55 protein-coding genes (1 of these 55 only partly in view) are annotated in these 56,784 nt (G+C 68.9%); 26 read left to right on the top strand and 29 right to left on the bottom strand.

Annotated elements, in window-relative coordinates; all coding sequences use genetic code 11:
• The 6 genes from gltX to BM287_RS16430 all read right to left on the bottom strand — a co-directional run.
• Positions 1-1,301, bottom strand: partial view of a glutamate--tRNA ligase gene (gltX, locus tag BM287_RS16455; RefSeq protein WP_090041688.1) — the 5' portion only. Its footprint begins 217 nt before the window's first position; the window shows 1,301 of its 1,518 coding nt (coding positions 1-1,301); its start codon is at positions 1,299-1,301; the stop codon falls past the left edge of the window.
• Positions 1,302-1,325: 24 nt separating this feature from the next.
• Entirely contained in the window at positions 1,326-2,111 is a 786-nt protein-coding gene (locus tag BM287_RS16450) for a fumarylacetoacetate hydrolase family protein (protein WP_090041690.1), read from the bottom strand.
• Entirely contained in the window at positions 2,108-2,983 is an 876-nt protein-coding gene (locus tag BM287_RS16445; protein ID WP_090041693.1) for a ketopantoate reductase family protein, read from the bottom strand. The genes BM287_RS16450 and BM287_RS16445 overlap by 4 nt, the downstream gene beginning before the upstream one ends.
• A gap of 209 nt (positions 2,984-3,192) precedes the next feature.
• The gene (locus BM287_RS16440; protein ID WP_090041696.1) at positions 3,193-4,323 is read right to left on the bottom strand and encodes a branched-chain amino acid aminotransferase; all 1,131 of its coding nucleotides are present in this window, start codon (positions 4,321-4,323) and stop codon (positions 3,193-3,195) included.
• A gap of 25 nt (positions 4,324-4,348) precedes the next feature.
• Entirely contained in the window at positions 4,349-5,404 is a 1,056-nt protein-coding gene (locus BM287_RS16435) for a 3-isopropylmalate dehydrogenase (RefSeq protein WP_090041698.1), read from the bottom strand.
• 153 nt (positions 5,405-5,557) lie between these two features.
• Entirely contained in the window at positions 5,558-7,093 is a 1,536-nt protein-coding gene (locus BM287_RS16430; RefSeq protein WP_090041701.1) for an MFS transporter, read from the bottom strand.
• A gap of 53 nt (positions 7,094-7,146) precedes the next feature.
• Between BM287_RS16430 and BM287_RS16425 the strand changes: the two genes are divergently transcribed.
• Positions 7,147-7,713: a TetR/AcrR family transcriptional regulator gene (locus BM287_RS16425; protein WP_090041703.1), complete on the top strand. Its 567-nt coding sequence runs from the start codon at positions 7,147-7,149 to the stop codon at positions 7,711-7,713.
• A gap of 82 nt (positions 7,714-7,795) precedes the next feature.
• On the opposite strand, the gene serA is transcribed toward BM287_RS16425, so the two are convergent.
• The 10 genes from serA to BM287_RS16375 all read right to left on the bottom strand — a co-directional run bounded on the left by serA (position 7,796) and on the right by BM287_RS16375 (position 19,794).
• The gene (gene serA / locus BM287_RS16420; RefSeq protein WP_090041710.1) at positions 7,796-9,388 is read right to left on the bottom strand and encodes a phosphoglycerate dehydrogenase; all 1,593 of its coding nucleotides are present in this window, start codon (positions 9,386-9,388) and stop codon (positions 7,796-7,798) included.
• Positions 9,389-9,551: 163 nt separating this feature from the next.
• Positions 9,552-10,283 (bottom strand): copper homeostasis protein CutC, encoded by a 732-nt coding sequence (locus BM287_RS16415; RefSeq protein WP_090041712.1) that lies wholly within the window; start codon positions 10,281-10,283, stop codon positions 9,552-9,554.
• A 75-nt stretch (positions 10,284-10,358) separates the two neighbouring features.
• Positions 10,359-11,387: a ketol-acid reductoisomerase gene (ilvC, locus tag BM287_RS16410; RefSeq protein WP_090041715.1), complete on the bottom strand. Its 1,029-nt coding sequence runs from the start codon at positions 11,385-11,387 to the stop codon at positions 10,359-10,361.
• Between the two features lie 35 nt (positions 11,388-11,422).
• On the bottom strand, positions 11,423-11,932 hold the full coding sequence (gene ilvN, locus BM287_RS16405) for an acetolactate synthase small subunit (protein ID WP_090041717.1): 510 nt from the start codon (positions 11,930-11,932) through the stop codon (positions 11,423-11,425).
• Between the two features lie 2 nt (positions 11,933-11,934).
• Positions 11,935-13,740: an acetolactate synthase large subunit gene (locus tag BM287_RS16400; protein WP_090041719.1), complete on the bottom strand. Its 1,806-nt coding sequence runs from the start codon at positions 13,738-13,740 to the stop codon at positions 11,935-11,937.
• Between the two features lie 53 nt (positions 13,741-13,793).
• Complete coding sequence (ilvD, locus tag BM287_RS16395) at positions 13,794-15,488, bottom strand: dihydroxy-acid dehydratase (RefSeq protein ID WP_090041721.1); 1,695 nt, start codon at positions 15,486-15,488, stop codon at positions 13,794-13,796.
• A 71-nt stretch (positions 15,489-15,559) separates the two neighbouring features.
• The gene (gene otsB, locus BM287_RS16390; protein WP_090041724.1) at positions 15,560-16,387 is read right to left on the bottom strand and encodes a trehalose-phosphatase; all 828 of its coding nucleotides are present in this window, start codon (positions 16,385-16,387) and stop codon (positions 15,560-15,562) included.
• Between the two features lie 40 nt (positions 16,388-16,427).
• The gene (gene otsA, locus BM287_RS16385; RefSeq protein ID WP_244528413.1) at positions 16,428-17,909 is read right to left on the bottom strand and encodes an alpha,alpha-trehalose-phosphate synthase (UDP-forming); all 1,482 of its coding nucleotides are present in this window, start codon (positions 17,907-17,909) and stop codon (positions 16,428-16,430) included.
• Between the two features lie 188 nt (positions 17,910-18,097).
• A complete protein-coding gene (locus BM287_RS16380; RefSeq protein WP_090041729.1) occupies positions 18,098-19,003 on the bottom strand; it encodes an SGNH/GDSL hydrolase family protein in 906 nt (301 codons plus the stop codon).
• A 104-nt stretch (positions 19,004-19,107) separates the two neighbouring features.
• Complete coding sequence (locus BM287_RS16375) at positions 19,108-19,794, bottom strand: TetR/AcrR family transcriptional regulator (RefSeq protein ID WP_090041734.1); 687 nt, start codon at positions 19,792-19,794, stop codon at positions 19,108-19,110.
• A 120-nt stretch (positions 19,795-19,914) separates the two neighbouring features.
• On the opposite strand from BM287_RS16375, the gene BM287_RS16370 reads away from it, so the two are divergent.
• A complete protein-coding gene (locus tag BM287_RS16370; protein ID WP_090041736.1) occupies positions 19,915-22,845 on the top strand; it encodes an MMPL family transporter in 2,931 nt (976 codons plus the stop codon).
• Entirely contained in the window at positions 22,842-24,716 is a 1,875-nt protein-coding gene (locus BM287_RS16365; protein WP_090041738.1) for a YhgE/Pip domain-containing protein, read from the top strand. Before BM287_RS16370 ends, BM287_RS16365 begins: the two co-directional genes overlap by 4 nt.
• Positions 24,717-25,459: 743 nt before the next feature.
• On the opposite strand, the gene BM287_RS16360 is transcribed toward BM287_RS16365, so the two are convergent.
• Positions 25,460-26,614, bottom strand: coding sequence for an SLC13 family permease (locus BM287_RS16360; RefSeq protein ID WP_090041741.1), 1,155 nt, complete (start codon positions 26,612-26,614; stop codon positions 25,460-25,462).
• 62 nt (positions 26,615-26,676) lie between these two features.
• On the opposite strand from BM287_RS16360, the gene BM287_RS16355 reads away from it, so the two are divergent.
• Together BM287_RS16355 and BM287_RS16350 are read left to right on the top strand one after the other, a co-directional pair.
• Entirely contained in the window at positions 26,677-26,895 is a 219-nt protein-coding gene (locus BM287_RS16355) for a hypothetical protein (protein ID WP_090041743.1), read from the top strand.
• Between the two features lie 144 nt (positions 26,896-27,039).
• Positions 27,040-27,513 carry a hypothetical protein gene (locus tag BM287_RS16350; protein ID WP_244528409.1) on the top strand — a complete coding sequence of 158 codons (474 nt, stop codon included), beginning with the start codon at positions 27,040-27,042 and terminating at the stop codon, positions 27,511-27,513.
• A 63-nt stretch (positions 27,514-27,576) separates the two neighbouring features.
• On the opposite strand, the gene BM287_RS16345 is transcribed toward BM287_RS16350, so the two are convergent.
• Complete coding sequence (locus tag BM287_RS16345) at positions 27,577-28,953, bottom strand: glucose-6-phosphate dehydrogenase (protein ID WP_170857597.1); 1,377 nt, start codon at positions 28,951-28,953, stop codon at positions 27,577-27,579.
• Positions 28,954-28,982: 29 nt separating this feature from the next.
• Between BM287_RS16345 and BM287_RS16340 the strand changes: the two genes are divergently transcribed.
• From BM287_RS16340 to BM287_RS16330, 3 genes are read left to right on the top strand one after another with little or no spacing between them, the layout of a single operon-like run.
• The gene (locus BM287_RS16340) at positions 28,983-30,770 is read left to right on the top strand and encodes a glycoside hydrolase family 15 protein (protein ID WP_090041750.1); all 1,788 of its coding nucleotides are present in this window, start codon (positions 28,983-28,985) and stop codon (positions 30,768-30,770) included.
• Positions 30,770-31,060 carry an ATP-dependent Clp protease adapter ClpS gene (gene clpS, locus BM287_RS16335; RefSeq protein ID WP_090041753.1) on the top strand — a complete coding sequence of 97 codons (291 nt, stop codon included), beginning with the start codon at positions 30,770-30,772 and terminating at the stop codon, positions 31,058-31,060. The genes BM287_RS16340 and clpS overlap by 1 nt, the downstream gene beginning before the upstream one ends.
• Positions 31,057-31,554: a DUF2017 domain-containing protein gene (locus BM287_RS16330; RefSeq protein WP_090041824.1), complete on the top strand. Its 498-nt coding sequence runs from the start codon at positions 31,057-31,059 to the stop codon at positions 31,552-31,554. The genes clpS and BM287_RS16330 overlap by 4 nt, the downstream gene beginning before the upstream one ends.
• Positions 31,555-31,608: 54 nt before the next feature.
• On the opposite strand, the gene BM287_RS16325 is transcribed toward BM287_RS16330, so the two are convergent.
• The 4 genes from BM287_RS16325 to BM287_RS16310 form a co-directional block, all read right to left on the bottom strand.
• Complete coding sequence (locus tag BM287_RS16325; RefSeq protein WP_090041755.1) at positions 31,609-32,730, bottom strand: baeRF11 domain-containing protein; 1,122 nt, start codon at positions 32,728-32,730, stop codon at positions 31,609-31,611.
• A 111-nt stretch (positions 32,731-32,841) separates the two neighbouring features.
• Positions 32,842-33,177: a hypothetical protein gene (locus BM287_RS16320; protein ID WP_090041758.1), complete on the bottom strand. Its 336-nt coding sequence runs from the start codon at positions 33,175-33,177 to the stop codon at positions 32,842-32,844.
• Positions 33,155-33,742, bottom strand: coding sequence for a Tle-like phospholipase domain-containing protein (locus tag BM287_RS16315; protein ID WP_139230717.1), 588 nt, complete (start codon positions 33,740-33,742; stop codon positions 33,155-33,157). Before BM287_RS16315 ends, BM287_RS16320 begins: the two co-directional genes overlap by 23 nt.
• Positions 33,739-34,161: a hypothetical protein gene (locus BM287_RS16310; protein ID WP_139230716.1), complete on the bottom strand. Its 423-nt coding sequence runs from the start codon at positions 34,159-34,161 to the stop codon at positions 33,739-33,741. The genes BM287_RS16315 and BM287_RS16310 overlap by 4 nt, the downstream gene beginning before the upstream one ends.
• A gap of 851 nt (positions 34,162-35,012) precedes the next feature.
• Here BM287_RS16310 and BM287_RS16300 point away from each other — a divergent pair.
• The 10 genes from BM287_RS16300 to BM287_RS16255 all read left to right on the top strand — a co-directional run bounded on the left by BM287_RS16300 (position 35,013) and on the right by BM287_RS16255 (position 46,112).
• Positions 35,013-37,100: a hypothetical protein gene (locus BM287_RS16300; protein ID WP_090041768.1), complete on the top strand. Its 2,088-nt coding sequence runs from the start codon at positions 35,013-35,015 to the stop codon at positions 37,098-37,100.
• Positions 37,101-37,110: 10 nt separating this feature from the next.
• Positions 37,111-38,127 (top strand): LacI family DNA-binding transcriptional regulator, encoded by a 1,017-nt coding sequence (locus tag BM287_RS16295; protein ID WP_090041771.1) that lies wholly within the window; start codon positions 37,111-37,113, stop codon positions 38,125-38,127.
• 65 nt (positions 38,128-38,192) lie between these two features.
• Complete coding sequence (locus BM287_RS16290) at positions 38,193-39,515, top strand: ABC transporter substrate-binding protein (protein ID WP_170857596.1); 1,323 nt, start codon at positions 38,193-38,195, stop codon at positions 39,513-39,515.
• A 6-nt stretch (positions 39,516-39,521) separates the two neighbouring features.
• A complete protein-coding gene (locus tag BM287_RS16285; RefSeq protein ID WP_090041773.1) occupies positions 39,522-40,499 on the top strand; it encodes a carbohydrate ABC transporter permease in 978 nt (325 codons plus the stop codon).
• Between the two features lie 170 nt (positions 40,500-40,669).
• Positions 40,670-41,425, top strand: a complete 756-nt coding sequence (locus BM287_RS16280; RefSeq protein ID WP_244528411.1) for a carbohydrate ABC transporter permease — start codon at positions 40,670-40,672, stop codon at positions 41,423-41,425.
• 32 nt (positions 41,426-41,457) lie between these two features.
• On the top strand, positions 41,458-42,483 hold the full coding sequence (locus BM287_RS16275) for a glycoside hydrolase family 130 protein (RefSeq protein ID WP_090041776.1): 1,026 nt from the start codon (positions 41,458-41,460) through the stop codon (positions 42,481-42,483).
• Complete coding sequence (locus tag BM287_RS16270) at positions 42,480-43,550, top strand: glycoside hydrolase family 130 protein (protein ID WP_090041779.1); 1,071 nt, start codon at positions 42,480-42,482, stop codon at positions 43,548-43,550. The genes BM287_RS16275 and BM287_RS16270 overlap by 4 nt, the downstream gene beginning before the upstream one ends.
• A gap of 72 nt (positions 43,551-43,622) precedes the next feature.
• Complete coding sequence (locus BM287_RS16265; RefSeq protein WP_090041781.1) at positions 43,623-43,964, top strand: YciI family protein; 342 nt, start codon at positions 43,623-43,625, stop codon at positions 43,962-43,964.
• A gap of 17 nt (positions 43,965-43,981) precedes the next feature.
• The gene (locus BM287_RS16260; protein ID WP_090041784.1) at positions 43,982-45,220 is read left to right on the top strand and encodes an RNA polymerase sigma factor; all 1,239 of its coding nucleotides are present in this window, start codon (positions 43,982-43,984) and stop codon (positions 45,218-45,220) included.
• Positions 45,221-45,269: 49 nt separating this feature from the next.
• Positions 45,270-46,112, top strand: coding sequence for an NAD(P)-dependent oxidoreductase (locus tag BM287_RS16255; protein WP_090041786.1), 843 nt, complete (start codon positions 45,270-45,272; stop codon positions 46,110-46,112).
• Between the two features lie 233 nt (positions 46,113-46,345).
• Here BM287_RS16255 and BM287_RS16250 read toward each other — a convergent pair whose 3' ends face one another.
• Positions 46,346-47,251, bottom strand: coding sequence for an NAD(P)H-binding protein (locus tag BM287_RS16250; RefSeq protein WP_090041788.1), 906 nt, complete (start codon positions 47,249-47,251; stop codon positions 46,346-46,348).
• A 66-nt stretch (positions 47,252-47,317) separates the two neighbouring features.
• Here BM287_RS16250 and BM287_RS16245 point away from each other — a divergent pair, with 66 nt between their 5' ends.
• Entirely contained in the window at positions 47,318-47,653 is a 336-nt protein-coding gene (locus tag BM287_RS16245) for a metalloregulator ArsR/SmtB family transcription factor (RefSeq protein ID WP_090041791.1), read from the top strand.
• A 64-nt stretch (positions 47,654-47,717) separates the two neighbouring features.
• Here the strand turns inward: BM287_RS16245 and BM287_RS16240 are convergent, their stop codons facing one another.
• Positions 47,718-48,851, bottom strand: a complete 1,134-nt coding sequence (locus BM287_RS16240) for an acyltransferase family protein (protein WP_280140968.1) — start codon at positions 48,849-48,851, stop codon at positions 47,718-47,720.
• Positions 48,852-48,966: 115 nt separating this feature from the next.
• Between BM287_RS16240 and BM287_RS16235 the strand changes: the two genes are divergently transcribed.
• On the top strand, positions 48,967-49,608 hold the full coding sequence (locus BM287_RS16235) for a hypothetical protein (RefSeq protein WP_090041795.1): 642 nt from the start codon (positions 48,967-48,969) through the stop codon (positions 49,606-49,608).
• A 6-nt stretch (positions 49,609-49,614) separates the two neighbouring features.
• Here BM287_RS16235 and BM287_RS16230 read toward each other — a convergent pair whose 3' ends face one another.
• Positions 49,615-49,905, bottom strand: coding sequence for a hypothetical protein (locus BM287_RS16230; protein WP_139230715.1), 291 nt, complete (start codon positions 49,903-49,905; stop codon positions 49,615-49,617).
• A 278-nt stretch (positions 49,906-50,183) separates the two neighbouring features.
• Here BM287_RS16230 and BM287_RS16225 point away from each other — a divergent pair, with 278 nt between their 5' ends.
• Positions 50,184-50,996 (top strand): ABC transporter ATP-binding protein, encoded by an 813-nt coding sequence (locus tag BM287_RS16225; protein ID WP_211772999.1) that lies wholly within the window; start codon positions 50,184-50,186, stop codon positions 50,994-50,996.
• The gene (locus BM287_RS16220) at positions 50,989-51,756 is read left to right on the top strand and encodes an ABC transporter permease (RefSeq protein WP_170857594.1); all 768 of its coding nucleotides are present in this window, start codon (positions 50,989-50,991) and stop codon (positions 51,754-51,756) included. Before BM287_RS16225 ends, BM287_RS16220 begins: the two co-directional genes overlap by 8 nt.
• A 67-nt stretch (positions 51,757-51,823) precedes the next feature.
• Here the strand turns inward: BM287_RS16220 and BM287_RS16215 are convergent, their stop codons facing one another.
• The gene (locus tag BM287_RS16215; RefSeq protein ID WP_090041808.1) at positions 51,824-52,252 is read right to left on the bottom strand and encodes a hypothetical protein; all 429 of its coding nucleotides are present in this window, start codon (positions 52,250-52,252) and stop codon (positions 51,824-51,826) included.
• A 428-nt stretch (positions 52,253-52,680) separates the two neighbouring features.
• Here BM287_RS16215 and BM287_RS16210 point away from each other — a divergent pair, with 428 nt between their 5' ends.
• From BM287_RS16210 to BM287_RS17675, 4 genes are read left to right on the top strand one after another with little or no spacing between them, the layout of a single operon-like run.
• Positions 52,681-52,995 (top strand): TIGR04197 family type VII secretion effector, encoded by a 315-nt coding sequence (locus BM287_RS16210; RefSeq protein WP_244528399.1) that lies wholly within the window; start codon positions 52,681-52,683, stop codon positions 52,993-52,995.
• Positions 52,992-53,354 carry a hypothetical protein gene (locus BM287_RS16205; protein WP_090041813.1) on the top strand — a complete coding sequence of 121 codons (363 nt, stop codon included), beginning with the start codon at positions 52,992-52,994 and terminating at the stop codon, positions 53,352-53,354. Before BM287_RS16210 ends, BM287_RS16205 begins: the two co-directional genes overlap by 4 nt.
• Positions 53,345-54,658, top strand: a complete 1,314-nt coding sequence (locus tag BM287_RS16200) for a polymorphic toxin type 44 domain-containing protein (RefSeq protein ID WP_090041816.1) — start codon at positions 53,345-53,347, stop codon at positions 54,656-54,658. The genes BM287_RS16205 and BM287_RS16200 overlap by 10 nt, the downstream gene beginning before the upstream one ends.
• Positions 54,659-54,665: 7 nt before the next feature.
• Complete coding sequence (locus BM287_RS17675) at positions 54,666-55,130, top strand: hypothetical protein (protein WP_139230714.1); 465 nt, start codon at positions 54,666-54,668, stop codon at positions 55,128-55,130.
• Positions 55,131-55,524: 394 nt separating this feature from the next.
• Here the strand turns inward: BM287_RS17675 and BM287_RS16195 are convergent, their stop codons facing one another.
• From BM287_RS16195 to BM287_RS17980, 3 genes are all read right to left on the bottom strand, one after another.
• Positions 55,525-55,911, bottom strand: a complete 387-nt coding sequence (locus tag BM287_RS16195; protein ID WP_090041818.1) for a HepT-like ribonuclease domain-containing protein — start codon at positions 55,909-55,911, stop codon at positions 55,525-55,527.
• On the bottom strand, positions 55,901-56,206 hold the full coding sequence (locus tag BM287_RS16190; protein WP_090041821.1) for a nucleotidyltransferase family protein: 306 nt from the start codon (positions 56,204-56,206) through the stop codon (positions 55,901-55,903). Before BM287_RS16190 ends, BM287_RS16195 begins: the two co-directional genes overlap by 11 nt.
• A gap of 385 nt (positions 56,207-56,591) precedes the next feature.
• Positions 56,592-56,784, bottom strand: a 193-nt coding sequence (locus BM287_RS17980) for a hypothetical protein (RefSeq protein WP_211772998.1), incomplete at its 5' end; no start/stop codon positions are given.

The raw sequence follows: 56,784 nt of genomic DNA, 5'->3' as shown, positions 1-56,784 counted from the left end.
AACTCCAGCGCATTGAGGGAGGCGGCGAGCACCTCGCCCGCGTTCACCGGCAGGGAGGCACGGGCGTCGTCCTCGACCACGAGCGAGGCGGCGTCCGTGAACAGGAAGCCGAGCATGCCGGGCGTCTCGCTGAGCAACTGCACGCGCTCCTGGACGAGCGGCGCCGCCTGGGCGAGCACCTCGCGCTGCACAGCCGTCAGCGGCTCCTCCACGACGCCGGCATGCACCAGGTACGGGATGGTGCGCTCGGCGAAGTCGGACACGTCCAGCAGGCGGATGTGGTCGCCGTTGATCGACTCCGCCTTCTTCTGGTCGAAGCGCGCCGGGTTGGGGTTGACGTCTCTCACGTCGAAGGCGGCCACCATCTCCGCGAGCGAGAAGACGTCCCGATCGTGCGTCAACGACCATCCCAGCAGGGCCAGGTAGTTCACGAGGCCCTCGTGGATGAAGCCGCGCTCGCGATGCAGGAAGAGGTTCGACTCCGGATCGCGCTTGGACAGCTTGCGGTTGCCCTCCCCCATGACATACGGAAGGTGGCCGAAGAGCGGGACGAAGGTGGTCACGCCGATGTCGATGAGCGCGTGGTACAGCGCGATCTGGCGCGGGGTGGACGACAGCAGGTCCTCGCCGCGGAGCACGTGCGTGATCCCCATGAGGGCGTCGTCCACCGGGTTCACGAACGTGTAGAGGGGATGCCCGTTCGGCCGGACCACGACGAAGTCGCTGAACGACCCCGCCTTGAAGGTGATCTCGCCGCGGACCAGGTCGTCGAAGCTGAGGTCGTCGTCGGGGACGCGCAGGCGCAGCGCCGGCTCGCGGCCCTCGGCGCGGTAGGCCGCCTTCTGCTCGTCCGTGAGGTCGCGCTCGAAGTTGTCGTAGCCGAGCTTCGGGTCGCGTCCGAGGCTGACGTTGCGCGCCTCGATCTCCTCGGCCGTCGCGAAGCTCTCATAGATGTGGCCGGACTCGCGGAGCTTCTGGATGAGCTCGCGATAGATGTCGTAGCGCTGCGACTGCCGATACGGGCCGTTCGGGCCGCCGACGTCGACGCCCTCGTCCCAGTCCAGCCGCAGCCAGCGGAGCGCATCCAGAATCTGCTGGTAGCTCTCTTCGCTGTCGCGCGCCGCGTCGGTGTCCTCGATGCGGAACACCATGGTGCCGCCCGTGTGCCGGGCGTACGCCCAGTTGAACAGCGCGGTGCGGATCAGGCCGACGTGCGGCGTACCGGTCGGCGAGGGGCAGAAACGGACGCGCACGTCCGAGCCCTCGGCCGTGGAGAAGGGATGAGCGATCGAGTCAGACATACGTGTCCGATCCTACCGGGGCCGCTACTTCGGGGCGCGCACCGGGTTGACCAGCGAACCGACGCCCTCGACCTCCACCTCGACGGTGTCGCCGGGCACCATCCGACCGATTCCGGACGGGGTCCCGGTCAGGATGACGTCCCCCGGCAGCAGCGTGAACACGCTCGACGCATACGCGATGATCGACGGGATGTCGTGCACCATGTCGGAGATCGGCGCCTCCTGCTTGAGTTCGCCGTTGAGGCGCGTCCGCAGCATGGCGTCCGGCGGGAGCTCGGTCTCGATGACCGGGCCGAGCGGACAGAAGGTGTCGAAGCCCTTCGCGCGCGTCCACTGTCCGTCCTTCTCCTGGAGGTCGCGGGCGGTGACGTCGTTCGCCACGGTGTAGCCGAAGATGTGCTCCGCGGCGTTCTCGGCAGCGACGTGGCGGGCGATCTTCCCGATCACGACGGCGAGCTCGCCCTCGTAGTCGACGCGCTCCGACTGCGCCGGCACGACGATCGCGTCGCCCAGACCGATCACGGCGGTGTTGGGCTTGAGGAAGAGCAGCGGTTCTCCCGGCGCCTCGCCGCCCATCTCGGCAGCGTGCTCGCGATAGTTCTTGCCCACGGCGACCACCTTCGAGCGCGGGATGACCGGCGCGAGCAGCGAGCCGACCTTGCCGAGCGGGACGCGCTCGCCGGTGGTCTCGAAGCCCACGAACATCGGGTCGCCCGCGAGAACCACGAGGGCGTCCTCATCCACGATGCCGTAGTCGATCGATGGGGAGCTGGAACCGTCGCGAGTGTGGCTGAAACGTGCGATCTTCACGCGTTCGAGCCTAGCGCCGCGACGATACGCGAGAGGGCCGGAGTGGGGATGCCGTGCCGCTCGCCAACGCGGAGCAGTGCGCCGCCGAGGGCATCCAGCTCACTCGGCGCGCCGGCCGCGAGGTCCTCCTGGAGGGAGGTGCGCATCCCGCCCGGCACGCTGCGCAGGATGCGGATCAGCTCGAGCTCCGACGCGGGCACTCCCTCAGCGGTCGAGCACGCCACGATCTCGGCGACGACGGCCTCGGTGAGCTCCGGGTCCTCGCTGAGCGCTTCGCCGGCGGGCTGCCGCCAGTACGACGTGAGCAGTGCGAGGGAGGCGAGCAGGCGGAACTTCGCCCACAGAACCTCGGCCTCGCTGCCGCCGGCCCGGACGCTCGGCCCGGCGTCCGTGAGCGCACCCACCGAGGCGAAGCCGGCCGCGGCCTCCGGAACCTCGATGCGGACGAACGGGCTGCGGTGGTCGATCACCGTCGGGGATGCGCGCAGCGCCGAGACCGTGATGGATGCGCCCGCGACCGGCACGTCCGAAAGGGCCGCGCGGAGCGGAGCCATGTGCTCGATGCCGTTGAGGAACGAGAGCACCTCGGAGGGCCGTGCTGCGACGATCCCGGGGAGGACATCATCCAGCCCGTACGCCTTGGTCGCCAGGATGACGCTCGCCCCGGCCGGGACCTCGGTCAGCGCCCGGATCCGTTGAACGCTGTCGCCGAAGGACTCGCTGCGGACCTCGATCCCGTCGCGGTTGATCGCGTCGACCGTGGCCGGGCGGCCGACGGCGACGACCTCGTGCCCGGCGCGCTGCAGCAGCCAGGCGAGCAGGCCGCCGACCGCGCCCGGCCCGACCACTGCGAACACTGTCTCATCACCCATGCTTCGACCCTACTGCGGCGGAAAGGGAGCCGGCGATCGTCCCGGTCTCCCCCACCCGGTCTCCCCCACCCGGTCTCCCCCACCCGGTCTCCCCCACCCGGTCTCCCCCACGACGGAAACGGAGGGGATGCGGGCCGTCGCCGGCCGCATCCCCTCCGTTTCCGTACCATCGCGGGCTCTGCCGAGGAGAACTCCTCCGTTTGCGCCGGCTACGCGTCGAGGCGGTACATCCAGTTGTGGCGGTCGTGGAGACGGCCGTACTGGATGTCGGTGAGCTCTTTGCGCAGTGACATGGTCAGCTCGCCGGGAGGCGCCGTGATGTCGCCGACGGTGAAGGTGTCCGACTTGAGCTCGCCGATCGGCGTGATCACCGCGGCCGTGCCGCAGGCGAAGACCTCGACGACGTCCCCGCTCTCGACGCCGTCGCGCCACTCGTCGATCGTGACCCGGCGGCGCTCCACCGCGTGGCCGCGGTCGCGCGCCAGCTGCAGCACCGAGTCGAGGGTGATGCCCTCGAGGATGCTGTCGGACTCGGGAGTGACCAGGGTGCCGTCCTTCTTGACCAGCACCACGTTCATCCCACCGAGCTCCTCGAGGTACTTCCCCTCGACCGAGTCGAGGAAGAGCACCTGCGCGCAGCCGTGCTCGTACGCTTCGGCCTGCGGGAGCAGGCTGGAGGCGTAGTTGCCGCCGGTCTTCGCCGCGCCCGTGCCGCCGCGGCCCGCACGCGACCAGTGGTCCGACAGCCAGATGGAGACGGGAGCGACGCCGCTCGGGAAGTACGCTCCGGCCGGGCTGGCGATCAGGTAGTACGCGACCTTGTTCGCAGGACGCACCCCGAGGAACGCCTCCTTCGCGAACATGAACGGGCGCAGGTAGAGGCTCATCTCCGCCGCATCCGGCACCCAGTCGGCGTCGACGGCGATCAGCTGCTTGAGCGAGTCGAGGAAGTGCTCGACCGGGAGCTCCGGCAGCGCGAGCCGGTGGGCGGAGCGCTGCATGCGGGCGGCGTTCGCCTCGGGGCGGAACGCCCGGATCGAGCCGTCCTCGTGGCGGTACGCCTTGAGTCCCTCGAAGATCTCCTGCGCGTAGTGGAGCACAGCGGCCGAGGGCTCCAGCGAGATCGGACCGTACGGCGAGACGCGCGGCCGGTGCCAGCCTCCCTTCGCGGACCAGCAGATGTCGACCATGTGGTCGGTGAAGTAGTTGCCGAAGCCGGGATCGGCGAGGATCTCGGCGCGCGCTGCGGCATCGCGGGCGGCTTCGTTGCGGCTGACGTTCCACAGAAGGCCCGAGGTATCGGTGGGTCCACTGGTGAGGGAGATGCTGGTCGAGGTCATGACAGGTCCTTTACGCGACGGTGAATCAATTCTGCGCCACACGAGCGGCGATCGCGTCGCCGATCTCGGCGGTGGTTCGCGACGCGCCCGTGCGGGCGGCGAGGTCGGCCGTCACCGCGGACTCGACCCGCTCGGCGAGCTCCGGTTCGCCCAGGTGGCGGAGCAGGAGCGCCGTCGAGAGGATCGCGGCGGTGGGGTCGGCCTTCTGCTGGCCGGCGATGTCGGGGGCCGATCCGTGAACCGGCTCGAACATGCTCGGGAAGGCCCCGGCCGGATTGATGTTGCCGGAGGCCGCCAGCCCGATACCGCCGCTGATCGCGGCCGCGAGGTCGGTGAGGATGTCGCCGAAGAGGTTGTCCGTGACGATCACATCGAATCTAGCAGGATCCGTGACCAGGAAGATGGTCGCAGCGTCGACGTGGAGGTAGTCCACCGCGACATCCGGGTGCTCGGCGGCCACCGCATCCACGATCCGCTTCCAGAGACCGCCTGCGAAGGTGAGCACGTTGGTCTTGTGGACGAGGGTGAGCTTCCGCCTGCGCTGCTCGGCCTGCTCGAAGGCGTAGCGGACGACGCGCTCGACGCCGTAGGCGGTGTTCACGGAGACCTCGTTGGCGATCTCGTGCGGGGTTCCCTGACGGATGGCGCCGCCGTTGCCGACATACGGGCCTTCCGTGCCCTCCCGCACGACGACGAAGTCGACCTCGCCCGGGTCGGCGAGCGGGCTGGAGATGCCCGGGAACAGCGTCGTGGGGCGCAGGTTCACGTAGTGGTCGAGCGAGAAGCGCAGCTTCAGCAGCAGCCCGCGCTCGATGTTCGCACCGGTCAGCCGTGGGTCGCCCGGTCTGCCGCCGACCGCGCCGAGCAGGATCGCGTCGTGGCTCGCGATCGCCTCGAGGTCGTCGTCCGTCAGCACGTCGCCGGTCGCCAGATAGCGATCGGCTCCGAGGGAGAAGTGCGTCTTCTCGAACTCCAGCCCGCTCGCGCCGGTCACCGCATCCAGAACTTTGACGGCCTCGGCGATGACCTCCGGACCGATCCCGTCCCCAGGGATGACGGCGAGCTTGACGGAACGGGACATGACACTCCTGCGCTGATCGATGGGCGAACCGGTACTGCCACCCTATCGCCGCGCCGCGACCTCCACCGGCTGCCGGGAGTCGGGTCGGCAGCCGGGTCGGGAGTCGGGTCGGCAGCCGGGCCGGGAGGCGGTCAGGAGGCGGTCAGCGCTGGATCACGAGCGGACACGACGCAGGGTCACCAGCGCGACGACCGCCGCTGCCGCGACGAGCCCGATGCCGATCACCGAGGTGACCCCGACCCCGCTGTCGAAGGCCGCCCGCGCGGACGCCAGCAGCTGTTCGCCCACCGGTCCCGGCAGCGTGCCGGCCACTGTGACCGCGCCGCCCAGTGTCTGGCCTGCCGCGTCGGCCTGTCCCGGGGTGAGGCCCGGTGGGACGACGAGCGCTGCCCGGTACGAGGCGGTGATGAGGGTGCCGAGGGTCGCGGTGCCGAGCACCGCTCCCAGCTCGTACGCGGTCTCGGACACGGCGGAGGCCGCACCCGCTTTCGCCGCAGGTGCGGTCGAGATGACGAGCTCGTTCGAGACGGTCTCCGCTGCTCCGATCCCCGCGCCGAGCAGCACGAACGCCGCGAGCAGCACAGCCCACGGCGCTCCCCCACCGCTCAGCGCCACCAGGAGGTAGCCGCCCGCAGACAGGGTCAGGCCTCCGGCGATCACTGCTCCCGGCCGGATCCGCCGCGCGATCGGCACCACCACGAGGCCGGCGACGATCATGGTGACGAGCCCCGGCACGAGCACGAATCCCGATCGGATGGGCGTCAGCCCGAGCACGAGCTGCAGGTGCTGGGAGACGAAGAACAGGAAGCCGACCAGCGAGACCACGCTCAGGAGGTTGACGACGACCGCCCCGCTGAATGCCGGGCGGCCGAACAGCCTCATGTCGAGCATCGGCACCGGCCGGCGCAGCTGGCGGCGCACGAAGAGCGTTCCGGAGACGGCGCCGACTCCGATCGCGCAGACGGCGACGACGGAGAATCCGTCGACCGCGAGCGCCTTGATGCCGTAGACGATGGGCGCCATCGTGAGTAGCGAGAAGAGGATGCTCGGAACGTCCACCGGTCCGGGCAGCGGGTCGCGCGACTCGCGTACGAGCAGCGGGGCGAGGACCAGCAGCGGGATGAGGACCGGCACCGCGAGCAGGAAGACCGCGCCCCACGGGAAGTGCTCGAGCAGCACGCCGCCGACGATCGGCCCCAGGGCGGAGCCCGCCGCGAAGCCCGATGCCCAGATCGCGATGGCGAGCCGACGCTGCTCACGGTCGGCGAAGACGCTGCGCAGCAGGGACAGCGTCGACGGCATCAGCATGGCGCCGAAGACACCGAGGGAGGCGCGTGCGGCGATCAGAAGTTCGGCCGTCGGCGCGAAGGCGGCCAGGACCGAAACGGCGGCGAAGCCGGTGGCGCCGATCAGCAGCAGACGGCGGCGGCCGATCCGGTCGCCGAGGCTCCCCATCGCGACGAGGAGTCCGGCGAGGACGAGCGGGTAGACGTCGACGATCCACAGCATCCCGGTCGCGGACGGCTGGAGTGCCTCGGAGATGGACGGAAGGGCGAAGCTGAGCACGGTGTTGTCGACCGAGACGAGCAGGGTCGGGAGCATGAGGACTGCGAGCGCCGCCCAGCCGCGCGCCCCGGCGCGGCTCCCCGCGGACGTCGCGGTGGGGGTCTGGACGACGGAGGCGGACATCCCATAACTGTACCGTCCAGACGGTACAGTGGCAAGACGGCTAGCATGGCGTCATGGCCCTCGTCGCACCGCCCGCCACTCCCTCCGGGACCGCCCGGGACCGGGTGCTGGACGCGTACGAGGAACTCCTCGCCGAGCAGAGCGAACGGGCGGCGACCCTGGATGCGGTCGCTGCGCGCGCCGGAGTCTCCAAGGGTGGGCTGCTCTACCACTTCGCCTCCAAGGAGGCGTTGACCACGGGCGTGCTGGAACGCTTCGCGGCTCTCATCGACGAGGACGTCTCGCGGATGCGGGCGGCCGAGAACGGGCCGGTCGACTACTTCCTCCGCACCTCCATCCCGACCGACTCCCGCTTCGAGCGGGCGATCGTCGCCATCGCCCGGCTGGCGCAGGCGGCCGATCCCCGGGCACGGGATGCGCTCGCCGGCGCCCAGCGGCGCTGGCTGGAGGTGCTCCAGGAGGCCGTCGGCGATCCGCTGATCGCTCGCACGATCATGCTCATCGGCGACGGGATGTACTACAACACGGCGCTTCTGCCCGCGACCAACAGCGTCCTCCGCGACGAGACGGACATCGACGACCTGGTCGCCCTCATCCGCCGGTTCGCCGAAGGGAGCTGAGCCGGGCAGCCGAACCCGGCGTCCGGTGGCCGCAGCGGTACGCCGGCGAGGCGGCTTGCCGCCGCCCCGCCTGCTCGAGCCGTCAGGACTCGGTGATGTCGATCTCCTGCATCAGGTCGGCGTCGATCGCGAGGCGCACCTTCTCGAGCAGGCCGTCGGGCACGCGCGAGTCGACGGTGAGGACGCTGAGCGCCTTGCCGCCGGCCGAGGTCCGCGCGACCTGCATGCCCGCGATGTTGATGGCCGCCTCGCCGAACTCGCGGCCGTAGACGGCCACGATCCCCGGACGGTCGTCGTAGACCATGACCACGAGGTGCTCCGCGACGGGGACCTCCACGTCGTAGCCGTTGATCTCGACGATCTTCTCGATCTGCTTCGGGCCGGTGAGCGTCCCGGACACCGAGATCTGCGAGCCGTCGCTCAGGGCGCCCCGCAGGGTGATCAGGTTGCGGTACTCCTCGCTGACCGAGTCGGTGATGAGGCGGACCTCGATGCCGCGCTGGTCGGCGAGCAGCGGCGCATTCACGTACGACACGGTCTCGCTGACGATGTTCGTGAAGATGCCCTTGAGCGCCGCGAGCTTCAGCACGCTGACGTCGTAGTCGGCCAGCTCGCCGCGGACCTCCACGTCGACGCTGGTGACCGGGCTGCCGGCCAGGCCGGAGAACACCTGACCGAGCTTCTCGACGAGCGGGATGCCCGGGCGCACGTACGGGTCGATGACACCGCCGGCGACGTTCACCGCGTCGGGGACGAGCTCGCCCGAGAGCGCGAGGCGGACGGAACGCGCGACCGAGACGCCCGCTTTCTCCTGGGCCTCGTCGGTGGAGGCGCCGAGGTGCGGGGTGACGACGACGTTCTCGAGCGCGAGCAGCGGGGACTCCTGCGGCGGCTCCGAGACGAAGACGTCGAGCCCGGCGCCGGCGATCGTGCCCGTCGTGAGCGCGCGGTACAGCGCGTCCTCGTCGATGAGCCCGCCCCGCGCGACGTTCACGATGAAGGCCGTCGGCTTCATCAGCGCCAGCTGGTCGTCGGAGATCATGCCGGTGGTCTCCGGCGTCTTGGGCATGTGGATGGTGATGAAGTCGGACTGCGCGAGCAGTTCTTCCAGCGTGACCAGCTGGACGCCGAGCTGCTGCGCCCGGGCGCTCGTCACGTACGGGTCGTAGGCGATCACGTTCGTGCCGAACGACTGCAGGCGCGCCGTGATGAGCGCACCGATGCGGCCGAGCCCGATGATGCCGATGGTCTTCTCGTACAGCTCGACGCCGCTGTACTTCGAGCGCTTCCACTGCCCCTGGGCGAGCGCGCTGTGCGCGGCGGGGATGTGACGGGCGAGGCTCAGGATGTGGCCGACGGTCAGCTCCGCGGCCGAGATGATGTTCGAGGTCGGCGCATTGACGACCATCACGCCGGCGCTGGTCGCGGTCTTGATGTCGACGTTGTCGAGCCCGACACCGGCGCGCGCGATCACTTTGAGGACGGGAGCCGCGCCCAGGACCTCGGCATCGACCTTGGTGGCAGAACGGACGAGGATCGCGTCGGCGTCCGCGACAGCGGAGAGGAGCGCGGGACGGTCGGTCCCATCCACCGATCGGATCTCGAAGTCAGGCCCGAGGGCGTCGACGGTGGCGGGCGAAAGTTCTTCGGCGATCAGGACGACCGGCTTTGTCACGTGGCAGATCCTTACGAAGTGCGAGGCTGGCTTGGGAGGAGGTGCGCCACGGTCGATGGGGCGCCGAACGGGTTAACTCTAGCGGGCGGCCACCGCCGCCTTTCGCCGCGTTACGCCGGATGTGGACAGGCCGCCCCTGTGGACGGATGCGCGGTTCCCGTCGTCAGCGGATCAGGGACGCGGCGGCCAGAGCGGCCCGGACGATCGCCGGGTCGGTGATGTCGTAGGCCGCATCCCCGCCGCCCGGCCCGCTCGGTGTCCCGCGGACCGTGTCCCGGGCCGACAGGTGCACCGCATCCAGTCCGCCGCGCGCCAGCGCGGGAATGTCCGCCACCCGCACTCCCCCGCCCGCCATGACCTCGAGCCGCCCGGAGAAGCGTTCGGAAAGCGCACGGAGAACGTGGATGCCGTCGATGCTGCGCGCCGCACCGCCCGAGCTGAGCACGCGGGTGACTCCGAGCTGGACGAGCACCTCGGCGGCGTCGAGGGGATGCTCGACGACGTCGAGCGCGCGATGGAAGGTGACCTCCAGCGGCCCCGCCTCCGCGACGATGCGTCGGAGCGCCTCCGTGTCGACGCCTCCGTGTTCGGTGAGCGCGCCGACGACGACGCCCGCAGCGCCGGCCTCCCGGGCGAACCGCACGTCGGCGAGGATCAGGGCCAGCTCGTCGGCGTCGTAGAGGAACCCACCGCCGCGCGGACGGACGAGCACCTGCACGAACCGGTCGCGGCCCTGGGTCCGGGCCTCCCTGACGGCGGCCGAGACGAGCGCGGCCGACGGCGTGAGTCCGCCCAGCCCGAGCGCACTGCACAGCTCGACGCGGTCCGCGCCCTCGGCGAGGGCCACCCGCACCCCGGCCAGGTCCTGGACGGCGATCTCGACGGCGATTCCCATGGGGCTCCTCACGCAGAAGGGTGCCGCACGCAGCGCGTGCGGCACCCCGAGACTAATGCGCGGCGGGAGCCGTGATCAGCGAGCGACCTCGCCGTCGACGTAGTCGTCGTCGTTGGACGCGTTCCAGGCGAAGAGCTTGCGGAGCTCGCGGCCGGTGGCCTCGATCGGGTGCTGCTCGCCCTTCTTGCGGAGCTCGAGGAACTCCGGAGCGCCGGCGTCCTGGTCCGCGATGAAGCGCTTGGCGAAGGTGCCGTCCTGGATGTCGGAGAGCACCGCCTGCATGTTCTCCTTCACGTGCGGGTCGATGACGCGCGGGCCGCTGACGTAGTCGCCGTACTCGGCAGTGTCGGAGACGCTCCAGCGCTGCTTGGCGATGCCGCCCTCCCACATGAGGTCGACGATGAGCTTGAGCTCGTGCAGCACCTCGAAGTACGCCACCTGCGGCTGGTAACCCGCCTCGGTCAGCGTCTCGAAGCCGTACTGGACGAGCTGCGAGACACCGCCGCAGAGGACCGCCTGCTCGCCGAACAGGTCGGTCTCGGTCTCCTCGGTGAAGGTGGTCTTGATGCCGCCGGCGCGCAGTCCGCCGATGCCCTTCGCGTACGAGAGGACGAGCGGCCAGGCGTTGCCGGTCGCGTCCTTCTCGACGGCCACGATCACGGGGACTCCGCGGCCGGCCTCGTACTCGCGGCGGACCGTGTGGCCCGGGCCCTTCGGCGCGACCATGATCACATCGACGCCCTCCGGCGCTTCGATGTAGCCGAAGCGGATGTTGAAGCCGTGCCCGAAGACGAGCGCGTTGCCCTCCTGCAGGTTGTCCTTGATGTCGTCGGCGAAGAGGTGGCGCTGCACCTGGTCCGGCGCGAGGATGACGATGACGTCGGCCCAGGCTGCCGCCTCGGACGCGCTGAGGACGCGGAAGCCGGCCTCTTCTGCCTTGGGCTTGGACTTCGAGCCCTCCTTGAGGCCGATGACGACCTCGACGCCCGAGTCGCGCAGGTTCTGCGCGTGGGCGTGACCCTGCGAGCCGTAGCCGATGACGGCAACCTTCTTGCCCTGGATGATCGAGAGGTCCGCGTCTTTGTCGTAGTAGATCTCAGCCACTGGTGTGTTCTCCTTGCTGGTCGGTTCTGGGGGCTTCAGGTTCGGTAGACGCGCTCGGTGATGGACTTCGAGCCACGGCCGATCGCGAGCAGGCCCGACTGGGCCATCTCCTTGATCCCGTAGGGCTCGAGCACCTTGAGCAGCGCCTGGGTCTTGCCGCTGTCGCCGGTGACCTCGATCACGAGCGCGTCGGTCGCCACATCGACCACGCGGGCGCGGAAGAGGTTGACGGCCTCGAGCACCTGCGAGCGGGTGGAGTTGTCCACCCGCACCTTGATCAGCAGGTGCTCGCGCTGGACCGATTGCACCGGGTCGAGCTCGACGATCTTGATGACGTTGATGAGCTTGTTCAGCTGCTTCGTCACCTGCTCGAGCGGCAGGTCCTCGACGTCGACCACGACCGTGATGCGCGAGAGGCCTTCGACCTCGCTGGTGCCGACGGCGAGCGAGTGGATGTTGAACCCGCGGCGGGCGAACAGCCCCGCCACGCGGGTCAGCAGACCGGGCTTGTCCTCCACGAGGAGGCTCAGAACGTGTGTGCTCATGGTCACTCCTCTGCGAAGGACGGGCTGTGGTCGCGGGCGTACTGGACGTAGCTGTTGCTGACGCCCTGCGGCACCATCGGCCACACCATGGCGTCGGCGCTCACGACGAAGTCGATGACGACCGGCCGGTCGTTGGTCTCGAGCGCGAGCTTGATCGCGGCGTCGACCTCCTCCTCCTTCGTGACGCGGATGCCGAGGGCGCCGTACGCCTCGGCCAGCTTCACGAAGTCGGGGACCCGGACGGTGTCGTGGCCCGTGTTGAGGTCGGTGTTCGAGTAGCGGCCGTCGTAGAACAGCGTCTGCCACTGCCGCACCATCCCGAGCGACGAGTTGTTGATGATCGCCACCTTGATCGGGATGTTGTTGATCGTGCAGGTCGCGAGCTCCTGATTGGTCATCTGGAAGCAGCCGTCGCCGTCGATCGCCCACACCACGCGGTCGGGCTGGGAGACCTTGGCCCCCATCGCTGCGGGGACGGCGTAGCCCATGGTGCCGGCACCGCCGGAGTTGAGCCAGGAGTTAGGGCGCTCGTACGTGATGAACTGCGCGGCCCACATCTGGTGCTGGCCGACACCGGCGGCGTACACGCCCTCCGGACCGGTCAGCTGGCCGATCCGCTGGATGACGTACTGCGGTGCCAGCAGGCCGTCGCTGGTGTCGGAGTACCCGAGCGGGAACTCCTCCCGGAGCCCGTTGAGGTACGTCCACCACTCGACGAAGTCCGGGGCGCCGGAGCGGGTGGCGTCCTGGTACGCCGCGGTCAGATCGACGATGACGTCCTTGGCATCGCCGACGATGGGGACGTCGGCGATGCGGATCTTCGAGATCTCGGCAGGATCGACGTCGACGTGCACGATCTTCGCGTGGGGCGCGAACAGGGAGGTGTTGCCGGTCACGCGGTCGTCGAACCGCGCGCCGAGGGAGACGATCAGGTCGGCCTCCTGCAACGCGAGGACGGCGGGCACCGTCCCGTGCATCCCCGGCATCCCCAGGTGCTGCTTGTGCGTGTCCGGGAACGCGCCGCGCGCGGTCAGCGTCGTGACCACCGGCGCCCCCGTCGCCTCGGCGAGCTCGAGAAGCTCCTGCGAGGCGCGGGCACGGATCACGCCGCCTCCGACGTACAGGACCGGCTTCTTGGCCTCGGTGAGCAGCTGGGCCGCTGCGAGGACCTGCTTGCCGTGCGCCTTGGTGATCGGCCGGTAGCCGGGGAGGTCGACCTTCGGAGGCCACACGAACGGCGACGAGTTCTGCTGCGCGTCCTTCGTGATGTCCACGAGCACCGGTCCCGGGCGGCCGGTGCCGGCGATGTGGTAGGCCGCAGCGATCGTGCCCGGGATCTCCGAGACATCCTTCACGAGGAAGGAGTGCTTGGTGATCGGCATCGTGATGCCGACGATGTCGGCCTCCTGGAACGCGTCGGTGCCCATCAGCGTGGAGAACACCTGGCCCGTGATGAACACGACCGGGACGGAGTCCATGTGCGCATCCATGATCGCGGTGACGAGGTTGGTCGCGCCCGGACCGGACGTCGCCATGGCGACGCCCACTTTGTTGCCGGCGACCGCGTAGCCCTCGGCGGCGTGGCCGCCGCCCTGCTCGTGGCGGACCAGGATGTGACGGATCCGGGTGGAGTCCATGATCGCGTCGTAGATGGGGAGGATAGCACCGCCCGGAAGTCCGAAGACGTCGGTGACGCCGAGGAGCTCGAGGGTGCGGACGACCGACTGCGAGCCGGTCAGAGTTTCAGGCGACGCCTTGCCCGGCGCCGCGGACGGCAACACACTGCTGGGGGTTGCATCCGTGGACATGCCTTATCAGTCCCTTACGTACGAAGTGGTGGAAGCGGTGCTGGGGCGAAGCCTCAGCCCGTCACGGCTCCTTCTGCAGCGGAGCGCACGAGCTTGGAGAACTTCGCGAGAACGCCACGGGTATAGCGCGGAGGAAGAGGCGCCCAGCCTTCACGGCGGGCGGTCAGCTCTGACTCGTCGACAAGTAGGTCGAGGGAGCGAGCCGCGATATCGACCCGTATCAGATCACCATCGCGCACGAAGGCGATGGGACCTGCGTCCACCGCTTCGGGTGCTATGTGGCCGATGCACAGGCCGGTTGTGCCGCCTGAGAATCGTCCGTCCGTCAATAGTAGTACATCCTTGCCGAGCCCTGCGCCCTTGATGGCAGCCGTGATGGCGAGCATCTCGCGCATCCCCGGGCCGCCCTTCGGGCCCTCGTACCGGATGATGACCACATCGCCGGCGTAGATGCGGCCCTCGGTGAGGGCATCCATCGCCTCGCGCTCGCGCTCGAACACGCGTGCCGGGCCCTCGAAGACCTCGGCGTCGAAGCCGGCCGTCTTGACGACGGCGCCGTCCGGTGCCAGCGAGCCCTTGAGGATGGTGATGCCGCCCGTGGGGTGGATGGGGTTGTCGAGCGGCCGCATCACCTCGCCGTCGGGTGCAGGCGGGTTGATCTCGGCCAGGTTCTCGGCCACGGTCTTCCCCGTCACCGTCAGGCAGTCGCCGTGCAGGAGCCCGGCGTCGAGCAGCGCCTTCATCACCACCGGGACACCGCCGTGGCGGTCCACATCGTTCATGACGTACTTGCCGAACGGCTTGAGGTCGCCGATGTGCGGCACCTTGTCGCCGATGCGGTTGAAGTCGTCGATCGTGAGGTCGACCTCGGCCTCGTGAGCGATCGCCAGCAGGTGCAGGACGACGTTGGTCGAGCCACCGAAGGCCATCGCGACGGCGATCGCGTTCTCGAACGCCTTCTTGGTGAGGATGTCGCGGGCGGTGATGCCCTTCCGCAGCAGGTTCACCACGGCCTCGCCGGAGCGGTGCGCGTAGTAGTCGCGGCGGCGGTCCGCCGAGGGCGGCGCGGCCGAGCCGGGCAGGCTCATCCCGAGCGCCTCGGCGACCGAGGCCATGGTGTTCGCGGTGTACATGCCGCCGCAGGCGCCCTCGCCGGGGGCGATGGCGCACTCGATGCGCTTGAGGTCCTCTTCGCTCATCTTGCCGGCCTTGCACGCGCCGACCGCCTCGAAGGAGTCGATGATCGTGACGTCCTTCTCGGTGCCGTCCGAGAGCTTGACCCAGCCGGGAGCGATGGAGCCGGCGTAGAGGAACACGGCGGAGAGGTCGAGACGGGCCGCCGCCATCAGCATGCCCGGAAGCGACTTGTCGCAGCCGGCGAGCAGGACCGTGCCGTCGAGGCGCTCGGCCATCATCACGGTCTCGACCGAGTCGGCGATGACCTCACGCGAGACGAGCGAGAAGTGCATCCCCTCGTGGCCCATCGAGATGCCGTCGGAGACGGAGATGGTGCCGAACTGGAGCGGATAGCCGCCACCCGCGTGCACGCCCTCCTTGGCGCCCTGCGCAAGGCGGTCCAGCGAGAGGTTGCATGGCGTGATCTCGTTCCAGGAGGAGGCGATGCCGATCTGCGGCTTCTCCCAGTCTTCGTCCCCCATACCGACGGCGCGGAGCATCCCGCGGCTGGTGGTGGCTTCGATCCCGTCCGTGACGACGCGCGAACGCGGCTTCCAATCGACTTCTGGCATGGAACAACTCTAGGACGTCTCGAATGCCCGCCGGACCATGTGCCGATACCGGTGGAGAACCGGCGGCGTCCTCAGTCTGTGGACGACTGGACGTGCGCCTCGCGCGCGTCGGCGAGCATCCCGAGGAGCGTGGCGATGGCCGGCTCGTCGGCGACCCGGAACTGCGCGGCCGTCTGCCCCTCGCCGACCTTGATGCCGACATCGCCCTGCGCCGGACGGAGCACGCGGAAGCCGTCCTCGTCGGTGACGTCGTCGCCGGCGAACAGCACGCCGGTCGCCTGCGTGTAGCTGCGCAGCCGATCGACGCCTTCGCCCTTGTGCGCGCCGCGCACCGAGAACTCGATGATGTCCTTGCCGTCGCGGATGGTGAGGTCGTGGCTCACCGTCGCCGCGGCCTCCCGCGCTCGGCGGACCACCTCGGCTCCCCGGTCGCCCGGCACCTTGCGGTAATGCACGCCGAAGCCGACCGGCTTGGTCTCGAGCTTCGCGCCGGGGATGCCGTCGACGAGACCCTGGAGCACCTCGCCCAGCCGGGCCATCGTCTTCTTCTCGGCGTCCGCCAGGTCGATCGAGACGCCGTCGCGGCCCAGGCGCGTCTCGACCCCGTGCGAACCGATCAGCAGCGCATCCTCGTCGGCCTCGGTCACGATCTCGAGGCTGGTCAGCGGGCGGCCGGAGACGTACCCGACCCAGGTGCGGGGCAGCCGCTCCAGACGGTCGAGCGCAGCTTTCGCCGCGGGCAGGGCGCGAGCGCCGCGCGGCACATCCACGAGGGGAGCCAGCGTCCCGTCGAAATCCAGGGCGAGCAGCAGCCGCTCGGTCGCTGCAAGCTCGCGCAGGGCGGAGGCGAGGGCGATCGCGGAAGCGGGCGGGAGGTGGTGCGGGGCGGTGTCGATCATGCGTCTTTCGCGTGGGGATTAGGAGGACGGGAAGGGCGGCTCAGCGCCGGTTCACGGGCGGGTTCTGCAAGGGGTGGTCGCCGTGCGCGCTGCGCGTCAGGGCGTCGAGGAACGATGCGGACCAGCGGGCGACGTCGTTGGTGAGCACCTTCTTGCGCAGGGCGCGCATCCGGCGGTTGCGGTCGCGTCGTGGCATGGCCAGCGCCTGCAGCACGGTCTCCTTGAGACCCTCGATATCGTGGGGGTTGATCAGGAGCGCCTGCCGGAGCTCATCCGAGGCCCCCGCGAACTCGCTGAGCACGAGCACGCCGTCCTCGTCGACGCGGGTTGCGACGTACTCCTTGGCGACCAGGTTCATCCCGTCGCGCAGTGCCGTCACGAGCATCACGTCGGCGGCCAGGTAGAGCGCGACCATCTCCTCCCGCGGGTAGCCGTGATGGAGGTAGGCGATGGCGGTGTGCCCGAGCGTGGAGTAGTCCCCATTGACGCGGCCGACGGTCAGCTCGATCTCGTCCCGGAGCTGCCGGTAGGTCTCGACCCGCTCCCGGCTGGGGCTCGCGACCTGGACGAGCGTCACGTCCTCCGCCTTCAGCCGGCCCTCCTCGAGGAGCTCGCCGAAAGCGGTGAGGCGGTGGCCGATCCCCTTCGTGTAATCGAGCCGGTCGACACCGAGCATGATCTTCTCGGGGTTGCCGAGCTCCGCGCGGATCTCCCGCGCCCGCGCCTGGATCTCGGGTCGCCGCGCGAGCGACTGGTACTGGTCGACATCGATCGAGATCGGGAAGGCGCGCGCCAGAACCGTGCGCACCAGCCCGCCCCGGCGGCCCGTGGTGACGTGCCGGTGCGATCCGGCCTCCGGGTCGTCTCCGTCGATGGGCACTTCGATGATCGGCCCGCGCGTCTCGAAGCCCTTCAGACGGCGCACCGCCCGGGAGAAGTTGCCGGCGTCGGCGACCCGCTGGAAGCCGATGACGTCCGCGCCCAGAAGCCCGTCGATGATCTGGCGGCGCCACGGCAGCTGCGAGTAGATGCCGTACGGCGGGAAGGGGATGTGGTTGAAGAAGCCGATCACCAGATCCGGCCGCAACTCGCGCAGCATGGCCGGCACCAGCTGCAGCTGGTAGTCGTGCACCCAGACCACGGCGCCCTTCGCGGATGCGGAGGCCGCCGCCCGCGCGAACCGGCGGTTCACGTTCACGTAGCTGTCCCACCACTCCCGGTGGTAGCTCGGCTGGGCGATCACATCGTGATACAGCGGCCACAGGGTGTCGTTGGAGAAGCCCTCGTAATAGCGCTGGAGCTCCTCCTCGGACAGCGGCACCGGCACGATGCTGATCCCGCCCGCCTCGAACGGCTCGATCTGCTCGCCGGCGACACCCGCCCACCCGATCCAGACGCCGTCCTTCGCGCGCATGACGGGCTCGAGCGCCGCCACCAGCCCGCCGGGGGACGGCCGCCAGTCGGACTTCCCGGTGTCGTCGACCACACGGTCGACGGGCAGGCGGTTGGACACGATGACCAGGTCGTACTGCTCGGTCTGCGGCGCGTCGGCGTGCGGCGCATCGTGGTCCGGCGCGGTGGCGGGCGGCGTGTCAGGCGTCGCTGTGATGGTGGGTCAACTCCCTCGAAGGGTCGGGACGTGGACACCAGCCAGGGTACCAGCGTCCTCCCAGGCGGCTCCGACGCGCGGCCCGCGGGACCCGGGAGGGGCTACTTCGCCGTGCCGAGCAGCTGGACGAGTCGTGCGGCGTACTCCGCGTAGCCGGCCGCCGTGGGATGGAACACGTCGGGGCCGGTCGTGTTGAGCCAGGGCTTACGGTCGCCGATCGCGTGTCCCGCGAAGTCGACCGGGAGGTACGTCATCGGCTTCCCGGCGCTCCGCTGCTGGTCCACCGCCTGGCGGACGACCTCGTTGAGCCCGAGCGTCGCCGCGTTGATCGCCGCCGCGGTCCCGAAGTCTTTCGCGTTCGGATCGGAGGCGTCGTACAGCAGGGTGTAGCCGGTCACCACGATGCGTGCGTTCGGCGCGGCCTGAGCGATGGCGCTGTAGACCGTGGTCAGGCGGTCGGGCAGGACGTTGAGGAGGGAGAGAGCCGCCGTCACCTCGTTCCGGCAGGCCGCCGCCTTGCCTGCGGCGCAGTCCGCTGCGATCGCCTGCACGCCGAGGTCGTTCCCGCCGATGCTCACCGTGACGAGATCGGTCCGCTCGTCGAGGGCGATCAGCTGGTGCTTCAGCAGGTCGGAGGTGGTGGCGCCGGCGCAGGCGGCGTTGACGATCAGGTCCACGCCGGAACGCCGGGCGAACACGGACGGATAGCTGTACGGGCTGAGCCGGCAGCCGCCCTTCTCCGCACCGGCGCCCAGTCCGGCCGCGAAGGAGTCGCCCAGCGCCACATACCGGGTGAGCGGGGTGAGCGGCTCCGTGTGGAACGGGTCGGGCGTGGATGTGGGCGCCGGGACGTCGGTGGCGGGAGCCTGCGGTCTCTGGGCGCTCGTCGGCGAGCCCGAGCATCCGCTCAGCAGGGCGATGCAGGCGGCCGAGGCGATCACCGCGGCGGCACGGAGCAGACGCGGAACGCGTGCCGCACGGGGTGTCCGGGATCCTTCGGCTCGCATCCCTCAGATGCTAGCGGCCCACGCTTGACGAACGCTCAAACGGCCACGGGAGGCTGCCCGCTCGGCCCGCACGCGGCCCGCTCGGCGCGCACGCGGCTCCCCGTTCAGGTGCGCTCGGTGAGTGCGAGCAGGATGGCCGGGACCGACTCCGAGAGCCGCGCCGTGAACGACCGCTGGTCTCCGGAGAGCACTGCCCGCGCTTCACCGCTGGCACAGAGCTCGGCGATGACGCGGACGGCTTCCCCCGCGTCGATCGTGAATCGGCGCCGTGCGCTCGCCAGCGCCGCCACGACGATCTCGGTGAGCTCGGAGAAGAACTCGTCGTGGTAGCGCAGGTAATCGGCGGCGATCGAGTGATCGCGCAGTGCCATGAGCTGGAACTCGGCCTGCACGAGCCACCACCGGCGGTCGTCGGACTGCAGCTCCAGGATGCGGCTGATCGTCTGCAGGACGTCCTCATCCCCCAGTTCCGCCCCCTCGTCCCCGACCAGGGGTGTGAGGAACTGGTCGACGCCGGTGACGAGCTGCTCCACGCGCATGGCCTTCTCGCGCTCCATGAGAGCGAAGAACAGCTCCTCCTTGCTCGAGAAGTTCGAGTAGAACGCGCCGCGGGTGAAGCCGGCGGCTTCGGCGATGGTCTCGACGCTGGCGGCCCGCACACCCTCCTCGGCGAACACCTCGAAGGCCGCATCGAGCAGGCGGGTGCGGGTGCGCCGACGGCGGGCGGACTCCGTGGGGCCGTCCTCGCGGCCGTCTTCGGTCACGCCGTCACTGAGAGTCGTGCGTTCCAAGCTGAAACCTTCCTGAATCGAGCTTCCGATACAGAAGTGTATCCGATACGGTCATGTACGGATACAAGGGTGTATCGAAAATTCTTTGATCATCCTCGATAGTCAATCACTGGAGAACGCGTGTCCTCGCTTCTGTATTCGGTCGGCCGGTGGGCCTACCGAGCCCGCACCCTCGTCGTCATCGTCTGGATCGGGCTCCTGGCCCTTCTCGGCGGCGGCGCGCTCCTGTTCAACCAGGGCACGGACAACAGTTTCAGCATCCCCGGCACGGAGTCGCAGGAAGCGCTCGACACGCTGAGTCGCACGTTCCCGCAGGTCAGCGGCACGAGTGCGCAGCTCGTCGTCGTGGCGCCCGAGGGCCGGACAGTCGATGACAGCGACATGAGGCAGCCGGTCGAACACGTCGTCGGAGTGCTGAAGAAGGTCGACGGCGTCTCGGGCGTCAGCTCCCCCTATTCCGCTCAGGTCAAGAACCTGATCTCCGGCGACCGCTCGGCGGCCATCGTGACGGTCCAGCTCACGGGCCAGATGACCACGGTGACGGATGCGACCAAGACCGCCCTGAAGGATGCGGGAGCCGACCTCGCGAAGCAGCTCCCGGACGGTTCGAAGTCGGCGCTCGGGGGTCAGTTGTTCTCGCAGAACCTGCCCTCCCTGTCCCTCATCGAGCTCATCGGCGTTGGAGTCGCGCTCGTGGTGCTCATCCTCACGTTCGGCTCGTTCCTGGCGGCCGGGATGCCGCTCCTCACGGCCCTTCTCGGTGTGGCCATCTCGATGTGCCTGATCTTCATCGCGACGCTCTTCGGCTCGATCTCGTCGACCACCCCGATGCTCGCCCTGATGCTGGGCCTCGCCGTCGGGATCGACTACTCGCTGTTCATCATCTCCCGTCACCAGGCCCAGCTGAAGGCAGGCGTGCCTCCGGCGGAGTCGGCCGCACGCTCCGTTGCGACTGCCGGATCCGCGGTGCTGTTCGCCGGGATCACCGTGATCATCGCGCTGGCCGGACTGGCCGTGGCGAACATCCCGTTCCTCACCACGATGGGCATCGCCGCGTCGGTCGGCGTGGCGGTCGCCGTGCTCGTGGCACTGACGCTCACGCCCGCGATGCTCGGCTTCGCAGGAGCGCGGCTGACGCCCGGGCGCCGGAAGGCTGCGCGGGCGGCCCGGAGGCGAGCGACGGCAGCGGCGGCGACCGACGTGCCGGCATCCCCGGCGGCGCCCGCCGCCACGACCGCGGCCGGGTCCGCCGAGCCGGCCGGCACCCCCGCCCACTCCTTCGCGCATGCCGCGAAAGCCGACATCCCCCCCGGGTTCTTCCGGGGCTGGGTGCGCGCTGTCACGCGGTTTCCGATCGTCACGATCGTCGCCGTGATCGTCGCGCTCGGGGTGGCGGCCATCCCGGCGCTCCAGTTGCGCCTGGCGCTGCCCGATGCCGGGTCGCAGCCCGAGGGAACGCCGGCGCGGGTCGCCTACGACCTGGTGTCCGACCACTTCGGTCCCGGCTACAACGGCCCGCTGATCGTGACGGGCTCGATCATCTCGAGCACCGATCCGGTCGGACTGATGACGAAGATCGGCCACGAGATCTCCCGGCTGCCGGGCGTCGCCTCCGTCCCGCTCGCTGTTCCCAACGCGACCGCCGATACCGGCATCGTGCAGGTCGTCCCGACGACCGGTCCCGACGACCAGAAGACGGCCGCCCTGGTGGCCGAGCTCCGCGGGAAGCATCAGCACTTCCTCGACCAGTACGGCGTCGACCTCAAGGTGACCGGGAACACCGCCGCGCAGATCGACGTATCCTCGCGGCTGGCGGGAGCACTGCTCCCCTTCGGCCTCCTCGTCGTCGGTCTGTCCCTGATCCTGCTCACCATGGTGTTCCGCTCGATCGCGGTGCCGATCAAGGCAGCCCTCGGCTACCTGCTCTCCGTCGGTGCGGCGTTCGGCGCCGTGACCGTGGTGTTCGAGTGGGGCTGGTTCGGCGATGCGCTCCATGTCGACAAGACCGGGCCGATCATCTCGTTCATGCCGATCATCCTGATGGGCGTGCTGTTCGGGCTGGCGATGGACTACGAGGTGTTCCTGGTCAGCCGCATCCGCGAGGACTTCGTGCACGGCGGCGACGCGCGCCGCGCCATCCGGAGCGGGTTCGTGAGCTCTGCGAAGGTCGTGACCGCGGCCGCCGTCATCATGATCTCGGTGTTCGCCGCGTTCGTGCCGGAGGGCGACGCGTCGATCAAGCCGATCGCGCTCGGCCTCGCGGTCGGGGTGTTCGTCGACGCGTTCATCGTCCGGATGACCCTCGTGCCCGCGATCCTCCAGCTTCTCGGCGACAAGGCCTGGTGGATGCCCCGCTGGCTCGACCGCATCCTCCCCTCGTTCGATGTGGAAGGCGACGGCCTGCAGAAGGAGCTCGAGCTCGCGAACTGGCCCACCGACGTCGCCCGGATCGTTGCGGCCGCGGACGGGCTGGGCGTCAGCGCGCGGAGCCGGCGGCTGGTCGGTGACGTGTCATTCCGGCTCTCCGACGGGGAGGTGCTCGTGGTGCGCGGTGACGACCGCACGGCCGCGGCCGCTGTGCTCATGGCGATCACCGCACGGACGCCCGTCGACTCCGGCACGGTGAAGGTCGCGGGCTTCGTGCTCCCGACGCGCGGGGCGGCGGTCCGCTCGCGGACGGCCGTGGTCCGGCTGGATGCGGCCGAGACCCCCGTGGACGATCTGCGCCGGGCGCTGGCCGGGCGCCCGCAGCTCGTGGCGCTGGACGCCGTCGACACGCTGACCGATCCCGTCGAGCGGCGGCGCATCCGGGCAGAGCTGACGGCTGCGCTCAGCCGCGCCCGGGTCGAGGGGCGGCCGTTTGCGCTCGCCGTCGGCTGCGTCGATCCCTCGCGGCTCGATGACCTCCTCCCGGAGACCGCAGAGCCGGCCATCCTCGACCTGGACGACCGGGAGCGAACCGTCGCGCAGCGGTCCACAGCACTGGACGAACCCACCGATTCCGACCTCGCCGAGCACGGCGCCCACCTCGAGAAGGCGAACGCCCGATGACCACTTCCTCCCGCCTCCGCCGGCCGCGCTCGCTGTTCTCGCTGGAGCGCCTCCGCTCCGACAAGCGGGTGACCTGGCTGACCATCGCCGGCATCCTGCTCGTCCCCATCACGATCGGAGGGCTGCTCGTCTGGGCGCTGTGGAACCCCACCGATCGTCTGCACGATGTCAAGGCCGCCGTGGTGAACCTCGACACTCCCGTGACGGTGAACGGCCAGACGGTGCCGCTCGGCCGCCAGCTCGCCGCCGGACTGCTCGACTCGAAGAACGAGAACTTCACGTGGGTCCTGACCGACCAGAAGGATGCCGACCAGGGCGTCAGCAGCGGCGAGTACGTGTCCGTGGTCACCATCCCGAAGAACTTCTCGAAGGCGGCGACCTCCATCGCGGGGACGCCTGGCGACGCGAGGCAGGCGACGATCGACGTGCGCACCAGCCCGCAGGCGAAGCTGGTCGATCCGGCGATCAGCCAGGCGGTGACCACGACGGCGACCTCGGTGCTCAACAAGCAGCTCACCTCCACCTACATCGCGAACGTCTACGTCGGCTTTAACACGCTCGGCGGCCGGTTGAACACGGCGGCCACCGGCGCAGACAAGCTCTCCGGAGGGCTGACGCAGCTCGCGAGCGGAACCCATCAGCTGGCAGACGGAGCGGCGCAGCTGTCGACCGGCGCTTCCTCGCTCGCAGACGGGATCTCGACGCTGTCCGACGGCGCGTCGGGCCTCGCGAACGGCCTCGGCACCCTCGCCTCGAGCGGGACGGCCGTTCAGGGCGGGGCGCAGCAGCTCGCCGGGACGGCGGCGACGACGTCCTCGCACCTGACGGCCGCCACAAACGGGATCAACGCGGCGGTCGCGCAGAACTGCGCTCCCCCGGCCGACCCCGCGGTTGCCGCGCTGTGCGCTCAGCTCAAGGCGCAGCTCACCGATCTGAACACGGCGCAGGCGTACGCCGCTGGCCTCTCCTCGGGCAGCCAGAGCTTCGCGACACAACTCGGGCAGTACACCGGCGGCGTGTCGCAGTCGGCGTCGGGAGCAGCGCAGCTGGCCTCCGGCGCATCCCAGTCGGCGGACGGCGCACGGCAGCTGGCGACCGGCGTTCAGCAGCTGAGCGGCGGGATCCCGGCACTCGCGTCCGGCGCCGATCAGTCGGCGTCGGGCAGCGCTTCGCTGGCGTCCGGCCTGCACACCGCCGTCGCACAGTTGCCGAGCTACGACAGCGGAGACCGCACCAGTCTCGCCAAGGTCGCGGCCGAGCCCGTGGCACAGAAGGCCTCCGGCACCACGGCGTTCGGGACCTCCAGCATCCCGCTGTTCGCTTCGGTGGCCCTGTGGCTCGGTGCACTGGCGACCTTCCTGGTCCTTCAGGCGCTGTCGCGGCGTGCGCTGCTCACCTCGCGCAGTGCCGGACGGATCGCACTCGACGGCTTCGCGCCGGCGGCGGCGGTCGGCGCCATCCAGGGCGGCCTCGTGGCTGCGGTCATGGCCCCGGCGCTCGGTCTGGACGTCGGCCACTGGTTCGGATTCGCCGGGGTGGCGGTCGCCGTCGGGATCGCCTTCGCAGCGGTCAACCACGGGCTGGCCGCCCTGCTCGGCGGAGTCGGGCGGTTCCTGTCCATGCTCGTCGTCGTGGTGACGCTCGCGTCGGGGATCGTCTCCACGGCGCCCGGCTTCTTCGGCGCGGCGTTGGGATGGCTGCCGACCTCGCCGGCGATCACCGCGCTGCAGGGTGCCATCGACGGCAGCGCGGACGCCTGGCGCGGCCTCGGAGGCCTACTGCTCTGGGCCGCATCCGGCTTCGCGCTCGCGCTCATCGCGGTCGCACACCGACGCGTCGTGCGCGCCGCGCAGCTCCTCCCCGCCGAGTAGCGCCCCACCCCCTCACCCGTCACCGCCTCACTCGTCTCCCCTCCCTCGCGCCCCGCCCATCCCGCCCCTCCCGCCCCTCCCGTTCCTCCCGCCCACCCCGCCGAGGTGCTCGAAGTCGCACCCGACACGCCGCCGACGCCTGCAACAACGAGCACCTCGGCGGGATGGAGGCCGGGAACAGGATCGGAGTTGCGGAGGCCCCTCCCCGGGGGGAGGGGCCTCCCGGGAACGCCCGCTCCGGAACAGCTCTCTCCGGGAACTGCCCTCGCCGAGGTGCTCGAAGTTGCACCCGACACGCCGCTGGCGCCTGCAACAACGAGCACCTCGGCGAAATGGGACCGGGAAGGGCAAGGGGCCCCTCCGGGGTGAACGGTCCGGAGAATGCCCCTCTCGGGGAACGGCCCACGCCGAAGTGCTCGTTGTTGCACCCGACACGCCGCCGACGCCTGCAACAACGAGCACCTCGGCGAAATGGGACCGGGAGCGGCAAGGGCCCTCCGGGGTGAACGGTCCGGGGAATGCCCCTCTCGGGGAACGGGCCCACGCCGAGGTGCTCGAAGTTGCACCCGACACGCCGCTGGCGCCTGCAACAACGAGCACCTCGGCGGGATGGAGGTGCGGAGGGGGTCGGAAGGCCGGGAGGCCGGGAGGCCGGGAGGCGGGAAGGCGGGAAGGCGGGGAGGCGGGGAGGCGGAGGGTCGGAGGCGGGGAGGCGGAGGCGGACGGGAAGGGGGCGGCGCAGGCTAGACGGTCGCGGCGAGGGCCAGGGTCGCGAGGAGGACCGTGACCGGCGCGACGACGAGGCCGAGGAGCATATAGCGGCTCCACCGGATCTCGACCGCGAACGAGGTCAGGCGCTGGTGCCAGAGCAGGGTCGCGAGCGACGCCCACGGCGTGATCAGCGGGCCGGCGTTCACTCCGATCAGCAGTGCGGCCAGCCGGACGGGGCTGCCGGCCGCCGGCTCCAGCGCGAGGTAGGCGGGGAGGTTGTCGATCGCGTTCGCGCCGATCAGCCCCGTCAGCGAGAGGCGCAGCAGGGCCAGCGGCGATTCGCCCGAACCCGAGATGGTGGCCATCAGCATCCCGAGACCCGCCGTCTGAAGTGCCTGGATGAACAGGAACAGCCCGGACGCGAGCAGCACCAGCTGCCACGGCAGGAGGCCGAACCGCAGCACCCCGCGCCGGCGCACCAGGAACAGCGCCAGGAGCGCGACCGCGGCCGCACTCGCGGGCAGCCAGACCGGGAGTCCGGACACCAGCAGCGGGATGAGCGCGACGACCACCCCACCCGATGTCCAGAACAGCACGGGATCCTCGATGCCGTCTCCGTCCCCCGTGTCGTAGCGGACCAGCAGGAAGCGCCGGGCGACCACGAACACCACGACCATCGGCACGACCATGGCAACGACCGCGGGCGCCAGCATGAGCCCAGCGAAGGCGACCGGGGACGGGTCGCCCATCGCATGCTGGGCCAGCAGGTTCGTCAGGTTGGATACCGGGAGGAGCAGCGAGCCGGCGTTCGCCATCCACACGGTCGTCAGCGCGAACGGGAGCGGGTTGAGGCCCGCGTGACGCGCCATGACGATCACGACGGGAGTGAGCAGGACCGCCGTGGTGTCGAGCGACAGGAACACCGTGCTGAGTGCCGCGACGATCACCACGAGCAGCCAGAGCAGCCACGCGCGTCCCCGGCCCCAGCGGGCGGTCTCCTGGGCCAGCACCGTGAACACCCCGGCCTCGGCCGCGAGCTCCGTGACCACCGTGATCGCGACGACGAACAGCAGGATGGGCCAGACACGATTCCAGAGGACGACCGCGTCCGAGACGGGAAGCAGGCCGGTGGCGACGGCTGTTCCGCCGAGCACGAGGAGCGCGACGCCCACGATCGCTGTGCGCATCCTCCTCCTCCCATTCCGGCCCGGGGAAGCCTACGCTACGGGAGGGAACCGGAAGGAACAGGATGCGCAAGTACCTCTTCAACGGCGCGATCATCAGCGCGGCCATCGGTCTGTGGACCACCATCCAGGCCTCCAGGAAGGGCCCGAGGGATTGGCGCGTCCCGCTGATGTGGGTGAACGCGGCGATCTCGCTGGCCCTCGCGATCGGAGCCGTGCTGGACGAGTCCCGGGAGGCGTCCGAGCGCGAGTCCCGGTCGGTGGAGGCCCGAAAGGGCCGTTGACCCGCTGATTTCCGCTGATTTCCGCCGAATCTCCCGGCGTGTCCGGCGGGTTGGCGGCGTCTCCGTCCAGGACACTTGTATTCAGGTGAACCTGGAAGGGGATGCGCGATGTTTGGTCGTAGGCGGCATGCCGCGGCAGTGCCGGTGGCACCGGTCCCTCAGCTGACGGACGCTCAGATCCTCGAGCTCGTGCACACGAAGGTGGCCGAGCTCATCGGCGCGGACGGCGAGTGGACCGTCGTCCGCCGCGCCCTGGACGACACCGACACCATCTTCCACTCGATCCTCGCGCAGTCCGTCTCGGTCGGCATCGCCGCCGCGATCGCCGAGGCACGCCGTCGGATCGAGACGGGCGAGTCGCTCTCCGAGCCGCAGCACCTCGCGCCGGTCCTCAGGGACGCCCCCGCCCCGGTGGAGGCGCCGGCCGTCGCCACCGCGAGCGAGGCGGAGCCGGCCGAGCCGGCCGCTGCCGTTGCCGAGACTCCCGCCGAGCCCGCACAGGCCGTGGCCGAGCCGGCCGCGATGGCCTGGGAGCCCGCGCCCATCACCCAGTGGACGGACCTGCGCAAGCCCGTCACCGGCGAGTTCCCGCTCGTCTCGCAGCGCACCGCGGCCTGACCGACCCCGCCGTACCGACCAGGACCTGGGCCTGACCGTCCCACGACCCGGTCCTCCGAGCTGTCAGCCCAGCCCGGCCCAGCCGTCCGGACCCTCCGACCCCGCCGGGTACTCCTCCAGCGGGACGCGCCCCTCGCGCCAGGCGGCCAGGACCGGCTCCACGATCCGCCAGCACTCCACCGCCGTGTCGGCCCGGACCGACAGCGAGGGGTCGCCATCCAGAATGCCTTCCAGCACCTCGCCGTAGGCCAGCAGGGCGCCGGGCCCGAAGTCGGCCGTGAGGGATGCGCGTTCCAGCCCGAACGGGTCGTCCGTCCCGTTGATGTTGACCTCGAGCGACAACGCGTCCGGAGCGAACAGGAGGCGCAGCTTGGCCGGCTCGGTCGTCCCGGTCAGCCCGCTCGGGACGTGCTGCGCCGGTGCGAAGGTGACGACCATCTCGCGCCGCCGGCTCCCGAGCGCCTTCCCCGACCGGAGGGTGAACGGCACGCCCTTCCACCGCCACGTATCGATCTGCAGCGTCACCTCGGCGAGAGTCTCGGTCTGGCGGGAGGGATCGACGCCCTCTTCGTCCGCGTAGGCAGGGAGCTTCCTGCCCTCGATCTCCCCCGCCGCGTAGCGGGCGCGCCGGCTGGCGGTCACGGGGTCGTCGTCCCAGACGCGGGTGGCGCGCAGGACCAGCCCCTTCGCATCCCGCAGGTCGCGCGCGCCGAGCGTCGACGGCGGCTCCATCCCGAGCACCGACATCACCTGCAGCAGGTGGCTCTGGATCATGTCCATCAGGGCTCCGGCGGTGTCGTAGTAGCGCGCGCGTCCCTCCAGGGCCAGCGTCTCGTCGTAGAGGATGTCGACGCGCTGGATGTGCAGGCCGTCCCAGAGCGGCTCCAGGATGCTGTTGGCGAACCGCAGCCCGAGGATGTTGAGCACGCTCGACCGGCCGAGGAAGTGGTCGACGCGATGGATCTGGTCCTCGGGTACCAGGCGGGCCAGCCGCTCGTTGAGGCGGATCGCGCTTTCCCGGTCGGTGCCGAACGGCTTCTCCAGCGCCAGCGTCAGCCCTGCGGGGAGGTCGAACGTGCCGAGCGCGTCGCACGCCTTCGCGGTGATCGCGGGAGGGAGGGCGAAGTACAGGGCAGGCACGCCCTCCACACCGGAGAGCAGCGCCTGGAGGTCGTGGGCGCTGGTCGCGTCCGCCTCGACGTACCGGGTCTCCTTCAGCAGGCGGTCGACCGCTGCGCCCTTCGCCTCCACCGTGGCGAACGACTCCCGGACGCGGGCGCGCCAGGTGTCGTCGTCCAGGGCGTCGCTGCTCGCGCCGATCAGGGTGAACGCGCGCTCCGGCTGATCGGTGAGGAGCTGCCCGATGGCCGGGAGGAGGAGTCGTGACGTGAGATCGCCCGATGCTCCGAGAATCACCAGAGTGCTCACGGACTGCGTCATGCCGATCACAGTACGTCCATACTGGGAATATGTCGCTCCCCATCGAGGATTACGCCCTGATCAGTGACTGCTTCACCGGGGCGCTCGTGGGGAAGGACGGGAGCATCGACTGGGCGTGCCTGCCCCGCTACGACTCCCGCTCGACCTTCGGGGCGCTCCTGGGGACAGAGGACCACGGCCGCTGGCTGGTGGCGCCGGTGGATGCGACAGCGTCCAGCACGCGCCATTACGAGAGGGACACGATGATCCTCGTGACCCGCTGGAGGACCGCCGACGGCGAGGTCGAGGTCACGGATGCGATGCCGATGAACGACCACCGGGCCGACATCGTGCGACGGGTCCGCGGGGTGCGGGGGAAGGTGCGCATGCGGCAGGACCTGCGCATCCGCTTCGGCTACGCGACCGCCATCCCCTGGGTGCGCCAGCTGAAGGGCGAGCACAGGCCGGCGATCGTCGCCGTCGCCGGCCCGGATGCCATCGTGGTCCGCGGCGCTCAGCTGCACGCCGCCAACCACTCGCACCAGGGCGAGTTCACGGTCGGCCCCGGCGAGACCGTCGACCTGACGATGACCTGGTACCCGTCGCACCGTGACGCTCCGGCGGCCCTCGATGTCGAGGCCTCCCTCCAGCGCACACGCGAGTGGTGGACGGCCTGGGCCGCCACCTGCGCGCACGAGGGACCGTACCGCGACGAGGTCGTGCGGTCGCTCATCCTGCTGCGCGCCCTGACCCACCTGGAGACCGGCGGTATCGTCGCGGCGGCCACGACCTCCCTTCCGGAGGCGTTCGGAGGCGAGCGCAACTGGGACTACCGGTTCGTGTGGCTGCGGGATGCGTCCCTCACCATCGGCGTGCTCCTCACCCACGGCTACAACGACACGGTGGACCACTGGCGCGACTGGCTGCTGCGCGCGATCGCGGGAGACCCGGGCGACGTCCAGATCATGTACGGCCTGGCCGGCGAACGGGATCTCGCCGAACGGATCGTCACCGCCCTGCCCGGCTACCAGGGTGCGCGGCCGGTGCGGATCGGCAACGAGGCATCCACCCAGTTCCAGGCGGACGTGATCGGTGCGGTGATGCTGGCGCTCGACCACGGCCGGCGCGCCGGCAACGTGGAGACGCGGTTCTCCTGGGCGCTGCAGCGGGCGCTGATGGGGTACCTGGAGCAGCACTGGCGGGAGCCGGATCACGGCATCTGGGAGATCCGGGATGTCCCGCAGCACTTCACGCACTCCCGCGCGCTCGTCTGGGCCGCGTTCGACTGCGCGGTCCGCGGCGTCGAGCTGGACGGGCTCGAAGGGCCGGTCGAGCGCTGGAAGCGCGAGCGGGACGCGATCCGGGCCGACATCGAGATGAACGGCTGGGACCCCCACCGCGGAACCTACGTGCAGCACTACGGCACGACCGAGGTGGATGCGTCCCTCCTCCAGCTGGTGCAGGTCGGCTTCGTGGACGCCGAGGACCCGCGGATGCTCGGCACGGTCAAGGCGCTCGAGGAGGACCTGCTGCGGGACGGCCTGCTGCTGCGCTACCGCACCGAGACCGGGGTGGACGGGCTGCCGCCGGGCGAGCATCCCTTCCTCGCGTGCTCGTTCTGGCTGGTCGAGCAGTACGCCCGCTCGGACCGGCTCGCAGACGCCACCGCGCTGATGGACCGGCTCGTCGGGCTCGCGAACGACGTCGGTATGCTCTCGGAGGAATACGACGTCGAGGGGCGCTCCCACGCCGGGAACACACCGCAGGCCCTGACGCACCTCGCGCTCGTCCGTGCGGCCGACGCGATCGGCGGGCTGCCGCTCTGGCCGGGACTGTGATGACGGACGCCGGCACCCTCGAGGAGACGAGGACCGACGAGCTGCTGGAGCTCGGCTCCCCCTGGGTCACCATCGTCTGGAACGATCCGGTCAACCTGATGAGCTACGTGACCTACGTGTTCCAGACGTACTTCGGCTTTCCGCGACGCGAGGCCGAGCGGCTGATGATGATGGTGCACACCGAGGGCCGGGCGGTCGTGGCGACGGGGACGCGCGAGGAGATGGAGCGGCACGTGGAGGCGATGCACGAGTACGGGCTGTGGGCGACGCTCACCAAGGCGGACGCGTGACTCCGTTCCGGCGACGCCGCGACGGCCGGGTGAGCGCCTCCTTCCAGCCGGCGGAGGCACAGCTGCTGCTCTCGCTCGCCGAGGAGGCGGTGGAACTCGCTCGGGCGGCAGCCGCGACGGAGAACGGCGAGACGGACCCCGCGCTGCGCCGCCTGCTGCCGGACGCCTACCCGGACGACCCCGAGGCATCGGCGGAGTTCCGGCGCTTCACTGCGGCCGGCCTCGCTGATCGCAAGGAGCGGAACGCCCGGGTGCTGATGGATTCGCTCGCGGCGCCGTCGGACCATGCCGTCCGCGTCGTCCTGGACGAGGACCAGGCGTCGGCCTGGCTGCGCACGATCACGGATGTGCGCCTCGTGCTCGCCTCGCGGCTCGGCATCCACGAGGACGGCGACGAGGGCCACATCCACGATGAGGAGTCGGCCATGCAGCGCGCGGTATACGACTGGCTCGCCGGGGTTCAGGAGCTGCTGGTGCTCGCGTTGCGGCCGTAGCCGGGGCGGCCCCGGAAGCCGCAGCGACCGCCGGATCGACCGGTGGTTCGCCGCTCAGACCGGGTAACGCACGGCTGCCGCGGCCGCTCCCCCGCCCGGTATGTCCTCGGCCCGCAGCGCATACACCTTCGCCTTCGAGGCCAGTGCCCGTCGCAGGATCTCGTCCACCACTCCGTAGTCACCGGTGCCGTCGTCGTCCGCGAACTCGACCGCCCCCGTCTCGTCGTCGATGGTGCCCGGCACCCGGCGGTCGATGTCGATGACGAGCGACTCGACGGCGCCGAACGTCGCCGCCCGGGCGATATCGCTGAGGTCGACGAGGGCGGTGCCCGCGGCGATCCGTGACTCGTACCCGTCCCGGAGGGCCGCCACCTTGCCGGCGTACAGCCGGTCGAGCACTCCGCGGGCGGCCGCTGCGAGCTCCTCGTCGGTCTTCTCCTCCGGGTTGCCCGCGATGACTTCCGCGACCAGCCGGGGGTGGTCGCTCGCTCCCCGGAAGATGCCGGAGAGCGGTTCGGCGGCGGCGAGGATCAGCGGCTCCGACGAATTCGCGAGCACGGGATGCAGCGCGCGCTCGATCGCCTGCACGTACTCCAGCATCCGGACCTTCTGGCCCTCCGATCCCTGGATGCGCCCCTCGGCCTGCCGTCCGCTGACCGAGGTCTTGCCTATGGCGTCGGCGACATCGCGCGGCATCCCGGGCACGTCCATACGCTCCGGCGGCCGGTCCGGAGTGAGGTGCAGCAGGCGCACCGAGTTGCCGGCGAGGGCCAGGATGAGGGCGGACTGGGGGAAGGTCAGCGTCCGCAGCAGCGGCTTGACGTAGAAGCGATCGGCGACCTCGCAGGCGGTGCCGAGCCGGTTCGGAAGACGGAAGGTCTCGGCCAGGTCGCCGTCGAGGAACACGGCGAGCGACCGGGACTGGTAGCGCCAGAAGTCGCGGTCGTCGAGGATGCGCTGCCCCTCGGTCTGCACGCCCTGGATGCGCGAGCGCGGCACACCCAGCTTCTCCAGCGCGCGCTCGGCTGCGGTCAGATGATTCTTCAGCTCGATCCGCGCCCGGTCCGCCTCCGCGGGCGTCGTTCCGGTGGGCAGGTAGATGCTCACGCAACCGGGATGGCGCAACGCGGCGATCCGTTCGACGTCGGCCTTGGTGGGAATGTCCTTGTATTCCACAGTGGTCCTCCTTCAGCCCCGGCGATGGGCGTGGTCGGTTGCGGTGCGGCCAGTCTCGTCGTCCGGCAGGCGGGTTCACAAGTCTCTGGCCGACATTCCGGGAGCCACGGTTCACTCCTCTCGTCGTTGCTCCTCGATGAAGCTGTCCCGCTCCAGTGCGTGCTGCCGCATCATGGCCTCGTAGTCCTCTTCGAGCTCGGCGATCCTGTGCCCGGCGGAGCGCACGGTTTGGTCGGTCAGATCGGAGATGCGCTGGAGTTCCGCGCGGAAGCCCGGGTCGTCCGCGATGCCCTGGCGGGCGCTGAGTTCATAGAAGCTCTCCTGAACCAGGTGGATCCGCGAGCGGTAGTGCGCGACGTATTCATCCGCGAGTTCGATGCGCCGCTGCGCGGTCGCTCGAATCTGGTCCTGGGCGTCCTCGAGCTCACCGAGAGATCTGTAGGTCACGATCCCATTCGTTGACGTAGTTGTGCAGGGGCTTGTGGCCGGCTGCGAGCTCGCTCTGCAACCAGGCTTTCGCCTCCGGCGAGAGCCTCTCCCACGGATCGGGGCCGTTGAACGTCGTCGAGTGCCACCGGTGCTCCGCCGCAATCAGCATGGCCAGGAATGCGCCCAGCGAATGCCCTGACGTCGTGATCGATGCGCCCGGGTTCGCCCGCCTGACTCTGTCCGCGAACCGCTCGGCGTCGTCGATCTGTGATCCGATCACCTGCTGATTGCCCACGACCGACTCGACGTCGGCGAGAACGTCGGCGCGATGGTCCGGGTTCGTGCCCGCATACGTCACAATGATCTGCGACATGTCCGGGACGCCATTCACAACCGGGACGACTGCCATCGCCTGGAACCCGTTCACCGGATTGTCCTCGGTATCGATCACTTCATACCGCTGCTTGTTCGCGCCACTACCAGCGTAGAAATTCTCCCCTTTCGCTAGCGGAGGATCTCGCCGAAGCGGGTCCACCAAGTAGGCCTCATTAGCAATATCCACGTACTCCTCGGCCGTCGTCATTCGATGACCTCCGTGGTCCCGTCGCTATAGATCACCGTCAACGGGCCAGATGGAGTCGTGGGGGGCGACTCCGGCGGGACATCGCTCCCTCCCACGTATGCTGGACCGATGTCCGGGCCGATTATCACCTGGTACTCCACACCAAGAACGGTTGCGACAGCATTGACGCTCCAAGATGCGCCAAACCCGGGCCTATCGCCCTCTTGTGTGAAGCGGATCTTCTCGACAACCGGCTGCCACTCATTGCGATACACCACCGCCGTTTCTCTCTGCAGTTCCTTGTTTGAAGGGTCCGGACTCATGAGGCGATCTCCAATCAACGAGCAGGCCGTCGAACTCACGACCAACAGGGCGCTCAGCGCCAAGACTTGTACGAGACGAGCAATTCGCATTCGCTTCCTTCGTTCGATGTCGAACACCGCGACACGACGACCATCCGTGGCCGGAAGCCGCACGGACCTCTCACTAACACGAGGACGCGGCATCGGCGCGAACGTGACGGACATGCTCGCTTGTTGACATTCGCGTGATCGTGGCCCGGCCGTCCCGCGCCCAGGCGCAGGTCCTGCCTCAACCGGTCAACTTTGTACGCCTCGTTGGCAATATGCACGTACTCCTGAGACGCCGTCATCCGATGACCTCCCGCGTTCCATCGCTATAGGTCACCGTCAACGGGCCAGATGGAGTCGTGGTGGGCGCTTCAGGTGGCACGCCGATGCCGACGAAAGCCGGCCCGATGTCTGGGCCGATGATCACCTGGTACTCCACACCGCTCACCGTGGCGACCGCATTGACACGCCAGGACGCACCGAGCCCCGGCCGATCGCCCCCGCGGGTGAAAAGTACCTTCTCGACGTCCGGCTGCCACTCCCGGAATGCCAGCGCCGACTCTCGTTGTGGTTCCCGATTCGGCGGGTCCGGGGGCGCCAGGCGATCTCCAATCAATGAGCATGCGGCCGAAGTCACGACCAACATGGCGCTCAGAGCCAGGACCGCTATGAGACGAGCTACACGCATTCGCATTCTTTCGTCGACGTCGAACACCGAGACCACAACGACCATCCGTGACCAGAAGGTGCACAGGCCCGTCAGTACCTGTAGACGCGGCAGTAGCACGAACGTGACGGGCGTGCCCTCGCGTTGACATTTCCGGGATCGAGGCCTACCGTCCTTTAAACCGGTTTAGATGACAGCTCGTGGCTGAGCGTGAAAAGCCTCGAGGCAGCCCGCGAGCCGGCACCGAGAACGACGAGCATGAGGGGTCGCAACGATGCGCAACCGAGTACAGACGATGCCGAGGGCCGCGGCCGCCCTTGCCCTGGGCGCCTCTCTCGCCCTGACGGCGGCGGTCCTCCCCGCGCACGCGACTGCAGTCGCTGCGGCGAGTGCAGGTGAGCGCGCCGCCGCCTCCACCTCGAAGCTGACCAACCTCGCCCACCTGGACTTCCTGCTCGACGAGGTGCCCCTACTCCCCGGCGTCGCCGGCCACACCACGTACCGGGCCGCGGAGGAGCCGGTCGCCCGCGCGCCCTGGGTCTACGCCGATCGGCAGAGCGACGGCACCTTCCGCCGGGTCGGCGGGGGTCCGATCACCGACCCGGCGCGCGGCTGGTACGCGCAGGGCGCCTACGACGCCGACGACATCTCGCGCGCGGCGGTCGTCTACCTGCGCGACTGGAAGCAGAACGGCACTGCATCGAGCCGGACGACGGCCTACCAGCTGCTCCGGTCGCTCACCTACCTGCAGACCTCCGACGGCCCGAATGCCGGCAACGTCGTGCTCTGGCAGCAGCACGACGGGACGCTGAACCCGTCGGCCATCCCGAAGGAGCTGCCCGACCCGTCCGACTCCGCGGAGTCGTTCTGGCTCGCCCGCACGGTGTGGGCGCTGGGCGAGGGATACGCCGGCTTCCGTTCGGCCGACCCCGGGTTCGCGACGTTCCTCCGCGACCGGCTGCACCTGGCGCTCTCGGCTCTCGAGCGCCAGTCGCTCGGGCAGTATCCGAAAACCGAGGTGGCGAACGGCGTGACGGTTCCCGGCTGGCTGATCGTCGGAAGCGCAGGGGCCACCGCCGAGGCCGTCCTCGGGCTGAGCGCCTACGCCGCCGTCGAACCCGGCGACACCGAGGCACGGACCGCGCTCGCCCACTACGCCGCCGGGATCGCGGAGCTGCAGAGCGGCGGAGTCGGCCAGTGGCCGTTCGGCGCGCTCCTTCCTGAGGCGAACTCGCCGACGTTCTGGCACGCCTGGGCCGGGATGGAGCCCGCAGCCCTGACCGCCGCCTCCGGAGTGCTCGGCGATGCCTCCGTGCAGCGCGCGGCGACGACCGATCTCGCTCAGTTCACGGCACAGCTGCTGGCGACCGGAGGGCCCGACAACGGGTGGACTCCGACACCGGCCGATCGCACCCAGATCGCCTACGGCGTCGACTCGCGGCTCGAGGGGCTTGTGGCCGCAGCCGATGCGACCGGCGCCACGGGGCTCGCTGCCCTCGCCGGCGCCCAGGCCGCCTGGTATTTCGGTGCGAACCGGGCCGGTGTGCCGGCCTACGACCCGGCGACCGGGGTCTGCGTCGACGGCATCGCGGGCGACGGAACGGTCAACCGCAATTGCGGCGCCGAGTCCGTCATCCACACCGAGCTGAGCATGCTCGCGCTGGATGCGCATCCCGCCATCGCGCGCGCAGCGACCTCCTTCACCCGCACGACCGCGGCCTCCGGGCTCAGCGTGGTCGAAGCCGAGAGCGGAACAACGACCGGTCCGGTCACGACGGTCACGCCTCCCTCGGCGTGGACCGGATCGGCCAACTGGTCGGGCGGCGCCTACCTGCAGGCGGGCGACGGCTCGTCCGTGACGCTGCAGCTCCCCGCCGGCCATCCTGCCCTGCGCGTCCTGCCCATCGCCGATCTCGGGCCGGAGGACCCGACCGACGCAGGCACCACCTCCTGGACCGCCACCGTAGGACGGGTGGCCCTGCCGCTCGGCGGTACGGACAACGTCCGGCCGGCCGAACAGGGCATCGCCCCCAGCCCGGTGTTCCTGCTTCCGCAGACGCTCCCCGTCGCCGTCCCGGCGCAGGCCACCGCGGTCACGGCCCGGGTCTCCGGTACGGCACGACTGGATGCGGTGCTCCTGCAGCCGATCGTCTCCCACCTGGGCCTTGCCGGGAGCAGCGCGCTCGACGTCTACGTGAACTCCACGGACCTGCCGGTCTCCCAGCGGCTCGACGCGACGGGTCCGGTCACGGTGACGAGCTACGACTCGACCGGCCGTCAGTTCGGCCAGCCCCAGACCCGCGGCGGCCACTCCATCGTCATCGTCCCGCCCGGTGGCTTCGTGACGGCGAGCACGCGATGAGGATGGACGCATGAACGCCAACGTCACCATCAACGATGTCGCCCGCGCCGCGGGCGTCAGCAAGTCCCTCGTCTCGCTCACGCTGAACGCACGGCCCGGGGTCGCCAGCGAGACGCGGGAGCGCATCCTGCAGACCGCCCGCTCGCTCGGCTGGACCCCCAACCCGGGCGCCCGCGGCCTCACCACGCGCCGCGCCTACGCGCTCGGCCTGGTACTGCGGCGGGAGCCGCGGACCATCGAGGTCGACCCGTTCTTCGCGGCGTTCATCGCGGGCGTTGAGACGGTGCTCTCCGAGCGCGGGAACGTGCTCGTCCTGACCGTCGTGCCGGACCGCACGGCCGAGGAGCGCGCGTACGAGCGGCTCGCCGCCGACAAGCGCGTCGACGGCTTCCTCCTCACCGACCTGCTCGCCGAGGATGAGCGCATCCCGTTGATCGAGCGGCTCGGCTCGTTCGCGGTGTCGCTCGGCGAGCCGCTCGGCGGGAGCCCGTTCCCCGTCATCACCCGCGACTACGACGCGGGCATCGACGACCTCGTCGCCCATCTGGTGGGCCTCGGCCATCGACGGATCGCCCACGTCTCCGGCGACGAGCGGATGCTGCACGGCCTGCGCCGGCGCGAGCGCTTCGAGCGCATCGCGCACGCCGCCGGGCTGACGCCGCTCGTCGTCCCCACAGACTTCTCTCCCGAGCAGGGTGCAGAGGCCACGAAGGCCCTGCTCGAGAGGGAGGACCGCCCGACCGCGATCGTCTACGGGAACGACCCGATGGCGATCGCCGGGATGGGCGTCGCGCACGAACGAGGGCTCGACCTGCCGGCCGATCTCTCGATCACCGGGCTGGACGGCTCCCAGATCGGGTCGTTCGTCTACCCGTCCCTCACAACGCTCGACAACGACCCGGCCGGCTGGGGAGTCGCCGCCGCCACCGCACTGCTGCGGCTGGTGGAGGACGGCGAGTCGGGCGATGTCGCGCTCCCCCCGGCCCGGCTGATGGTGCGAGCATCCACCGCACCACCGGCGGGCTGAACAGCGCTCGGCTGCACCACGCCGAGCTGAACCACCGGGCCGAACGGCCCACCGAAAGGCACATCATGCACGACAACATCCTGCGGCGGAAGAACCTGCGAAGGGGCAGAGCCGCCGCCTCCCTCATCACAGCCGGTCTGATCGCCGCAACGCTCGCCGCGTGCAGCGGAAGCGGCGGGGGCGCCACCGACGCCATGAAGGCGCACGGACCGATCACCATCTGGTACTCGAACAACACCCAGGAGGTGCAGTGGGGCAAGGCGATGGTCGCGGACTGGAACTCCGCGCATCCCAAGGAGCAGATCAAGGCACAGGAGGTTCCCGCCGGTAAGAGCACCGAGGAGGTCATCGGCGCGGCGATCACGGCCGGCACGACCCCCTGTCTCGTGTTCAACAACCTTCCCGCCGCCACCGGCCAGTGGCAGAAGCAGGGCGGCCTCGTCGACCTGTCGAAGTTCTCGGACGGCGCCGGCTACATCGAGGCGCGCAGCGGGGATGCGGCCAAGCAGTACAAGTCCCCCAACGGCGACTACTACCAGATGCCGTGGAAGCAGAACCCCGTCATGATCTTCTACAACAAGGCGATCTTCCAGAAGGCCGGGCTCGATCCGGCCAACCCGAAGCTGTCGACCTACGCCGACTTCCTGGCGACCGCGCAGAAGATCAAGTCCTCCGGAGCCGCTCCGTACGCCATCTACCCGGCGCCGACCAGCGAGTTCTTCCAGGTGAACTTCGACTACCTGCCGCTCCTGGCAGCACAGACCGGAGGCAAGACCTTCATCGACAACGGCAAGGCGGCCATCACCAGCTCTGACGCGCTCGACGTGGCGAACTTCTGGAAGACGATCTACAGCGACGGCCTCGCCGGCAAGGAGCAGTACCAGGGCGATGCCTTCGCCGACGGAAAGTCCGCGATGGCGATCGTCGGACCGTGGGCGATCGCGTACTACGGGAACAAGGTGCAATGGGGATCCGTCCCCGTCCCGACCAAGGACGGCAAGCCGGCCGACCAGACCTACACCTTCCCGGACGCCAAGAACATCGGCATGTACACCTCGTGCAAGAACCAGGGCACGGCGTGGGACGTGATCAAGTTCGCGACCAGCAAGGCGCAGGACGGCAAGCTGCTGGATGTCACCGGCCAGATGCCGATCCGCACCGACCTGGCCTCGACGTACTCCTCGTACTTCTCGTCGCATCCCGCGTACAAGGAGTTCGGAGCGCAGAGCGCCCGCACGGTCGATGACCCGACCGGCACCAACACGATCGCCCAGATGCAGGCCCTCCGGGACGCCTACACGAAGTCGGTGGTGAACGGCACTGGCACGGTCGAGGATGCGTTCAAGGCCGCCGCGGACAAGATCGACCGGCTCCAGGCCCAGAAGTAGCCGGCCATGAGCACTTCGGTCCGCGGCCCCTCGGCCGCACGCCCGGCGGCGGGCACCGCGCCCGCCGCCGGGAGGGGGCGCCAGCACCGGCGCCCGCTCGTGCAGCGCATCCTGGGAACCAACCCACTGGGCTGGCTGTTCAGCGCGCCGTACCTGGTCTTCGTGATCGCGATCTTCGCGTTCCCGCTCTGCTTCTCGGTGTACATGTCGTTCTTCGACTACTTCTTCGCAGCGCCGGGCGCGAACGTCGACCGGCCGTTCGTGGGGCTCGCCAACTACACCCAGGCATTCAGCGACCCGGCCGTGCTGCAGTCGTTCGTGAACGTCGGGATCTTCCTGATCATCAACGTTCCGCTCACCGTGGTGCTCGCCCTGCTGCTGGCCTCCGGGCTCAACAGCATCGTCCGGTTCCGGACGTTCCTGCGCGTGAGCTACTACGTGCCGTACGTCACGGCCAGTGTCGCGACGATCGCGGTCTGGCTGTTCCTGTTCGGGCAGAGCGGACTCGTCAATCAGCTGCTCGGGCCGCTGGCTCCGAGCCCCAGCTGGCTCTCCAACCCGGCGCTGGCCATGCCGTCGATCGCGATCTACGTCACCTGGAAAGGCCTGGGGTTCTACATCCTGCTGTACTTGGCCGCGCTCCAGAACGTGCCGACCGAGCTGTACGAGTCGGCCGCGACTGACGGAGCCGGAAAGGTGCGGCAGTTCTTCTCCGTGACCCTTCCGGGCGTTCGGCCCGCGACCGTGCTGGTGCTGCTGCTGGCCACGATCACCGGGGCCAACCTGTTCACCGAGCCGTACCTGCTGACCGGCGGCGGCGGGCCGGAGGGACGCTCGACCTCGCCGGTGCTGCTGATCTACCAGCAGGGCATCCAGCAGGGTCACCCGGGGTACGCCAGCGCCATCGGGGTCCTCCTCGTGATCGGCGTGCTCATCATCGGATGGCTGCAGAACCGCTTCGTCGGTGGGAGGAACGAATCATGACCGCAGAGACCACCACGACGCCGCGCGGCGGAGGCCGCCGGCCGGGGCGGCGTCCCGGCCGAGGGCGCCGCGACCTGGGGACGCCACGCCGGCTGACCCGCGGACAGGCCATCCTGCAGGGCATCGTACTCACCATCGGCGCGATCGCCTTCCTCTTCCCCTTCTACTACATGCTGGTCGGGTCGTTGCAGAACGCGCCGGACACCTCCGTCGCCGGAGCCTTCCCCAACCCCGCGAACCTGACCCTGAACAACTATGTGCAGATCAACTCCCGCATCAACCTGCTCACCGGGCTGGTGAACTCCGGGATCTTCACCGGCGGCGTGCTGCTGTTCACCGTCGTGTTCGGCGTCCTCGCGGGCTACTCCCTGGCCGTGCTGCAGTGGAGGGGACGCGGCGTCACCTTCGCGCTGGCGCTGCTGGTGCAGACCGTCCCGTTCCAGCTGCTGATGATCCCGCTGTACGTGCTCATCGCCCGCAACTACGGACTCGCCGACAACTACCTCGGGATGATCCTGCCGTTCGCGATCAACTCGGCGGCCGTCCTCATCTTCCGGCAGTACTTCCTGCAGCTCCCGCGCGAGCTGTTCGACGCTGCACGGGTGGATGGCGCGGGCGAGTTCCGGCTGCTGTGGCGCGTCGCGCTGCCGCTCGTCCGGCCCGCTCTCGTGACGGTCCTGCTGCTGACCTTCATCGGCCCGTGGAACGAGTTCCTCTGGCCGTTCCTGATCACGAAGGAGGCGAGCCTGCAGCCGCTGGCCGTCTCGCTGGCGAACTACATCTCGACGGTGGCCGGCTCGACGGCGAACCCGTACGGCGCCATCCTCTCCGGCGCGGTGGTGCTGGCAGCCCCGGTCGTGGTGCTGTTCATCGTGTTCCAGCGCTACTTCACCTCGACCGACCTGGGCTCGTCCGTCAAGGGCTGAGTCGCATCCGCTTCTCGAACATCCAAGGAACCATGGACACGCTCCCCACCGCGCCCGCCGAGCACGACGCTCTGCTGGCCAGCTACCGCGAGGCGCTCGCGCACACGAACGCCCTCACCGACCGCATCTCCACCGACCAGTTCTCGGCGCACTACGGCGAGCGCCCCGGCTGGGCGATCGGACCGTTCGTCCGCGACGACGAGCTCACCTTCCGTCTGGAGGGTCAGTGGGACGACCCGACGGGGGTGGGATGGACGAGCGACTCGATCTTCAACCCGACGGTCATCGAGCGGGGCGACGAGCTGCACCTCTTCTACCGCGCGTCGCCGCGGAAGGAGTCCACGGCCAGCCGGATCGGCCACGCCGTGCGCCGCGACGGCGAGTGGCACGACTCCCCCGCCAATCCGCTGATCTACCCCACCTTGGCGAACGAGACGCTCGGCTGCGAGGATCCGAAGGTCTACGCGCTCGACGACGGCTACGTCCTGTTCTACAACGCCATCTGGCGCCGGGAGGACGGCACCATCGCGGTGGACATCCTGTCCGCCGTCTCCGACGACCTCGAGCACTGGGAGAAGCGTGGGCTCGTGGTTCCCCACGACGTTTCCGAGTACTGGGCGAAGGGAGCCGTCGTCCCGCGCGACGAGCACGGCCGGGCGGTGCGGATCGGCGGCGACTACCTGATGTTCCTCTCGGAGGGATGCGGTGGCCGCCCCACCATCGGACGGTCCTCGGACGGCCTGGACTGGCGGTTCGAGGTGCAGCCGTACCTCGACCTGTCGCCGCTGGCCGGCTCCCTGTTCGAGGTCGCCTGCGCTGTCGTCGCGGACGACCGCCTCGTGCTCGACTTCTTCTACGCGGACGAGGACGGCGATTTCGCCGCCGCCCAAGCGCTCTACCGTCTCGACGACCCGTTCGCCCAGCGAGAGCTCAGCCGGGGAGGCTCGCTCGCCTGGGGCGGCCTCCAGAGGCTGGGCGGTCGGTGGTCGTACGCGCAGGGCTGGGATGCGCCCGCCGGCCTCCGCGAACTGTACTTCTACCGGGAGGTGGACGCATGACCGCATTTCCGTATCGGCTCTCGCGCGCGGGCGTCATCATGACGCCTGCCCCCGGCGACCCGCTCGAAGCGGAGGGCGTGCTCAATCCGGCCTCCGGCCGCGGCCCCGACGGAGAGCTGTACCTGCTCCCCCGGCTGGTGGCCGAGGGCAACGTCTCCCGCGTGGGCCTCGCCCGGGTGGTGCTGGAGGCCGGCGTGCCGGTCGCCGTCGAGCGGCAGGGCGTCGTGCTCGAGCCCGACCGGCCGTTCGAGCGGGGGCGGACGAACGCCGGCGTGGAGGACCCGCGCACCACGTTCATCCCGTCGCTCGGACTGCACGTGATGACGTACGTGTCCTACGGTCCCCTCGGCCCCCGCACCGCGGTCGCCGTCTCGGACGACCTCCGCGCCTGGCGGAGGCTCGGGCCCGTCTCGTTCGAGTACGACGACGAGCTCGGGATGGACCTGAGCCTGTTCCACAACAAGGACACGGTCTTCTTCCCCGAGCCGGTCAGGGCGCCGGACGGCACCCCGAGCCTGGCCGTGTTGCACCGGCCGGTGTGGGACCTCGGCGGGATCCGGGCCGGGGAGGGCGAGCATCCACCCGCCGTCGCAGGAGGAGGAGAGACGCGGCCGAGCATCTGGATCGCGTTCCTCCCGCTCGCTGCTGTGCAGAGCGACCTCCGGGAGCTGACCCGCTGGCGGCAGAACCGGTTCCTCGCCGGTTCCGAGTTCCCGTTCGAGGAGCTCAAGATCGGTGCGGGACCTGCTCCCCGCCGCGTACCGGAAGGCTGGCTGCTGCTCCACCACGGCGTCACGGGCCGGCTGGAACCGGGAGTCGACCAGCAGAAGAACGTCAACTACTCCGCAGGCGCGATGATCCTCGACGCAGACGAGCCGTGGCGGGTGCTCGACCGTACGCGTGAGCCGCTGCTGGCGGCCGAGACCGAGGACGAGCGGAGCGGGATCGTGCCGAACGTGGTCTTTCCGACGGCGATCGAGACCGTGGACGGCCGCGACTGGGTCTTCTACGGGATGGCCGACTCGAAGATCGGAGTGGCGCTTCTGGAGCACGACGTGTCGAATTAGGGTCAGGCCGTTCGTGTAGACGGCGAGAACGCCATCCACTTCCCCGACCGGCGTCCGGAGAGGATCACCATCATGACCCAGTACCTGCTCAGCGTGTACCAGCCCGACGGCCCCATCCCGGAGCCGGAGGTGATGTCCCGGATCGAACGAGACGTGAACGCCGTGAACGCCGAGATGCGCTCCGCCGGCGTGTGGGTGTTCTCGGAGGGGCTGATGCCGCCGTCGTCCGCGACGGTGCTCCGGCCTGCGCACGGGGAGGTCCTGCTCACCGACGGTCCGTTCGCCGAGGGCAAGGAGCACCTCGGCGGCTTCACGATCGTCGACGTGCCCGACCTGGATGCGGCGCTCGAGTGGGGGCGCCGGGTCGCGCTCGCCACGACCCTGCCCATCGAAGTGCGTCCGTTCGCGGGCTGACGGACACCGACAGCCGCATGGACGAGGCCGCCGTCGCGCGAGAGTTCCGGGAGCAGTACGGCCGTGCCGTCTCCGTGCTGTACCGGAGCCTCGGCGACCTCGACCGCGCGGAGGACGCGGTGCAGGAGGCGTTCGCCGTCGCGGTCGAGCGCTGGCCGCGCGACGGAGTGCCGGCGCCGGCCGGATGGATCATCACCACCGCACGCCGCCGTGCCATCGACCGCCTACGGCGCGAGACGGTCGGCCGCGGCAAGGAGGCGGAGGCGGAGCTCGTGCGTCAGCTCACGGCCGAGCCGCCGGAGTCGTCGTCGGACGACATCCCGGACGACCGCCTGCGCCTCATCTTCACCTGCTGCCACCCGGCGCTGTCACCCGAGGCGCGCGTCGCGCTGACGCTGCGGCTCCTCGGCGGCCTCACCACCGCCGAGGTCGCCCGTGCGTTCCTCGTCCCCGAGCCGACCATGGCCCAGCGCATCTCGCGGGCGAAGGCGAAGATCCGCGATGCGCGCATCCCGTACCGCATCCCGTCGAGTCGCGATCTGCCGGCCCGGCTGGGCTCGGTGCTCTCGGTGCTGTACCTCGTGTTCAGCGAAGGATATGCGGCGAGCGCGGGCGACCGGCTCATGCGCGAGGAGCTGTGCGACGAGGCGATCCGGCTGGCGCGGGCGCTCCGCTCCCTCCTTCCGGACGAGGAGGAGGTGATCGGCCTCCTGGCGCTGCTGCTGCTGGTGGATGCGCGGCGGGCCGCCCGCGTGGATGCCGCCGGTGCCCTGATCCCGCTCCCCGAGCAGGACCGGGCCCTCTGGAACACCGAGCTGATCGCCGAGGGCCATGCTCTCGTACGCGCGTGCCTGCTGCGGGGACGGCCCGGTCCGTTCCAGCTGCAGGCCGCCATCCAGGCAGTGCACGATGACTCCCCAACCGCTGAGGAAACGGACTGGCAGCAGATCGTCGCCCTCTACGACCAGCTGCTGCGCGCCTCCCCCACGCCCGTCGTGGCGCTGAACCGAGCGGTCGCGGTCGCCGAGGTCGATGGGCCGGAGGCGGGACTCGCGGCGATCGAGCCACTGCGCGAGGAGCTGGAAGGCTTCTACCTGCTGCACGGTATCCGGGCGGGACTTCTGCTGCAGGCGGGACGCGGCGAGGAGGCAGCGGACGAGTACGGGGTTGCCGCCTCCCTCTGCGGCAGCGAGCCGGAGCGGGCGTTCCTGCTCCGTCGCCGCGACGCGGCGGCGGGCGGGCCGGCGGCGGGCTGATCCCCCGCCCCCCTTCCTCCCGCTCGGTGCGAGGCGCACAGTGGGGTGCATGGACATCGCCTTCCTCGGGCTCGGACGCATGGGTCGCGAGCTGGTCCCCCACCTGATCGACGCGGGCCATCGCGTCACCGCCTGGAACCGCTCCCCGGGCCCGACCGAGGCCGTCGGCCGGCGCGGAGCCCGGATCGCCGCAACCGCCGCGGAGGCCGTCGAGGGGGCGGAGGTCGTGGTCAGCGTGCTGTTCGGTCCGGAGGCGGTCCGCGAGACGATCGTCCAGCCGTCCCTCCCGATTCCCCCGGGCGCCCTCTGGATCGACCTCACGACGGTGGCGCCCTCGGACGCCGCCGAATTCGACGCCTGGGCGTCCTCGACCGGGGTGCGCTACGTCCACTCCCCGGTGATCGGCTCCCTCGCTCCCGCCCGCGCCGGCCGCCTGGCGGTGCTGATCGGCGGCCGGAAGGATGCCGTGCGCGAGGCACGCAATGTCGTTATCCTCTGGGCCGACCCCGACAAGCTACTCACCTTCGACTCCCCCGCACAGGCCGCCGTGGCGAAGCTCGTCGCCAACCTGGCCCTCGCCATCTCGACCGAAGCGCTCAGCGAGACCCTCCGGCTCGGCACGACGGGAGGACTCTCCGCCGACGAGGTGCTCTCGGTGCTCCCGCTCACGACGATCGCCTCCATCGCCGGGATGAAAGGTCCCGTGATCGCCTCCGGCGACTTCGGCGACACCCAGTTCTCGGCCGCCCTCCTGGCCAAGGACCTGCGCCTGATCCTCGCAACGGCCGATAGTCCGCTCCCCGCGGCCGCGCTCGTCGCCGCCGAGCTGCACCGCGCCATCGACGCCGGCCTCGGCGAGAGCGACTTCTCCGTCCTGGCCCGAGACCGCTAGCTGCGGCCCCGTCCCGGCCGGCCCGTCCCGCCCGGCCCGTCCCGTCCCTCCCCTTCCGTCCCGCCCCCGTCCCCTTCCCGCCGAAGTGCTCGTTGTTGCAGTCGACACGCCGTGCGACCGCGCAACAACGAGCACTTGGGCGGGGCCCGAGGCTCGAGGCGGGCGGCGCGGCGCCACGGCGGCCCGGCGGCGCGGCGGCGCGGCGACCCGAGGCCCTGCGGCCGCGCCGCGGCCTACGCTCGCCGCGCGGTCCACCACCGCGCAGCACGCAGGTCGCCGAGACCGAACCCTCCGACGGGCAGCGCCGCGCGGATCCGCTCGTCGTCGAACGCCCGCGATGGGCGGAGGTCCGCGGGAAGCTCGGGGGCGGGCGGTGCAGCTTCGCTGACGCCCTCCGCCAGCATGCGGGCCTGCGCCTTCGCCACGAGCGGGACCACCATCGTCCACTCCGTCAGCTGGGCGAGCGCCTGGATCGTCCAGACCGGGATCGGAAGGAACACCGGCCGGCGTCCGGCCACCCGAGCGATCTGCCTCACAGCCTCGCCGAGTGTCAGCTCGTCGGCCCCCATGACGGCGACCGTCGGCTCCGGGATGCGACCCTCCAGGGCGGCGCGCAGCACGTCGACCGCATCCTCGACCGGCGTCGGGCGAACCGTCCGCTCATGAAACCCGACCGTTCCGAAGACGGGCAGCGTCCGCACGGCCCGGGTCACGTGGTCGACCATATGGTCGCCCGGACCGTAGATCATGCCGAACTTGAGGATTGTGTGATCCAGTCCCGAGTTCCGGATCAGCTCCTCCGCGGCCCACTTGGTCTCGTGGTAGGGCGATCCGCAGTCGGGCCGCGCCCGAAGGAAGCTGACCATGACGATCCGCTTCACCCCTGCCCGCCGTGCCGCCTCGACGACCGCGCGCGTCCCGTCGACGTGCACACTCTGGAACGTCTGGTCGCCGATCTCCCGATTGATGCCCGCGCAGTGAGCGACCGCATCGCAGCCCGCGAAGGCCGCTGCGAGCGCATCCACGTCGTCGATCCGCACGCCGGTACGCCGGGACACCACGACCGTTTCCGCCGCGTCGAGGCTCTGAGCGAGGTGTCGCCCGACGAATCCGGTACCCCCGGTGATGGCTATACGCACGTTGCACTCCTTCGCTTATGAGCAAGATAGCTAAACACTATCTAGCTATAGTGCTATATTGCAACCATGACCGACAGCGCGACCGAGATCTTCGCCGCTCTCGCCCACCCGACCCGGCGTCAGATCCTGCAAGACCTGAAGGACGGCGAACTCCCCGCCGGCGAGATCGCCGCGCGCTTCAGCGCCACCGGTCCGACCATCTCGCGCCACCTCGGCGTGCTCCGCCAGGCGGGCCTCGTCGCCGAGCGCCGCGACGGGAACCGCATCCTCTACTCCCTCGTCACGGATCGGCTCGCGCTCTCCGTCGGCGACTTCCTCTCCACGGTCTGCCCGGAGCAGATCGTGCTGCGCGAGGTCCGCAAGCGCGGCCGCGGCCGCACGCCGGCCTCCGCGGAGGCCTGAGCTCAGGACCGATCGCGGGCCCGTTCCCCTCGCGCGAATTCCTGCCTGCTCTGCGAAGCGCGGGCTATTCCTTCGCGTCGACGAGGGCGCGCTCGCGGGCCGGGACAGCCTCACCGGCGCGCACCGAGCGTGCGATGCGTTGCGACAGCCGGTGGATGGGCCGCTCGGCTGCGAAGTAGAAGCCCGTCGCAACGGCGATGGCGACGACGGCGGTCACCACGGCAGGGACGAGTCCCGTCCCCATGAGGAATGCGACGGCGATCATGATGGGCCGGTGGACGAGATACAGGCTGAAGGAGATCGTCCCGAGGAAGAGCAGCACCCGCGTCGTGAGGAGGCGACTCAGCGGTCGCCATTGGGTCCCCAGGACGACCAGGAGCACGATGCCCACCAGCACAATCGGTATCGTGGCGACCCGGGCAGGGATACCGTGATGCTCCAACGACCGGCCGAGGACGAAGTAGGACGTCATCGCCGTGACAGCGAGGACCGTCAAGACCACGCCGGCCGGATGCGCATACCAGCGACCGCTCGTGAGGAAGCGAAACGCCCGTGTGACCCGGTCCCAGTACTGCGCGAGGAGCGCCCCGAAGAAGAACATCGGCAGGTAGCTGGTCGCGAGGTCGCCGTTGGCCCACCCGAGCAAGCAGACGGCCAGCGCGATGATGGATGCGGGGATCGGGTACCGCCGGACCAGGAGCAGGTAGGCCGGCAGAGCGAGCGAGAACACGACCTCCCACTGCAAGGACCACAGCGTGCCGATGGCGTTGCTGGTTCCGCCGAGGAGGGTGGCGTCGTGAAGGATGTCTGTCAGCGAGTAGGTGGTCGGCAAGCCGGCGATCTGTGGTGAAGCACCAGGCTGCACCGTGTGCGGAAGAAGGACGTAGCCCAGCCACGCGAGCACAATCGCGCCGAGCACGGGACCGTACAACCGAACGATCCGGCTCGGGTAGTACGCCGGCCACGAGAACTCGGGACGTGTCGCCGCCTTCACCAGGACGAATCCGGACAGAACGAAGAACAAGAAGACGGCCTCAGCGCCGAGCCACACGACGTGGAGCGGCGAGAAGATCAGGAGGTTGGCGAGCGGATTCGCGGCGGGCTTGAGGTAGACGCCGTCTTGCAGAGTCGACCAATTGAGCGCGAACACGTGATAAAGCAGAACCGACACTGCGGCCAGGCCGCGAAGCGCGTCCAGTTCTCGATTACGGATGAGTCACCTCCCGGGTGGCGGATCAAATCCATAGACTACCCGTTCCGCTCCGGGCCGCGCGGAGAGGGTGGCTTGTCCATCTGCCAAGATCGACGTTGCAATGGAGAAGACAGACCCTCACCACTCGGAGTTGCCGGCGTCGGACGCTGCAACCTCCCTCGGCCGTCCACCCCTGCCCGGATGGACCATCGCCGGGATCCGGGCCGGGCGGGCACTCGTCGTCGTCACCATCGCGGCGGTCGTCACGAGCTGGCTGACTCATCCATGGTGGACAGCACAGGGATGGGATCCGACGGGGTCCCCGAGAAATTGGCTCCCCAACGTCACTCTTGGACTCCTTCTCTTCACCGCGCTCTTCGGTCAGTGGATCTGCGGGCTCGCGGCATCCCCGCAATCGTCGTGGCGGGACGGCGACGAATTGGTCGCCCAAACCGTCATCGGTCGTCGCCGGATCCGGCTGCCGCGTGCCCTCATCATCCGCTTCCGGGTCCTCGGACGATCGGGAACGACCTACGGAGCGTTCGTGGTCGATCGCCGGTGTCGGCTCCTGGTGCTGGCAGGGCTGTTCTCCGTCGGAGGCCGATCCAGGGTCGACCGACTGGTCGGGCCACGCACAACGGACGGACTTCTCAGAGCGGGTGGCGAGTATCTTCTCGGCCTGCTCTGGTTACTGCTCACATGTGCCGGTGTGCTTGTGCTTGTCGGATTCGCCGCTTGGGCGATCGGGATGCTGCCCGCCTGAAGCGGGTCAGCCGGCGTGCGCGTCGACACGGCGGGTTTCTATCGAGCCCTGCCGCGCTAGGCGCACCAAGAGGAGGATCACGAACACATCCACGGTCACCAGCAGAGCAATGGACACATTGGCGGTCAGCCAGAAGAGGCCGTCGTTCGGCAGAAGCTGGCTCGGGTCGAAACCGTGCAGTTCCGTCCGGGCGGCGGCCCCATCGTCGGCGATCGACCACAGGGCGTAGAACAGCCCGATGGCGAGATTGAGCAATCCGAGAAGAATCGCTGTTGCAATGACCATCTGTCGTCCCATGTGGAGGCTCTCCAAGTCGTCGGATGTGATTCATCGTCGACGTCAACGGTCGCACCGGTCTCCGCCGCCATGCTCGTCACGAAGCTGCGCGCGCACATCGATCATGTTCGCATGCGTGAGATTCACGATGTCGCACTGCCGGTCGGCGGCGACCCGGACGCACCACGACCCGCCTCATCCCCGGTGCTCGGGACCCTGCCGCTTCCCACGACCGTTTCTCATGAGATCCATAGGGTTCGGTCATCGCCCGACCGATCAGGTGCCGCCACACTGGCGTTGTGAGTGAATCGGATCAACCGCCATCTACACCGGAAGCCGTCCCGCCGCGATCACCAGCGTTGCAGGTCGACGACCTCACTGTCGCCTATCAGCAGCGAACCGCGGTCCGCGGCGTCAGCTTCGAGATCGAGAGGGGCGAGATCTTCGGCCTCCTCGGCCCCAACGGTGCGGGAAAGACGAGCACGCTCAGCGCGATCGAGGGGCTGGTGAAGCCCAGGTCGGGGCAGGTGCTGGTGGATGGCGTCGACGCGCGCAAGAATCCGCTGGATACGAAAGCGCGCCTCGGTGTTCAACTGCAGACGTCCAGTTTCCAGCCGGAACTGAGCATCGAGCAGATCGCGCGGCTCTACGGCGGCCTCTACGGGGTGCGGCTGACACGCGACAGGATCGCAGACAGCCTCCAAGCCATCGGGCTGGAGGAGGACAGGGGCAAGCGATTCAAGCAGCTCTCCGGAGGTCAGCAGCAGCGGCTGGCTCTCCACATCGCGACGATCCACGATCCGCTCCTGCTGCTGCTCGACGAACCGACCGCGGGGCTCGACCCGCAGTCGAGACGAGGCCTGTGGCGCCGCATCGAGCAACTGCGCGGGGAGGGCAGCAGCATTCTTCTGACGACGCACTCGATGGAGGAGGCTCAGGCGGTCTGCGATCGTGTCGCGATCATCGATCATGGGACTCTGCTGACGCTCGGCACCCCAGCCGACCTGATCGCGAAACACCAGAACGATCCGCGTGTCCTCGAAGTCGCCCACGGGGCAGTGACGCTGGAAGATGTCTTCATCGGGCTGACGGGAAGTGAGATCCGTGACTGAGACCGCCTTCGCCCGCCCCCCGATCGGCCTCGCACTCCGCTCGCTGCTCCGCGCGGACACGATCGTGCTCCTCCGAAGCACTGTCGCGACCGTTCTGAGTCTGGTCCTTCCCATCGTGATCCTGATCGCCACAACGCTGGGGAAGGCCGGATCCCGGCTGGGCTCGCCAGCCATCATCATCGGGCTGGCCCTCACCCTCGGCCTGATCACCTCCTGCCTCCTCGGTTACAGCCTGACCCTCGCGCATGACCGGGAAGTGGGCGTCCTGCAACGGCTCCGTGTGAGCCCGGCGCCGACATGGACCATCATGACCAGTCGACTCTGCGTGCAGATCGCATCCAACCTCATCGCCTCCATCATTGTGGTCACCGTCGGCGCCGCCCTGCACGGTTTGACTCCGAGTCCTGGTCAGTATGCATTGGCCCTCGCCGTCGCCGTCCTCGGCGCCGCCATGTTCCTCTCCATCGGACAGGCGCTGGTCGCACTGGTGCCCTCGACGACCGCGATCAACGCGATCGGCCGGATCCTTTTCGTCATCCTGGTCCTGCTCGGGCTCGTCGGCTCTTCGGGCATCCTCGGCGACACGATGAAGTCGATCGCGGCCTGGTCCCCGGTCGGAGCACTCATGACGTTGTTCTCCGACGCTCTGACGGGAGCCGGGTGGGCCGATCAGGATGGGTACGCACTCATTGCGTGCCTCGGCTACGTCGTCGTCTTCGCGTTCCTCGGTATCCGCTGGTTCCGTTGGGAGACCCACTGAGCCGGCGACACGGAGTCACGTCCTCGGGACGGGGACGATCTACGTGGCGGCAGCGTTATGCGTCGTTTCAGCCCTGGCCCTGATCCCAGAGCCGCCAGCCGGCCTTCGTCTGGCGGTAGCAGAACGACCACCCTTCGGTTCCACCCTGGTCGGTGCCATCGAGGCCGGTATCCGTGGTGATCGAGTACCCCATGCACTGGCCATCGTCGCCGGAGCGGCCGAGAAACGTATACGAGAGCAGCCTCGGGCGGTCGCACCACGCCGTCGTGTTAGAGGTCGTGAGAGCGCGGGTCATCCCGCAGTCGGTGTGCTTCGCCGCCTCCATGTAGGTATGCGCGGTCGAGGAGAGTGTCGCGCCGGCGCCCGGGACCGGGCCACGCGGGACCGGAGCAGCCGACAGCGCATTCAGAAGCGCGAGTCCCCCCGCCAGCATCCCGCACAGTCCGAAGACGATCGCGAGGGCGATCGGAGGAGTCTTCCACCAGGACTGCGCCATGCTACGAACTTAGGGGCTCAGCTTCGGAAGTCGGTAGGGCAGCGCGCCGCGACCATCCCTGGATTCGTGGAACGTCGAAAACGCATCCCGGCGGGATCGGAAACTCCTGCCAGGTTTATCAGCAGCAGAATTCGGGACGATCAGCGGGGCAAGGCCGAAGAAGAATGGGCCGACGGAACTGATCTCTTCAGCGCGCCATGCGCGTCCTCCATGAGATGCATCTGGCTGACCGCCCAACGATATACGGACAAAGAGTGCGCAAACGCCCGGAAGTTCTGTCACGATCCGCACTCAGCCTCGTCTACGTAGTTGACGAGACATCCCCAATAGCGCACTCTCCGCCATGCGAGCAAGGGAGCGGCCCGCGCGTTCGATGACGAACGAAAGGGATTTTCTTGCAGGGCTGTCCGACGAGTGCCTTGGCGTCCATGTCACATCAGATCGAAGAAGGAGCGGATATGTCTTCAGGGAAGATCAGTTCGAGTACCGCCGATGCCGATGCCGCTGTTAATGAGCTGGTGAGTATCGACACATCCGGGTATGCCGACCAGCAGGTCAGCTTCGGTTCCACCAGCGGCATCCCTGGGATGAGCGCGGGCCGTGATGTCACGAACCAGATGTTCCAGACGGTCAGCCAATTCTGTGCCGCCGTGTTGGGGCAAGCGAACAAGTTCCCGGAACTTGCCAGCAGTATCGAGAAGCGTGATGTTGCAGACGCCGAACGATGGGAGGACGCACGGTGAGTGGCGATAGGAGCGCGAATGAACGTTTCGAGCTGACCGCTCAGATCGCGCGGATCGAACAGCGAGAAGACGAGTTCTCCGAACTTCGGAACAGCTACCAGCGCTCGCTGGAGACCTTTCACGAACAGTTCCATTCGGTGGCCCGCCGAAGGGAATCGTCACTCCACGAGAACCTGCGGTCTGGCAGTATCGCCGCGCACCGAGAGCTCGAGGCGCGACAGGACCTTCTGTTTCAGGTTGACCGATACGTTGAAGAGTCGGTCGACGAGCTTGAGTGGGCGAGTTCGCAGGTGCGGCAGTCCCTCGATGATGAAAGACAGAGACTGATTCGCGATAAGGGTGCGTTGCCATGGGAGTGAAGTTCGACGTCGCTGATTCGACCAACCTCATCAGCGCCATGCGCAACAACCTCACCAACGTGAACGCGATCATCGATCGCCTACATGCCGGGTCACGGCATCTGATCGGTCAGCTCGATGCTGGCGTGCTGCAGGGGGCCGCATTCACGGCCGGGCGGGGCCTGTTCTGTGAACTCATCATCCCGGCGATCACGAAACTCAGCCAGGCTGTTGACGATCTTCAGGCTGAGCTTGCGTCGTACGAGTACGCACACTCCGTTGTGGCGGAGGAGGGTGACCTTGACCATGACGACCTCAAACAAGCCCTGCGGGATTCAGAAGATCAACTCCGGCTCATCGAACAGCAGATCGAACAGAACAAGGATCTATTCACTCAGGCGAACGGTCTGTACCCGGGCTTTGACGACACGGGCAACTTGATGCATCAGAGTCAGGTACTTGAGCAGCTCAAAGCGCAGGTCGGAATCGAGATTGACCTGCTTGAAAAGAAGATCGCGAAACTTGAGTGGTTCGTGGCCGACGTCTCGAACTACTTCTCTGACAGCTTGCAGGTCATGAAACTCGCCACCCAGGCCGCTACTGAGCTCAACAAGGTTGCGGTCGAGACCGATGGCAGCTACTACACGAACGGCGTGAACCTTCTGCTCATTCAAGCGCTGCTTGAGGCCAAGATTTCCACCAACGACCACGCTCCTGACGCCGACGGCGTATACCACTCGTTGGAGTTTGCCTCGAACCTCAGCTACGACAAGCTCCTGGAGTGGCTCGCCTCCGAAGAGGGGCAGCAGCTGCGTTGGCTCGCGCTTGAGGACCCCAGGCTGTTCAACTCCATGCTTCGAAACGCCATGGTGTACAAGGTCGACGGTAACCCGGTCGGCGCCCTAGGTGCTGCCTTGGACTATTTGAAACAGCACGGCTGGGTTGCTTTTGCAGGCGGTGAGATATTTCTTGAGAAGTTCAAGACCTGGGGTGATTGGGACATGAAACGCTACCTGGATGAGGAGTATCACCCGGCACCCGGTGCCTTCGACCTCCGCGACGAGCAGGGAAGGGATGTCCGGTCGGATGTTTTCGGAAATGTGAATTACGGCATCATGCTCGGCCTCTGGGGCGTCGACCTCGAGACCGCGCTGAAGGGTGCGAACAGCGGGAATGCCGCCGGAGTCAACGCAGGGGTGAACCACGATGAGCTGGATGATCGAGCCGTAGCGTTCGGTTTCGAGCTGTATAAGAAATATCCGAACGGGACACTCACCAAAGAGAAGTATTTCGAGGAGTTGGCGAATGCGAAGCTGTTCGAGTAGACCGCCAATGCGAAAGTATTTGGGTAGATCGGGACTGCTGCTTGCCGCAGCAGTCATGTGTTTCTCACTCGCAGGGTGCTCCGCGCCCCTATTCAAAGAGGTAATTTCCTGGGACGGCGGAACCCTCTACAACGAGAAGCATCACACCAGGACAAAACCTACCCAGCCGATGTCCTTGGGGCTAGATCCGAACGGCTTTGGCTACGCCGAAAACATTCCACAGGGGCATCCGAAACTGGCCGATAACGTGTGTATCGAGGTTTCCACTGAGAAGCGCTATACCGGCTCCGTTACGTGGCGGAAAGTGGATGATTACAGCTTCGAAATCACATTCGCCAACTCCAAATACACCCTCACGGACGGCTACGGAAAATTCTCCGCAGACTGGTCGGAGGCGCGCATCTACAACTGCAACCCGGGCATCGAATATTGGGCCATGTATGACGTGCTCTCCCGGGAGCGCGGCACCTGACCGCGCCCGCGCCCATCCCAGCCGACCGCGCGAAGTAGGGATTGCCCACTGCGCCGGCGTCGACCAGGTCGATCCCGCGACCCACTTGTCGCCGAGCACGGACCCGAAAATGCGAAGCCGTTCGACTCCATGTGCTTCGCACGAGCGGACGATCGCCTGCGCATCTACTGGCACGGCGGTGATCATGGCGAAATTGTGGACCGGGGGCTTCTCGCCACCTCGCGGTGTGTGGTGCGCCCCCAGGGACTTGAACCCGGATACGGGCCGCCGAAGGGGTCCGTACGCGTGAAAATCCGCGGAATTACGCGCCATTTGGTTGACTAGAGCTCGTTTGGGTCTCACACGACCTCAAGCGGTTGTGGGCAAATGTGGGCACGCTGGAAAAGTCTTGGGCCTACGCGCTTGGGCCGGCATCGTCTTGGAGCGACAACTCCGTCTCATCGACTTCGGCGAGCAAGCTTTCGAGCACTGGGATCAGCTCGGGGAGGTCGTCCGTCAGGATCTCCCACACTCGCTGCTGATCCACCTGCGCATACGCGTGCACAAGGATGTTTCGCGTCCCGATGATCGCGTGAACGTTTGGGATCCGAGCCGCTGTCTCAGCGTCCGCCGAGCGCAGATTCTTGAGCGCCTCACCGAGGATTTCGAGTTGCCGTTCGACGGCGGCTTGAAGCACCCAGTCGCCCAGATACTCGGCCTGCCCGTGACCCTGTTCGACGGATGCGGCTTTCGTCGCGGCCTCGCGCGCATCCCAAAGGAACGCCGGCGACTCAGGCAGCATAGAGCTCCTCGGCACTGCCGAAGGCCGACCGCGCGAAGTAGGGATTGCGTACGGCGCCCGCGTCGACCAGGTCGACGCCGCGGCCCACGATCCGCTCCAGATCTTCCTTCAAGTCGAAGTAGTCGTGGAACAGGCCACCGCGTCCGGGCAAGAAGTCGACGAGGAAATCGACGTCACTCGTCTCGCGGTCAAACTTGTCGCCGAGCACCGACCCGAAGATGCGAAGCCGCTTGACTCCATGTTCTTCACACGCGCGAGCGATCGCATGCACATCGACTGGGACCGCGGTGATCATGGCACGAATTATCCCACGCCCCCGATTTCCGCGCACGCTGCGGCGAAGTACACGAGAACGAGTACGGAAAAGTTCCCGTGGTTAACGGCGAGGAGGTCACCATCTGGCGAAGTGGCAACCCAGGATTTCGGCGAGCCGGAACATCGACGGCGTGAGCCGTCTGTACGGCGTGTTTAGCGGCGATCGCGTCGCTATCGAGCAGCGACGAAATCAGATGTGGGCAGATGGGGGTTATAGGCCAAAAAGAGTGGATGGGATCTTGATCTGGCCGCGTGATTACGCGGGAGGATCGGGGTGGTCATGGTCCGCGATCCTTAGTCGTGGACCTTCCCGTGAATCAGACCTCCTGCATGGTATGCGGGACACAGCTGGTGAAGAATGGCCGTCACCCGTCCGGGACGCAACGCTGGCGGTGCCGGAACTGCGGGGCGTCCTCGGTGCGTCGCCGGGCCGACGTGAGCCAGCGGGAGCAGTTGCGCCGGTTCCTGACCTGGCTGACCGGGAAGGCGTCCCAGTCCGAGCTCACCGGGGACAGCGGGCGCACCTTCCGCCGCGCAACAGCCTGGTGTTGGCAGTTG

It is taken from the genome of Leifsonia sp. CL147 (assembly GCF_900114565.1).
In the GTDB taxonomy this organism is placed as follows: Bacteria; Actinomycetota; Actinomycetes; order Actinomycetales; family Microbacteriaceae; genus Leifsonia.
The sequence above is the reverse complement of the archived record's forward strand: the minus strand, read 5'-3'. Positions and strand labels throughout refer to the sequence as shown.

Bases quoted from the DNA above. Each gene is read 5' to 3' on its own strand.
- BM287_RS16445 (WP_090041693.1), bottom strand. From the start codon at position 2,983: ATGGGTGATGAGACAGTGTTCGCAGTGGTCGGGCCGGGCGCGGTCGGC.
- BM287_RS16440 (WP_090041696.1), bottom strand. From the start codon at position 4,323: ATGACCTCGACCAGCATCTCCCTCACCAGTGGACCCACCGATACCTCG.
- BM287_RS16435 (WP_090041698.1), bottom strand. From the start codon at position 5,404: ATGTCCCGTTCCGTCAAGCTCGCCGTCATCCCTGGGGACGGGATCGGT.
- BM287_RS16430 (WP_090041701.1), bottom strand. From the start codon at position 7,093: ATGTCCGCCTCCGTCGTCCAGACCCCCACCGCGACGTCCGCGGGGAGC.
- BM287_RS16425 (WP_090041703.1), top strand. From the start codon at position 7,147: ATGGCCCTCGTCGCACCGCCCGCCACTCCCTCCGGGACCGCCCGGGAC.
- BM287_RS16415 (WP_090041712.1), bottom strand. From the start codon at position 10,283: ATGGGAATCGCCGTCGAGATCGCCGTCCAGGACCTGGCCGGGGTGCGG.
- ilvN (WP_090041717.1), bottom strand. From the start codon at position 11,932: ATGAGCACACACGTTCTGAGCCTCCTCGTGGAGGACAAGCCCGGTCTG.
- BM287_RS16400 (WP_090041719.1), bottom strand. From the start codon at position 13,740: ATGTCCACGGATGCAACCCCCAGCAGTGTGTTGCCGTCCGCGGCGCCG.
- ilvD (WP_090041721.1), bottom strand. From the start codon at position 15,488: ATGCCAGAAGTCGATTGGAAGCCGCGTTCGCGCGTCGTCACGGACGGG.
- otsB (WP_090041724.1), bottom strand. From the start codon at position 16,387: ATGATCGACACCGCCCCGCACCACCTCCCGCCCGCTTCCGCGATCGCC.
- BM287_RS16380 (WP_090041729.1), bottom strand. From the start codon at position 19,003: ATGCGAGCCGAAGGATCCCGGACACCCCGTGCGGCACGCGTTCCGCGT.
- BM287_RS16365 (WP_090041738.1), top strand. From the start codon at position 22,842: ATGACCACTTCCTCCCGCCTCCGCCGGCCGCGCTCGCTGTTCTCGCTG.
- BM287_RS16360 (WP_090041741.1), bottom strand. From the start codon at position 26,614: ATGCGCACAGCGATCGTGGGCGTCGCGCTCCTCGTGCTCGGCGGAACA.
- BM287_RS16355 (WP_090041743.1), top strand. From the start codon at position 26,677: ATGCGCAAGTACCTCTTCAACGGCGCGATCATCAGCGCGGCCATCGGT.
- BM287_RS16345 (WP_170857597.1), bottom strand. From the start codon at position 28,953: ATGACGCAGTCCGTGAGCACTCTGGTGATTCTCGGAGCATCGGGCGAT.
- BM287_RS16340 (WP_090041750.1), top strand. From the start codon at position 28,983: ATGTCGCTCCCCATCGAGGATTACGCCCTGATCAGTGACTGCTTCACC.
- clpS (WP_090041753.1), top strand. From the start codon at position 30,770: ATGACGGACGCCGGCACCCTCGAGGAGACGAGGACCGACGAGCTGCTG.
- BM287_RS16315 (WP_139230717.1), bottom strand. From the start codon at position 33,742: ATGACGACGGCCGAGGAGTACGTGGATATTGCTAATGAGGCCTACTTG.
- BM287_RS16300 (WP_090041768.1), top strand. From the start codon at position 35,013: ATGCGCAACCGAGTACAGACGATGCCGAGGGCCGCGGCCGCCCTTGCC.
- BM287_RS16295 (WP_090041771.1), top strand. From the start codon at position 37,111: ATGAACGCCAACGTCACCATCAACGATGTCGCCCGCGCCGCGGGCGTC.
- BM287_RS16290 (WP_170857596.1), top strand. From the start codon at position 38,193: ATGCACGACAACATCCTGCGGCGGAAGAACCTGCGAAGGGGCAGAGCC.
- BM287_RS16285 (WP_090041773.1), top strand. From the start codon at position 39,522: ATGAGCACTTCGGTCCGCGGCCCCTCGGCCGCACGCCCGGCGGCGGGC.
- BM287_RS16280 (WP_244528411.1), top strand. From the start codon at position 40,670: ATGCTGGTCGGGTCGTTGCAGAACGCGCCGGACACCTCCGTCGCCGGA.
- BM287_RS16275 (WP_090041776.1), top strand. From the start codon at position 41,458: ATGGACACGCTCCCCACCGCGCCCGCCGAGCACGACGCTCTGCTGGCC.
- BM287_RS16270 (WP_090041779.1), top strand. From the start codon at position 42,480: ATGACCGCATTTCCGTATCGGCTCTCGCGCGCGGGCGTCATCATGACG.
- BM287_RS16265 (WP_090041781.1), top strand. From the start codon at position 43,623: ATGACCCAGTACCTGCTCAGCGTGTACCAGCCCGACGGCCCCATCCCG.
- BM287_RS16260 (WP_090041784.1), top strand. From the start codon at position 43,982: ATGGACGAGGCCGCCGTCGCGCGAGAGTTCCGGGAGCAGTACGGCCGT.
- BM287_RS16255 (WP_090041786.1), top strand. From the start codon at position 45,270: ATGGACATCGCCTTCCTCGGGCTCGGACGCATGGGTCGCGAGCTGGTC.
- BM287_RS16245 (WP_090041791.1), top strand. From the start codon at position 47,318: ATGACCGACAGCGCGACCGAGATCTTCGCCGCTCTCGCCCACCCGACC.
- BM287_RS16235 (WP_090041795.1), top strand. From the start codon at position 48,967: ATGGAGAAGACAGACCCTCACCACTCGGAGTTGCCGGCGTCGGACGCT.
- BM287_RS16230 (WP_139230715.1), bottom strand. From the start codon at position 49,905: ATGGGACGACAGATGGTCATTGCAACAGCGATTCTTCTCGGATTGCTC.
- BM287_RS16215 (WP_090041808.1), bottom strand. From the start codon at position 52,252: ATGGCGCAGTCCTGGTGGAAGACTCCTCCGATCGCCCTCGCGATCGTC.
- BM287_RS16210 (WP_244528399.1), top strand. From the start codon at position 52,681: ATGTCACATCAGATCGAAGAAGGAGCGGATATGTCTTCAGGGAAGATC.
- BM287_RS16200 (WP_090041816.1), top strand. From the start codon at position 53,345: ATGGGAGTGAAGTTCGACGTCGCTGATTCGACCAACCTCATCAGCGCC.
- BM287_RS17675 (WP_139230714.1), top strand. From the start codon at position 54,666: ATGCGAAAGTATTTGGGTAGATCGGGACTGCTGCTTGCCGCAGCAGTC.
- BM287_RS16195 (WP_090041818.1), bottom strand. From the start codon at position 55,911: ATGCTGCCTGAGTCGCCGGCGTTCCTTTGGGATGCGCGCGAGGCCGCG.
- BM287_RS16190 (WP_090041821.1), bottom strand. From the start codon at position 56,206: ATGATCACCGCGGTCCCAGTCGATGTGCATGCGATCGCTCGCGCGTGT.